This is a genomic window from Sphingomicrobium sp. XHP0239 (genome assembly GCF_039555325.1).
In the GTDB taxonomy this organism is placed as follows: domain Bacteria; phylum Pseudomonadota; class Alphaproteobacteria; order Sphingomonadales; family Sphingomonadaceae; genus Sphingomicrobium; species Sphingomicrobium maritimum.
Map to the genome: position 1 here is coordinate 670,270 of NZ_CP154608.1, position 55,244 is coordinate 725,513.

The 55,244-nt window shown below is 64.9% G+C and carries 60 protein-coding genes and 2 tRNA genes (2 of these 62 only partly in view); 43 read left to right on the top strand and 19 right to left on the bottom strand.

Annotated features, from left to right (window positions below; all coding sequences use genetic code 11):
- The 5 genes from yidC to WJT74_RS03425 form a co-directional block, all read right to left on the bottom strand.
- Positions 1–710: the start of a membrane protein insertase YidC gene (yidC, locus tag WJT74_RS03405; protein ID WP_343346883.1), read on the bottom strand. 1,030 nt of this gene lie to the left of the window's left edge; the window shows 710 of its 1,740 coding nt (coding positions 1–710); it begins with the start codon at positions 708–710; the stop codon falls past the left edge of the window.
- Positions 711–725: 15 nt separating this feature from the next.
- Entirely contained in the window at positions 726–938 is a 213-nt protein-coding gene (gene yidD, locus WJT74_RS03410; protein ID WP_343346885.1) for a membrane protein insertion efficiency factor YidD, read from the bottom strand.
- The gene (gene rnpA / locus WJT74_RS03415) at positions 935–1,264 is read right to left on the bottom strand and encodes a ribonuclease P protein component (protein ID WP_343348071.1); all 330 of its coding nucleotides are present in this window, start codon (positions 1,262–1,264) and stop codon (positions 935–937) included. The genes yidD and rnpA overlap by 4 nt, the downstream gene beginning before the upstream one ends.
- Positions 1,265–1,266: 2 nt before the next feature.
- The gene (gene rpmH / locus WJT74_RS03420; protein WP_252115532.1) at positions 1,267–1,401 is read right to left on the bottom strand and encodes a 50S ribosomal protein L34; all 135 of its coding nucleotides are present in this window, start codon (positions 1,399–1,401) and stop codon (positions 1,267–1,269) included.
- Between the two features lie 102 nt (positions 1,402–1,503).
- Entirely contained in the window at positions 1,504–1,839 is a 336-nt protein-coding gene (locus WJT74_RS03425; RefSeq protein WP_343346891.1) for a hypothetical protein, read from the bottom strand.
- A gap of 149 nt (positions 1,840–1,988) precedes the next feature.
- Here WJT74_RS03425 and WJT74_RS03430 point away from each other — a divergent pair, with 149 nt between their 5' ends.
- The gene (locus WJT74_RS03430) at positions 1,989–3,494 is read left to right on the top strand and encodes a YifB family Mg chelatase-like AAA ATPase (RefSeq protein ID WP_343346894.1); all 1,506 of its coding nucleotides are present in this window, start codon (positions 1,989–1,991) and stop codon (positions 3,492–3,494) included.
- On the opposite strand, the gene WJT74_RS03435 is transcribed toward WJT74_RS03430, so the two are convergent.
- Entirely contained in the window at positions 3,491–4,222 is a 732-nt protein-coding gene (locus WJT74_RS03435; RefSeq protein WP_343346897.1) for a hypothetical protein, read from the bottom strand. The two genes, WJT74_RS03430 and WJT74_RS03435, sit on opposite strands and share 4 nt — an antisense overlap.
- 159 nt (positions 4,223–4,381) lie before the next feature.
- Between WJT74_RS03435 and WJT74_RS03440 the strand changes: the two genes are divergently transcribed.
- The 3 genes from WJT74_RS03440 (at position 4,382) to WJT74_RS03450 (ending at position 5,888) form a co-directional block, all read left to right on the top strand.
- Positions 4,382–4,466 (top strand) — tRNA-Leu (locus WJT74_RS03440).
- A 117-nt stretch (positions 4,467–4,583) separates the two neighbouring features.
- Positions 4,584–5,735: an AI-2E family transporter gene (locus WJT74_RS03445; RefSeq protein WP_343346900.1), complete on the top strand. Its 1,152-nt coding sequence runs from the start codon at positions 4,584–4,586 to the stop codon at positions 5,733–5,735.
- A gap of 76 nt (positions 5,736–5,811) precedes the next feature.
- Positions 5,812–5,888: transfer RNA gene (locus tag WJT74_RS03450), tRNA-Asp, on the top strand.
- 30 nt (positions 5,889–5,918) lie between these two features.
- On the opposite strand, the gene WJT74_RS03455 is transcribed toward WJT74_RS03450, so the two are convergent.
- From WJT74_RS03455 to WJT74_RS03470, 4 genes are all read right to left on the bottom strand, one after another.
- Positions 5,919–6,146 (bottom strand): DUF2842 domain-containing protein, encoded by a 228-nt coding sequence (locus WJT74_RS03455; protein WP_343346903.1) that lies wholly within the window; start codon positions 6,144–6,146, stop codon positions 5,919–5,921.
- Positions 6,143–6,712 carry a 5-formyltetrahydrofolate cyclo-ligase gene (locus tag WJT74_RS03460; protein WP_343346906.1) on the bottom strand — a complete coding sequence of 190 codons (570 nt, stop codon included), beginning with the start codon at positions 6,710–6,712 and terminating at the stop codon, positions 6,143–6,145. Before WJT74_RS03460 ends, WJT74_RS03455 begins: the two co-directional genes overlap by 4 nt.
- A 200-nt stretch (positions 6,713–6,912) precedes the next feature.
- The gene (locus WJT74_RS03465) at positions 6,913–7,251 is read right to left on the bottom strand and encodes a cell division protein ZapA (protein WP_343346908.1); all 339 of its coding nucleotides are present in this window, start codon (positions 7,249–7,251) and stop codon (positions 6,913–6,915) included.
- On the bottom strand, positions 7,248–7,418 hold the full coding sequence (locus tag WJT74_RS03470) for a hypothetical protein (protein ID WP_343346910.1): 171 nt from the start codon (positions 7,416–7,418) through the stop codon (positions 7,248–7,250). Before WJT74_RS03470 ends, WJT74_RS03465 begins: the two co-directional genes overlap by 4 nt.
- A gap of 162 nt (positions 7,419–7,580) precedes the next feature.
- Here WJT74_RS03470 and tkt point away from each other — a divergent pair, with 162 nt between their 5' ends.
- Genes tkt through WJT74_RS03490 form a run of 4 tightly spaced genes read left to right on the top strand, consistent with a single transcriptional unit; the run spans position 7,581 to position 12,227 of the window.
- Positions 7,581–9,557 (top strand): transketolase, encoded by a 1,977-nt coding sequence (gene tkt / locus WJT74_RS03475; protein WP_343346913.1) that lies wholly within the window; start codon positions 7,581–7,583, stop codon positions 9,555–9,557.
- Positions 9,550–10,572 (top strand): type I glyceraldehyde-3-phosphate dehydrogenase, encoded by a 1,023-nt coding sequence (gap, locus tag WJT74_RS03480; protein ID WP_343346916.1) that lies wholly within the window; start codon positions 9,550–9,552, stop codon positions 10,570–10,572. The genes tkt and gap overlap by 8 nt, the downstream gene beginning before the upstream one ends.
- A 28-nt stretch (positions 10,573–10,600) precedes the next feature.
- Positions 10,601–11,809, top strand: coding sequence for a phosphoglycerate kinase (locus WJT74_RS03485; protein ID WP_343346918.1), 1,209 nt, complete (start codon positions 10,601–10,603; stop codon positions 11,807–11,809).
- Entirely contained in the window at positions 11,802–12,227 is a 426-nt protein-coding gene (locus WJT74_RS03490) for a DUF4440 domain-containing protein (RefSeq protein ID WP_343346920.1), read from the top strand. The genes WJT74_RS03485 and WJT74_RS03490 overlap by 8 nt, the downstream gene beginning before the upstream one ends.
- Before the next feature lies 1 nt (position 12,228).
- Here the strand turns inward: WJT74_RS03490 and WJT74_RS03495 are convergent, their stop codons facing one another.
- Positions 12,229–12,966, bottom strand: coding sequence for a phosphatase PAP2 family protein (locus WJT74_RS03495; RefSeq protein WP_343346923.1), 738 nt, complete (start codon positions 12,964–12,966; stop codon positions 12,229–12,231).
- 117 nt (positions 12,967–13,083) lie between these two features.
- Here WJT74_RS03495 and WJT74_RS03500 point away from each other — a divergent pair, with 117 nt between their 5' ends.
- Entirely contained in the window at positions 13,084–13,977 is an 894-nt protein-coding gene (locus WJT74_RS03500) for a fructose bisphosphate aldolase (protein WP_343346926.1), read from the top strand.
- A 2-nt stretch (positions 13,978–13,979) separates the two neighbouring features.
- Here WJT74_RS03500 and WJT74_RS03505 read toward each other — a convergent pair whose 3' ends face one another.
- The gene (locus WJT74_RS03505) at positions 13,980–14,387 is read right to left on the bottom strand and encodes a hypothetical protein (RefSeq protein ID WP_343346927.1); all 408 of its coding nucleotides are present in this window, start codon (positions 14,385–14,387) and stop codon (positions 13,980–13,982) included.
- 35 nt (positions 14,388–14,422) lie between these two features.
- Between WJT74_RS03505 and thiE the strand changes: the two genes are divergently transcribed.
- The 29 genes from thiE (at position 14,423) to WJT74_RS03650 (ending at position 39,685) form a co-directional block, all read left to right on the top strand.
- Positions 14,423–15,091, top strand: coding sequence for a thiamine phosphate synthase (gene thiE, locus WJT74_RS03510; protein WP_343346930.1), 669 nt, complete (start codon positions 14,423–14,425; stop codon positions 15,089–15,091).
- 51 nt (positions 15,092–15,142) lie between these two features.
- Complete coding sequence (locus WJT74_RS03515; protein ID WP_343346932.1) at positions 15,143–16,264, top strand: L,D-transpeptidase family protein; 1,122 nt, start codon at positions 15,143–15,145, stop codon at positions 16,262–16,264.
- Between the two features lie 3 nt (positions 16,265–16,267).
- Positions 16,268–16,957, top strand: a complete 690-nt coding sequence (locus WJT74_RS03520) for a M23 family metallopeptidase (protein ID WP_343346935.1) — start codon at positions 16,268–16,270, stop codon at positions 16,955–16,957.
- A gap of 38 nt (positions 16,958–16,995) precedes the next feature.
- Positions 16,996–17,559, top strand: a complete 564-nt coding sequence (efp, locus tag WJT74_RS03525) for an elongation factor P (RefSeq protein WP_343346937.1) — start codon at positions 16,996–16,998, stop codon at positions 17,557–17,559.
- A complete protein-coding gene (locus tag WJT74_RS03530) occupies positions 17,559–18,167 on the top strand; it encodes a DUF302 domain-containing protein (RefSeq protein WP_343346940.1) in 609 nt (202 codons plus the stop codon). Before efp ends, WJT74_RS03530 begins: the two co-directional genes overlap by 1 nt.
- A gap of 97 nt (positions 18,168–18,264) precedes the next feature.
- On the top strand, positions 18,265–19,077 hold the full coding sequence (locus WJT74_RS03535) for an inositol monophosphatase family protein (protein WP_343346942.1): 813 nt from the start codon (positions 18,265–18,267) through the stop codon (positions 19,075–19,077).
- Positions 19,078–19,159: 82 nt separating this feature from the next.
- Positions 19,160–19,537, top strand: a complete 378-nt coding sequence (ndhC, locus tag WJT74_RS03540; protein ID WP_343346944.1) for an NADH-quinone oxidoreductase subunit A — start codon at positions 19,160–19,162, stop codon at positions 19,535–19,537.
- A gap of 95 nt (positions 19,538–19,632) precedes the next feature.
- Positions 19,633–20,106, top strand: coding sequence for a NuoB/complex I 20 kDa subunit family protein (locus tag WJT74_RS03545; protein ID WP_343348074.1), 474 nt, complete (start codon positions 19,633–19,635; stop codon positions 20,104–20,106).
- On the top strand, positions 20,103–21,002 hold the full coding sequence (locus tag WJT74_RS03550) for an NADH-quinone oxidoreductase subunit C (RefSeq protein WP_432215231.1): 900 nt from the start codon (positions 20,103–20,105) through the stop codon (positions 21,000–21,002). Before WJT74_RS03545 ends, WJT74_RS03550 begins: the two co-directional genes overlap by 4 nt.
- Positions 21,003–21,085: 83 nt before the next feature.
- On the top strand, positions 21,086–22,279 hold the full coding sequence (locus WJT74_RS03555) for an NADH-quinone oxidoreductase subunit D (RefSeq protein ID WP_343348078.1): 1,194 nt from the start codon (positions 21,086–21,088) through the stop codon (positions 22,277–22,279).
- Positions 22,276–22,572, top strand: coding sequence for a hypothetical protein (locus WJT74_RS03560; protein ID WP_343346946.1), 297 nt, complete (start codon positions 22,276–22,278; stop codon positions 22,570–22,572). Before WJT74_RS03555 ends, WJT74_RS03560 begins: the two co-directional genes overlap by 4 nt.
- A complete protein-coding gene (locus WJT74_RS03565; protein ID WP_343346948.1) occupies positions 22,572–23,237 on the top strand; it encodes a complex I 24 kDa subunit family protein in 666 nt (221 codons plus the stop codon). Before WJT74_RS03560 ends, WJT74_RS03565 begins: the two co-directional genes overlap by 1 nt.
- Positions 23,238–23,378, top strand: coding sequence for a hypothetical protein (locus WJT74_RS03570; protein ID WP_343346950.1), 141 nt, complete (start codon positions 23,238–23,240; stop codon positions 23,376–23,378). It abuts the gene before it with no gap.
- The gene (locus tag WJT74_RS03575) at positions 23,378–23,524 is read left to right on the top strand and encodes a hypothetical protein (RefSeq protein WP_343346953.1); all 147 of its coding nucleotides are present in this window, start codon (positions 23,378–23,380) and stop codon (positions 23,522–23,524) included. The genes WJT74_RS03570 and WJT74_RS03575 overlap by 1 nt, the downstream gene beginning before the upstream one ends.
- Positions 23,524–24,828 carry an NADH-quinone oxidoreductase subunit NuoF gene (gene nuoF / locus WJT74_RS03580; RefSeq protein ID WP_343346955.1) on the top strand — a complete coding sequence of 435 codons (1,305 nt, stop codon included), beginning with the start codon at positions 23,524–23,526 and terminating at the stop codon, positions 24,826–24,828. The genes WJT74_RS03575 and nuoF overlap by 1 nt, the downstream gene beginning before the upstream one ends.
- 177 nt (positions 24,829–25,005) lie before the next feature.
- Positions 25,006–25,719: a hypothetical protein gene (locus WJT74_RS03585; RefSeq protein ID WP_343346958.1), complete on the top strand. Its 714-nt coding sequence runs from the start codon at positions 25,006–25,008 to the stop codon at positions 25,717–25,719.
- Positions 25,720–25,786: 67 nt separating this feature from the next.
- Positions 25,787–26,518, top strand: a complete 732-nt coding sequence (locus tag WJT74_RS03590) for a hypothetical protein (protein WP_343346961.1) — start codon at positions 25,787–25,789, stop codon at positions 26,516–26,518.
- A 147-nt stretch (positions 26,519–26,665) separates the two neighbouring features.
- Entirely contained in the window at positions 26,666–28,663 is a 1,998-nt protein-coding gene (gene nuoG, locus WJT74_RS03595; RefSeq protein WP_343346964.1) for an NADH-quinone oxidoreductase subunit NuoG, read from the top strand.
- Between the two features lie 131 nt (positions 28,664–28,794).
- Positions 28,795–29,823, top strand: coding sequence for an NADH-quinone oxidoreductase subunit NuoH (gene nuoH / locus WJT74_RS03600; RefSeq protein ID WP_343348080.1), 1,029 nt, complete (start codon positions 28,795–28,797; stop codon positions 29,821–29,823).
- Positions 29,820–30,302 (top strand): NADH-quinone oxidoreductase subunit NuoI, encoded by a 483-nt coding sequence (gene nuoI, locus WJT74_RS03605; RefSeq protein ID WP_343346967.1) that lies wholly within the window; start codon positions 29,820–29,822, stop codon positions 30,300–30,302. Before nuoH ends, nuoI begins: the two co-directional genes overlap by 4 nt.
- A 24-nt stretch (positions 30,303–30,326) precedes the next feature.
- Complete coding sequence (locus WJT74_RS03610) at positions 30,327–30,929, top strand: NADH-quinone oxidoreductase subunit J (protein ID WP_343346970.1); 603 nt, start codon at positions 30,327–30,329, stop codon at positions 30,927–30,929.
- Positions 30,926–31,231: an NADH-quinone oxidoreductase subunit NuoK gene (gene nuoK / locus WJT74_RS03615; protein ID WP_343346972.1), complete on the top strand. Its 306-nt coding sequence runs from the start codon at positions 30,926–30,928 to the stop codon at positions 31,229–31,231. Before WJT74_RS03610 ends, nuoK begins: the two co-directional genes overlap by 4 nt.
- Before the next feature lie 3 nt (positions 31,232–31,234).
- Positions 31,235–33,298 carry an NADH-quinone oxidoreductase subunit L gene (gene nuoL, locus WJT74_RS03620; protein WP_343346975.1) on the top strand — a complete coding sequence of 688 codons (2,064 nt, stop codon included), beginning with the start codon at positions 31,235–31,237 and terminating at the stop codon, positions 33,296–33,298.
- On the top strand, positions 33,298–34,845 hold the full coding sequence (locus WJT74_RS03625) for an NADH-quinone oxidoreductase subunit M (protein WP_343346978.1): 1,548 nt from the start codon (positions 33,298–33,300) through the stop codon (positions 34,843–34,845). The genes nuoL and WJT74_RS03625 overlap by 1 nt, the downstream gene beginning before the upstream one ends.
- Positions 34,842–36,281: an NADH-quinone oxidoreductase subunit NuoN gene (gene nuoN, locus WJT74_RS03630; protein WP_343346981.1), complete on the top strand. Its 1,440-nt coding sequence runs from the start codon at positions 34,842–34,844 to the stop codon at positions 36,279–36,281. The genes WJT74_RS03625 and nuoN overlap by 4 nt, the downstream gene beginning before the upstream one ends.
- The gene (locus tag WJT74_RS03635) at positions 36,248–36,991 is read left to right on the top strand and encodes a biotin--[acetyl-CoA-carboxylase] ligase (protein ID WP_343346983.1); all 744 of its coding nucleotides are present in this window, start codon (positions 36,248–36,250) and stop codon (positions 36,989–36,991) included. The genes nuoN and WJT74_RS03635 overlap by 34 nt, the downstream gene beginning before the upstream one ends.
- Before the next feature lie 9 nt (positions 36,992–37,000).
- A complete protein-coding gene (locus tag WJT74_RS03640) occupies positions 37,001–37,780 on the top strand; it encodes a type III pantothenate kinase (protein ID WP_343346986.1) in 780 nt (259 codons plus the stop codon).
- Positions 37,777–39,411 carry a ribonuclease J gene (locus WJT74_RS03645; RefSeq protein ID WP_343346988.1) on the top strand — a complete coding sequence of 545 codons (1,635 nt, stop codon included), beginning with the start codon at positions 37,777–37,779 and terminating at the stop codon, positions 39,409–39,411. Before WJT74_RS03640 ends, WJT74_RS03645 begins: the two co-directional genes overlap by 4 nt.
- Positions 39,412–39,421: 10 nt before the next feature.
- Positions 39,422–39,685: a DUF1467 family protein gene (locus WJT74_RS03650; protein WP_343346990.1), complete on the top strand. Its 264-nt coding sequence runs from the start codon at positions 39,422–39,424 to the stop codon at positions 39,683–39,685.
- Between the two features lie 9 nt (positions 39,686–39,694).
- Here WJT74_RS03650 and WJT74_RS03655 read toward each other — a convergent pair whose 3' ends face one another.
- Entirely contained in the window at positions 39,695–42,484 is a 2,790-nt protein-coding gene (locus WJT74_RS03655; protein WP_343346993.1) for a hypothetical protein, read from the bottom strand.
- Positions 42,485–42,569: 85 nt separating this feature from the next.
- Between WJT74_RS03655 and WJT74_RS03660 the strand changes: the two genes are divergently transcribed.
- A complete protein-coding gene (locus tag WJT74_RS03660) occupies positions 42,570–43,769 on the top strand; it encodes a hypothetical protein (RefSeq protein ID WP_343346996.1) in 1,200 nt (399 codons plus the stop codon).
- 35 nt (positions 43,770–43,804) lie between these two features.
- Positions 43,805–45,103: a sensor histidine kinase gene (locus tag WJT74_RS03665; protein ID WP_343346999.1), complete on the top strand. Its 1,299-nt coding sequence runs from the start codon at positions 43,805–43,807 to the stop codon at positions 45,101–45,103.
- Positions 45,104–45,109: 6 nt separating this feature from the next.
- On the opposite strand, the gene WJT74_RS03670 is transcribed toward WJT74_RS03665, so the two are convergent.
- Positions 45,110–46,399 carry a citrate synthase gene (locus tag WJT74_RS03670; RefSeq protein ID WP_343347001.1) on the bottom strand — a complete coding sequence of 430 codons (1,290 nt, stop codon included), beginning with the start codon at positions 46,397–46,399 and terminating at the stop codon, positions 45,110–45,112.
- Complete coding sequence (gltX, locus tag WJT74_RS03675) at positions 46,396–47,802, bottom strand: glutamate--tRNA ligase (protein ID WP_343347004.1); 1,407 nt, start codon at positions 47,800–47,802, stop codon at positions 46,396–46,398. The genes WJT74_RS03670 and gltX overlap by 4 nt, the downstream gene beginning before the upstream one ends.
- Here gltX and WJT74_RS03680 point away from each other — a divergent pair.
- Positions 47,793–49,967 carry a ComEC/Rec2 family competence protein gene (locus WJT74_RS03680; protein ID WP_343347006.1) on the top strand — a complete coding sequence of 725 codons (2,175 nt, stop codon included), beginning with the start codon at positions 47,793–47,795 and terminating at the stop codon, positions 49,965–49,967. The two genes, gltX and WJT74_RS03680, sit on opposite strands and share 10 nt — an antisense overlap.
- A 29-nt stretch (positions 49,968–49,996) precedes the next feature.
- Here WJT74_RS03680 and WJT74_RS03685 read toward each other — a convergent pair whose 3' ends face one another.
- The 4 genes from WJT74_RS03685 to WJT74_RS03700 form a co-directional block, all read right to left on the bottom strand.
- A complete protein-coding gene (locus WJT74_RS03685) occupies positions 49,997–50,347 on the bottom strand; it encodes a VOC family protein (RefSeq protein ID WP_343347009.1) in 351 nt (116 codons plus the stop codon).
- 31 nt (positions 50,348–50,378) lie between these two features.
- On the bottom strand, positions 50,379–51,062 hold the full coding sequence (gene lexA / locus WJT74_RS03690; protein ID WP_343347011.1) for a transcriptional repressor LexA: 684 nt from the start codon (positions 51,060–51,062) through the stop codon (positions 50,379–50,381).
- Positions 51,063–51,124: 62 nt separating this feature from the next.
- Positions 51,125–51,715: an anthranilate synthase component II gene (locus WJT74_RS03695; protein ID WP_343347014.1), complete on the bottom strand. Its 591-nt coding sequence runs from the start codon at positions 51,713–51,715 to the stop codon at positions 51,125–51,127.
- 4 nt (positions 51,716–51,719) lie between these two features.
- Positions 51,720–53,678, bottom strand: a complete 1,959-nt coding sequence (locus WJT74_RS03700; RefSeq protein WP_343347016.1) for a peptidylprolyl isomerase — start codon at positions 53,676–53,678, stop codon at positions 51,720–51,722.
- A gap of 170 nt (positions 53,679–53,848) precedes the next feature.
- Between WJT74_RS03700 and tpiA the strand changes: the two genes are divergently transcribed.
- Both tpiA and WJT74_RS03710 read left to right on the top strand, forming a co-directional pair.
- Positions 53,849–54,595: a triose-phosphate isomerase gene (gene tpiA / locus WJT74_RS03705; protein WP_343347018.1), complete on the top strand. Its 747-nt coding sequence runs from the start codon at positions 53,849–53,851 to the stop codon at positions 54,593–54,595.
- Between the two features lie 99 nt (positions 54,596–54,694).
- Positions 54,695–55,244, top strand: the 5' portion of a protein-coding gene (locus WJT74_RS03710) for a hypothetical protein (protein ID WP_343347020.1). Its footprint extends 86 nt past the window's final position; the window shows 550 of its 636 coding nt (coding positions 1–550); it begins with the start codon at positions 54,695–54,697; its stop codon lies beyond the right edge, outside the window.

The window sequence follows — 55,244 nt, forward strand, 5'->3', positions numbered from 1 at the left end:
TAGTCGACGCCATATTCGGCGGCGCCGTCGAACACGCCCATCGGACCGACATGGACGGTCCACAGCCCGAGGCTGGCGGGCTGGTCGGCACGGATCGCGCGAGCGTAGGGGCGCACCGCGATGGCATCGCCGCTGCGGTTCTCGACGCGCTGTTCGATCTCGAACAGATAGTCTTCGTCGACGCTGATCTGCTGAAGGAAGGTCTGACCCGCACCGTTCTGCCAGCGAAGGGTAACGGGATTGCCGGGCGACAGCGTTTCGCCATCGGCCTGCCAGACCGCGTCCTGTCCTGGAACCTCGACGCCGTCGCCGACCCAGCCATATTGCGCGAAATAGCTGTTTTCGACGCCCTGCGGGGTGAAGAGATGGATGTCGTCCTCGGCCTCTAACGTTTCGTGGTGCCGAAGGAGCTTGAGATCGTCGAAACGGGCGCCCGTGAGGTTGATCGAACCATCGAGTGCGGGCGTGCGGATTTCGACGCGGTTCCCCTCGGCCACCACGTCGGCATAGTCGCGGAGCGCAGCGGGCGTTTCGGGGCCGGGATCGATGGCGACGTCGCTCGGCCCAGGCACATCGACGACTTCGCCGTCCTGGACAGTGACGGTTTCGTCCGCGGCGGTCGGGAAATAGCGTTCGGAGGCAAAGCTCCAGCCGATCAGGATGAGGACGCTCAGCACGATGGCGAGCATCAGGTTGCGGCTGTCGTTCACTTGAGTTCGCCTTGTCTACGGGACCGGATCATGACCCTGTCCCCCCCACGGATGACAGCGTGCAATGCGTTTGGCGGCAAGCCAGCTGCCTTTCAAGGCCCCATAGCGCGTCCAGGCGGTGATCGCATAGGCCGAGCAGGAAGGCTGGAAGCGGCAGGATGGCGGCAGAACCGCGGAAGGGCCCTTTTGCCAACCCTTCGCGATTAGGATGAGGGCCTTTGCGATCATTCGCCGGTCGCCCGTACCAGAGCCTTGGCGAGTTCATCGCGAAGCAGTGCGAAATCACGCTCGACCCCGCGCTGGCGTGCGATGATGATGTGATCCGCGCCGGTCTTCCCATGCTCGGGAAGAAGCGCTCGCGCCAATTCGCGAAGGCGGCGTTTCATGCGGTTGCGGACGACGGCATTCCCGACCTTGCGGCTGACCGTGAAGCCGACGCGCTTGGCGGGATCGCCGTCATCGCGAGTCCGAACCAGCAGCACGAAGCCGGGAGTCGCGACTCGCTTGCCCGCGTTGGCCGCGAGAAAATCGCGGCGGGCGCGGACGGTACGCAGGTTTAGGCCGAAAGCTTCTTGCGGCCCTTGGCGCGGCGGCGGGCCAGCACCTTGCGACCGTTGGCGTCGGCCATGCGGGTGCGGAAGCCGTGGCGGCGCTTGCGGACGAGGTTGCTCGGCTGGAACGTGCGTTTCATCGCTCAAATCCTTGGGTTTGCGATTAAAAAGAAAAGGGCCGCGCTGCGGCGGCCTTCCGTTGCGCGCGGCATTACTGTCTTCCACGCGCAAAGTCAAACCGCTCACGACTGGGTTTCTTGGTGCCCGACGCGGGACGCGTCCTGAACATCCTCGCCCTTTTCGCGCAGCTTGGCGCGGCGGCGGGCCGATTTGCGGCGCAGGCCCCAGTCGGCCCAGCGTCCGGCTTCGGGCTGCCAGCGTTTGAAGCGGACATATTGCCGCCGTGCCCAGCGACTGGTGCGCAGGCACAGAGCGAGGCCGAACGCGAACACGAAGACGCCGCCGGGACCGGGGATCGCGCCGACGATCGGCGAGACCAGAACGGTGATGACCCCGACCGCGAACACGATGGTTCGCGCCGGCTCGTGATCCAACCATTTCTTCCGCCGTGCCGCCATCCTTCTCAAATGGGAAGCGAGGGCGCCTCGCTCAAGAGCGTTTCGACAAGCTGCGTGCTTTTCATTGCGCAACGGTCACGATAGGTTCGCTCCGCCGAGCCAGGGGGACTTTTGCGTGATCGAGTGATGCAAGTGCGGGGCGGGGCCTGATGGTCGCGATCGTCGATACGGTCGCCTATCTGGGTTTGGAGGCGCGCGGGGTCGAATGCCAGGTCCAGCTGTCGGCCGGCATCCCCAATTTCGTCATCGTCGGCCTGCCCGACAAGGCCGTGGCGGAGAGCCGCGAACGGGTGCGGAGCGCGCTGTCGGCGGTGGGCCTGTCGCTGCCGCCCAAACGGGTGACGGTGAACCTGTCGCCCGCCGACCTGCCCAAGGAAGGGTCGCATTTCGACCTGCCGATCGCGTTGGGTCTGCTGGCGACGATGGGCGTGATCGATGCCGAGATGCTGTCGCACTATGTCGCGGTCGGCGAGCTGGGGCTCGACGGACGAGTGGCGGCGTCGCCGGGCGTGCTGCTGGCGGCGATGCATGCGGCGGGGAGCGACAAGGGGCTGATCTGTCCGCAGAGCCAGGGAAGCGAGGCGGCCTGGGCGGGGGACGTCGAGGTGGTGGCGGCGAGCGATCTGCTGGCGCTGCTGGGGCACTTCAAGGGAACGAGCGTCATCCGGCCTCCGGAAGCGGGGGAGCCCGAGGCCCTGGGGTCCGGACCCGACCTCAGACAGGTAAAGGGGCAGGAAACCCCCAAGCGCGCGCTCGAGATCGCGGCGGCGGGTGGGCACAATCTGCTGATGAGCGGGCCGCCGGGGTCGGGCAAGTCCATGCTGGCGGCCTGTCTGCCCTCCATCCTGCCGCCGCTGTCGCCGTCCGAGGCGCTCGAAGTCTCGATGATCGCGAGCGTGGCGGGCACGCTGGAGGGCGGACGGTTGAAGCGGCGGCGGCCGTTCCGCGATCCGCACCATTCGGCGAGCATGCCCGCGCTGGTCGGCGGGGGGCTCAAGGTCAAACCCGGCGAAATCAGCCTCGCGCATCTCGGCGTGCTGTTTCTCGACGAACTTCCGGAATTCCAGCGCGGCGTGCTCGATTCGCTGCGCCAGCCGCTGGAGACGGGGACCGTCAGCGTGGCGCGGGCCAACGCGCATCTGACCTTTCCCGCGCGGGTGCAGCTGGTGGCGGCGATGAACCCCTGCCGGTGCGGGCATCTGGGCGATCCGGCGCTGGCGTGTGCCAGGGCGCCGCGCTGCGCGGCGGACTATCAGGCGAAGGTTTCGGGACCGCTGATGGATCGCATCGACCTGCACGTCGAGGTCGGGGCGGTCAGCGCGGCCGATCTCACGCTGCCGACACCGGCCGAGGGAAGCGCGGAGGTCGCCGCGCGGGTCGCGGCCGCGCGGGACGTGCAGGCCGAGCGCTACGGGGGCGAAGTGCGGACGAACGCGGAGGCGGACGGCGCCCTGCTCGAAACGCACGCGACACCCGACGAGGCGGGTGCGCGGCTATTGAGCGATGCGGCGGCAGCGATGCGCCTATCGGCGCGCGGCTATCACCGGGTGTTGCGCGTGGCGCGGACGATCGCCGATCTGGCGGGGGCAGCGACGATCGGGCGCATCCACATCGCGGAAGCGCTCAGCTATCGGCACCAGCCCCCGCGGAACTAGCGCCGCGGCGGACTGCTGGGCGGCGGGGCGACGGGTCGGTCGTCCCGCGTATCCGCAGCATTGGGCATGCCGTCTCCATCGCGATCGCCGAGCGGACCGCGGTTGCGGTCGCTGGCTTCGTCCCGGGCATCGAGCGCGTTGGGCGTGCCGTCGCGATCCCGGTCGCCCATCGGACCGTCACGATTCGCCGAACCGTCGTCGGCATCGCGCATGAGTTCGTCGAACAGGGTGCGATAGTGGATCATGCCGCGGCGCATCTCCTCGGTCGTGGCATCGCCGTCCTGGTGCCGCGAGACGATGTCGTGGCCGGCGCGATACTCCTTCACCACGACGGGGTGATTGACCGACAGATCCTCGTACTGATGTTCGAAATCGTCGATCGGATAACCCTTGTCGCGCATCACGTCGTCGATGAGCGTGTGAGCGCGATTCATTGCATTGTCGGGATGGTCGACGAATTCCTTCTGCACGTCGTCCCACGTACCGACGTAGCGATCGCGCTGCGCCATGGTGAGGGGCCGAATGTCGTATTTCTCGACGCGTTGCTGGCGTTCCTCGAGCGACTGTTCGGCAGCGTGGCGCGAATCGGACCGATCGACGGTGCGATCATATTCCTCGCCGAACTGGTCACGAAGCTTGTCGGTATGCTGCTTGCGCATGTTGAGGACGAACAGGCCGACCACGACCAGCGCGACGATGATGAGAATGACGATGAGGGTATTGTCCATGACGCGAAACCTTCCCTGACAGTCGCGGCGGAGATGCTGCGGTTCGATGAGGTGAATGCCGGAAGGGCGAAAGGCGTTCCCTCGCGCGCTCGCCGATCCGCGCGGGCGATGCTTGCGGGGGCCGGGCGCGTGGGGTAGGGCGCGCCTTCGCTGGTGTTTGCCTCCGTGGCGGAATTGGTAGACGCGATCGACTCAAAATCGATTTTCTCACGAAGTGCCGGTTCGAGTCCGGCCGGAGGTACCAGCATCGGGGCTCTGCCGGGGGGAGTGCAGCGCCGCGCTACCGGCGCGATGGGACGGCGTCGCGGGTCAAGCGCGAAGTCCTCTTCCCCGCCATTCCCGGCCCCGCTACGCTGCCGCGATGGCGAGCCCGCTTCCCGACGAACATATCGAGCTGCAGGACAGCCATACGCTCGAGGTGAAGCGCGTCCGGCTGCTGGCCGCGGTGGCGCTTTTCATGGGGATGACCTTCATCCTCGCGCTGCCCTTCGCCTTGTCGGCGGGGGAGGAATTCTTCCTGCCCACGGCCGCCGCGCTGGTGATCGCGATCGCACTGGTGCCGCTACTCGAATGGTTCGAACGGCGCGGGCTGCCGAGTGCGCTCGCCTCGATCGCCAGCCTCATCATGTTCATCCTGTTCGCCAGTTTCGTGATCGCCTCGATCGTGTTGCCCGCGATCGACTATTTCGCGCTCATTCCCGAGCGGATCGACCGCATCCAGGAGACGGTCGCGCCGATCCTCCAATATTATGCCGAACTGGAAGCGTTCATCGAGGACGCCATTTCGGACATGGCGGTCAACGAGGGGACGACGGCCGTGGCGATCACGACGCCCGATTCGGTGCTCGACCTGTTCGCCACCTCCGCGCCCATCGCGCTCATCCAGATGTTCTATGGGATGCTGGTGATCTTCTTCTTCCTGTCGCGCTGGACCGCGATGCGCGAGCGGACGATCACCTCCCGCGGCAGTTTCGAAGGCGCGCTGACGACGGCGCGGGTGATCGGGCAGGTCGTCGATGCGACCTCGACGTACATCGGCACCATCACCTTCATCAACGTCGCGCTGGGGATCGTGACCGCGCTGGCGCTGTGGGCCATCGGCATGGACAGCCCGATCATGTGGGGCGGCATCGTGGCCGTGACCAACTTCATCCCCTACCTCGGCCCGATCGGAGCCACGATCCTGCTGGCGGTCGGCGGGCTGATGGCGTTCGCCGATCCGTGGGCGGCGTTGCTGCCTCCGCTCATCTTCGTCCTGTTCCACACGATCGAGGCCAATGTCGTCACGCCCATGGTGGTCGGGCGACGGGTGCAAGTCTCGCCGCTGCTAATCCTGATCTCGCTGAGCTTCTGGGCATGGATCTGGGGCGTGGTCGGGGCGCTGCTCGCGGTGCCGTTGCTGATCATCATCAAGACCGTGATCGCCGCCGCGGGGACGCCCGATATCGCGGGATTCCTGTTCGAACACGGCACCTTGACGCATGTCGGCGAGGACGACGACGAACGAAGTTGAGAAAATCGGGCCGGTCGCCCTCCTTATCGGTTGACAGCCTTGTTGCCCTGTCATAGTTCGCCGCCACCACGCATCAGCGGGTGTAGCTCAGTTGGTTAGAGCGCCGGCCTGTCACGCCGGAGGTCGCGGGTTCGAGTCCCGTCACTCGCGCCATTTTCCAGGCGCGCGGTCCTCACCGAAAATCTAGTTCCAGCGGCCCGTTTCCATCCAGCGAAGCGCGGGCTTGAGCGGCACGATCCATCCAAGGCCCGCGATCAGATAGAAGAGCATCTGGACGAGCGTGGGCCATCCCTCGATCGTCGGTGCGGCGCTCACCACCAGCACCGACCAGGCGACGATCCACAGACAGATCGCCGCCACCCCGACGATGACTCGCGACTTGGGCTCGTGCGGATCATCTTCGTTTTTCATCGGAAATCCTCGATCCCGCGTGGGCTGACGAACAGGTCGAGCGGCACGTCCCAGTCCTCGGCCGGAATGTCGCGATCGAGGCGCTGCATCTGCCACCCGATGCCGCAGAAGGTCGCTCCCTGAAGCGTGGGCAGCACGCGGTCGAAATGACCCTTGCCTTGCCCGATGCGAATGCCGCCGTTGCCGACCGCGACCAGTGGAACGAGGACGAGGTCCGGCTTGGTTTCGGCGCATTCGGGGCCGGGCTGGGGAATGCGGTGGGGGCCGGGAATGGCAGGTTCGCCCGCGCGGAAGGTGAAGCAGTCCTCGTCTCCCTCGAACGCGGGATAGACGATCGTGCGGCCCAGTCGCCGCGCCCGTGCGATCGCCGGGACGGGCGAAATCTCTCCGCCGATGGGGCAATAGGCACCGACCACATGGGCGCTCGCGATCAGCGGACTCAGGAGTTCGGCCAACTGCTCCTCGAGCGCGGCGCGGGCGCGCGGTTCGAGCGAGGAGACGAATTCGCGCCGACGGCGCCGCATGTCGGCGCGGACGTCGTGCTTGTCGGGGTTACGCACGGTCATAATTGGGTCATGGGTGACGGGACCACCTCGGTCGTTGCCTCTGTATCCTCTGACGCCAGAACGTCAGGTGGGCGCCATATATCCCAGGCCACGGCCCGGGTAGGGACGGCTCCCTAGGATGTAGTTAGCCTCAGGGATAGTCGAATGCTCGTGCCAGGCAGTACCCGTCATGAACGATGTAGGGTGCGGGAAGCCCAAGCTCAACCGTCCGCGCCGTTTCGATCGTCTTCGAGCCGCGCGGCCAGCGACTCCAACCGGTCGGCGAGGGCGGCAACGCGGGAGCGGGCTTCGGAAGAAGCGGACTCGTCGGCCGGGGTCATGGCGGTCGGGGACGAGGGTTCATCGTCGACCATCTCGTCGGCCAGCATCAGCGCGGCGTAGAAATAGAGGCTGGTGTCCGACAGGGTGCCCATCGCGGCCCGCGCCTTTTCGCAGCGTTCCTCGACGATCTCGCCCGCGCGGACGAGCTTGTCTTCCTCGCCGTCGCGCGCACGGACGCGGTAGTCGCGGCCGTTGATGCGAAGCACGACCTCGCTCATCGGGGCGTATCCGCCGCCGCGATCAGTGCGTCGAGATCGGCCAGAACGGCGGTCATTTCGCGCCGAAGCGCCTGCTCGCGGTCGGGCCGTTCGTCGAGCGCTCGGCGAATCCGGTCCAGCGCGGCTTCGGCGCGGCTCAGTTCGTCCTCGAAGGTCGTTTCGGCCATGACCATCTGCGCTATCCGACGCGTATCAAGCCCGCAAGACCGTGTGCGACGGGCCGACGGTGGGCGAGGTGTTGACGCTGCCGCTGCGGGCATACAATAGCGGGCTCCAGTTTCGAGCCTTGCGATGCGCATCTGCATCGCCCCACCCAACGAGGAGCCGGCATGCCGACCAAGCGCCGCCTAGCCAATGCCATTCGCGCCCTGTCGATGGACGCGGTGCAAGCCGCTAATTCTGGCCATCCCGGCATGCCGATGGGCATGGCCGATGCGGCCGTGGCGCTGTACGCCGATCACCTGAAGCACGACCCCAGCGACCCGCATTGGCCCGATCGCGACCGGTTCGTCCTGTCGGCGGGCCATGGCTCGATGCTGGCCTACGCCTTGCTTCACCTGACCGGATATGCCCATCCGACAATGGAGGAAATCCGGAATTTCCGCCAGTTGGGCAGCCCGTGCGCGGGCCATCCCGAGAATTTCATGCTCGATGGGGTCGAGACGACCACGGGGCCGCTCGGGCAGGGCCTTGCGACCGCGGTCGGCATGGCGATCGCCGAGCGGCACCTCAATGCGATCTATGGCGACGATCTGGTCGATCACCACACCTATGTGATCGCCGGCGACGGGTGCCTGATGGAAGGGGTGAACCACGAAGCCGCTGGGCTTGCCGGACATCTGCAGCTCGGACGGCTGATCGTGCTATGGGACGATAACGAGATCACCATCGACGGCTCCACCGATCTGTCCCGGACCGAGGACGTGCTTAAGCGGCACGAGGCGATGGGCTGGTCGACGCACCGCTGCGACGGGTTGGACGCGGACAGCGTGTCCAAGGCCATCGCCGAGGCGAAGGGTAGCGACAAGCCGAGCATCATTCGCTGCCGCACCACCATCGGCTACGGCGCCCCCACCAAGCAGGGCACTGCCGCGACTCACGGCGCGCCGCTTGGCGAGGAAGAGATTGCGGCGGCACGCGAGGAACTCGGCTGGAACGCCGAGCCCTTCGATATCCCCGCCGACGTCAGGGACGCGTGGCGCGCGCTCGGACGGCAGGGCGCCGAACTTCACAAGTCGTGGAAAGATCGCCTGGCAGCGAGCGACAAGAGCGAGGAATTCGAACGCCGCATCGCGGGCAAGCACGATCAGGACTGGCTGTCCGGGCTGCTCGACGACCTGGTCGCCAAGGGCGAGAAGATGGCGACCCGCAAGGCGAGCCAGATCGTTCTCGACGCGATCAACGAGGCGGTGCCCGCGACCATCGGCGGGTCCGCAGACCTCACCGGATCGAACAATACCAAGGCCGGCGGAATCGAACCGCTGACCGCATCCAACTATGGCGGGCGCTATATCTACTACGGCATCCGCGAATTCGGCATGGCCGCGGCGATGAACGGGATGGCCCTGCACGGCGGGGTGATGCCCTATGGCGGCACCTTCCTCGTTTTTGCCGACTATTCGCGTCCGGCGATCCGGCTGGGTTCGTTGATGGGGGCCAAGGTCGTCCACGTCATGACCCACGACAGCATCGGCTTGGGCGAGGACGGACCCACGCATCAGCCGGTCGAGCATTTGCAGAGCCTGCGGGCGATGCCGGGGCTCACCGTCTATCGTCCTGCCGACGCGGTCGAGACGGCGGAAGCCTGGGCCGACGCGCTGGCGGGCGAGGGGCCGAGCCTGCTCGCGCTGTCGCGGCAGGGGCTGCCCGCGGTGCGGACCGAGCGTGTTGGCGACAATCTCACCGCCAAGGGCGCCTATCGCCTGAAGACGGCCGGCAAGGACCGCCGCGTCATCCTGATCGCGACGGGCAGCGAGGTGCACCTCGCGCTCGAAACCGCCGAGCGGCTGGAGAATGAGGGGGTCGGGGCGGACGTCGTCTCGATGCCGAGCTGGGAAAAGTTCATGGATCAGGACGCGGGCTACCGCGAGGACCTGCTGCCCGATGTCGATCCGTCGGAAATCCTGCGCGTATCCATCGAAGCGGGCACGACGTTCGGCTGGTCCGACATCACGATGAAGAACGGGCTCAACATCGGCCTCGACCGGTTCGGCGCCAGCGCGCCGGCGCCCGACCTGTTCGACAAGTTCGGCTTCACTCCCGAAGCCATCAGCAAGAAGATCATGGAGCATCTGAAGAATGACTAGAGTCGCGATCAACGGTTTCGGGCGCATCGGCCGCCTCGTCGCGCGGGCGATCCTCGAGCGCGACGATCACGATCTCGAACTCGTCGCCATCAACGACCTCACCGACACCGAGCATAATGCGATGCTGTTCCGCTACGACAGCACACACGGGCGTCTCAACAAAACGGTCGAGGTCGGCGACAAGGTCGGCGAGGGCGAGCGGACCATGACGGTCGACGGGCACGTCATCCAGATGGTCGCGGACCGCGATCCGTCCAATCACCCGCACAAGGACATGGGCATCGACATCGTGCTGGAATGCACGGGCGCGTTCCAGAGTCACGAGGCCGCCATGCCGCACATCGAGGCGGGAGCGAAGCGCGTGCTGATCAGCGCGCCGGCGAAGAACGTCACCAAGACGATCGTCTATGGGGTCAACCACGATACGCTGACCGCGGACGACATCATCGTGTCGAACGCCAGCTGCACGACCAACTGTCTCGCCCCCGTAGCGAAGGTTCTGCACGACACCGTCGGGATCGAACGCGGCTTCATGACCACGGTGCATAGCTACACCAACGATCAGCGTATTCTCGACCAGACGCACTCCGACCTGCGCAGAGCGCGGGCAGGGGCGCTCAACATGATTCCGACGACGACGGGCGCGGCGCGCGCCGTCGGCCTCGTTCTTCCCGAACTGAAGGGCAAGCTCGACGGCAGCTCGGTGCGCGTCCCGACGCCCAACGTGAGCCTGATCGACCTCGTGTTCCAACCGGGGCGCGATACGGATGCCGATGAACTCAATGCCGCGCTCAAGGCCGCGGCCGACGGCGCGATGAAGGGCGTTCTCGACTATACCGACGAACCGCTCGTCAGCAGCGACTTCAACCACCATCCCGCCTCGAGCACGGTCGACAGCCTCGAGACCAGCGTGATGGAAGGCAAGCTGGCCCGCGTGGTCAGCTGGTACGACAACGAATGGGGCTTCTCGAACCGGATGATCGACACGGCCGGTGTGATGGGCAAACTAATCTGATCGTGGCGAAATCGCCGGGGAACGAATGATGACCTTCAAGACGCTCGACGACCTGCCCGACGATCTGACCGGAAAGATCGTGCTGGTGCGTGCCGACCTCAACGTGCCGATGCACGATGGCGACGTCAGCGACGATACGCGCCTGCGCGCGCATCTGCCGACCATTTGCGAACTGTCGGACAAGGGCGCCAAGGTGCTCCTCCTGTCGCATTTCCGCCGCCCCAACGGCGCGCCGCAGCCGGCCATGTCGACCGCTCTATTGGTCGAGCCCATGCGCGAGCTAACGGGGCGCAGCGTTCGCTACGTCGAGGACTGCCAGGGCGACGAGGCCGCCCGTGCCGTCTCGATCATGCTGCCCGGAGCGATCGGCATTCTGGAAAACACGCGCTTCCACAAGGGCGAGACCGAAAACGATCCCGAACTGGCTAAGGCGATGGCCGCGCTGGGCGACTATTTTGTCAGCGATGCCTTTTCGGTCGCGCACCGTGCGCATGCCTCGACCGTTGGCATCGCCGATCATCTGCCCGCCTATGCCGGGCGCGCGATGGAAGTCGAACTGGCGGCGCTCGAACAGGCATTGGGCGACCCGGAGCGGCCAGTCGTCGCGGTCGTCGGCGGCGCGAAGGTCTCGACCAAGCTGCAGGTACTCGAGCATCTCGTCGAAAAGGTCGATCACCTCATCATCGGTGGCGGAATGGCCAATACCTTCGTCGCCTCGCGCGGGGTCGATGTCGGCAAGAGCCTGATGGAAAAGGACCTGATCCCCGATGCCGAGGGGATTTTCGACGCGGCGCTGAAGGCCGATTGCACGATCCACCTCCCCTACGACGTGGTGGTCGCCAAGGAGTTCGCGGCCAACCCCGACAGCATGCGGACCTGCAACGTCCACGAAGTCGGCCCCGACGAAATGATCCTCGACCTCGGCGCATCGGCGACCGAGGCGCTGGCCGACGTGCTCAAGACGTGCCGCACCCTGGTATGGAACGGGCCGCTGGGCGCGTTCGAGACCGAGCCGTTCGACGCGGCCACCGTGGCCCTCGCGCGGACGGCGGCGGCATTGACGAAGGAAGGCTCGCTGGTCAGCGTGGCGGGCGGCGGCGACACGGTCGCGGCACTCAACCAGGCAGGCGTCGCGGAAGATTTCACCTTCGTCTCGACCGCCGGCGGCGCCTTTCTCGAATGGATGGAAGGCCGCGAGCTGCCCGGGGTGTCGGCGATCGAGAAGAAGGATGGCTGACCTCAACGCCACGATCGAGGCGCTCGAACATCAGTGGATGCGTGCCTGGATCGAACAGGACACCAAGGCCCTGAAGGCCCAGACGGCCCGCAATTTCCGCTTCGTGCTCGGCGCCGAACGGCCGGTCCTCCTGGACCGCACCAGCTTGATCGAAGCGCCCAGCCAGGGGTTCGCGTGCAAGGGATACCGCTTCGGCAAGATCTACGCCCGCAAGCACGGCCGCATCGCTCTGTTCGCGACGCCGGCCGAGATCGAGATGCGGCTCGACCACGATGTGTGGAAGGGCCATTTCTGGGTGCAGGACCTGTGGACCAAGCTGCGCGGGCGCGGCTGGAAGCTCCTCGAGCGCAACCTGGCGCGGCTCGAAGGCGACGAGGAGGTCGCAAAGGCGCTCCACGCCCTGCAGTTGTGGCATTAGCTCAGTCGATCTCCTCGCCCGCACTGGCCGGTTCGATCTCGTGTCTTTCCTGCAGTCGCTTGGCGACCAGCGAGGCGAGCGCGGCCCAGAGCGCGCCGACGCCCCATCCGGCCAGTACGTCGGTCGGCCAGTGGACACCCAGATAGACGCGGCTGACCCCCACGAAGAAGGTCAGCAATAGCGCGACCCCCATCAGGTAGATACGCACGCCCGTATCGGTGCGGGTGCGCGCGACAAGGGCGGCGAGCGTCAGGTAGACCAGCGCCGAATTCATGGAATGACCGCTGGGAAAGCTGCGCGAGGATACCTCCACCATGTGCGGGACGAGATCGGGGCGGGCGCGGTCGAAGAACATCTTCAACAGGTCGGTCGCGATGGCGCCCGACACGATCACCGCGGCGACCAGCATGGCGATGCGATACCGCCCTAGTGCGGCGAGATAGCCGACAGCGAACAGGGTGACGAGGGTCAGCACGGTCCCACCGCCCATCGCGGTGATGTCGATCATCGCGCTGGTGACCCAGCCGGGCGCGATCGCCTGAGCCGGATCGGTCGCGGTCCGCAATCCGGTGACGAGCGCGCGATCGAAGGCGAAACTGTCGCCCTCGAGGATCTCGCTCGCCAGCTTGCCGAGCCCCGTCAGCACGACGATGGCGACGATGAAGCCGAACAGCATCCAGCTGTCGATGCGGTGGGCACGGTGCCAGAGACGATGAACGAAGGAGCGGGGATCGGTCATGGGGTGAGCAGCGCGGCGAAGGGCGGGTTGGTTCCTGTGAACGTTCACCCGCATTGCGGTTCGCCCTCCCGCTCGCTACGCCGCGCCGCATACGTATGCAGTGAGGGTGATTCAGTTATGCACGATCCGAAGATGATGGCGCAGATCGTCGGCGGCGCGGGGTTCATCGCGGCGCTCGACCAGTCGGGCGGATCGACCCCCAAGGCGCTGGAAGGCTATGGCGTCGGGCCCGATGCCTATTCGAGCGACGAGGAAATGTTCGCCCGCATCCACGAGATGCGCCAGCGGATCGTGACCGCGCCGAGTTTTTCGGGCCGCAAGGTGCTGGGCGCCATCCTGTTCGAACGGACGATGGACGGCGATGCCGACGGCAAGCCGGTCCCACAGCTGCTGTGGGAACGCGGCGTGGTCCCGTTCCTGAAGGTCGACAAGGGTCTCGAGGACACCGATCGCGGCGTCCAGATGATGAAGTCGATGCCCGACCTCGACGGGATGCTCGACCGCGCGCGCACCCGCGGCATCTTCGGTACCAAGATGCGGAGCGTCATTCACGAAGCGCACGACGACGGGATCGGCGCGATCGTCGATCAGCAGTTCGAGGTCGCCAATCGGATCATCGACAAGGGACTGATGCCGATCGTCGAGCCCGAGGTGAGTTTGAAGAGCCGCAGTCGCGCCGAGGCGGACCGCATGCTGATGACCAAGCTGGTGGCGGCGCTGGGCGCGCTCGAGCCGGGGCGGCGGGTGATGCTGAAACTCAGCCTGCCGGTGGAGGACGATATGTTCGCGCCGCTGGTCGGCCATCACGCGGTGGCGCGGGTCGTGGCGCTGTCCGGTGGCTATTCACGCGAGGAAGCGACCGAGAAATTGAGCCGCAACCGCGGAATGATCGCCAGTTTCAGCCGCGCATTGCTCCAGGACCTGCGCGCCGACATGGACGATAGCGCGTTCGACAAGGCCTTGGGCGCGGCGATCGACGACATCTACGCCGCGAGCGTGTGCAACGGCTGAGGCTAGAGCGCGCCGCGCTCTTGAAAGGCGAAGCGATAGGCGGAGGGGGCCGTGGACTGCCCCGCCATCTGTCCGGGTTCGGCCGATACCAGCGTCACCCAATGTTCGCGCACCCACGCCGGTTCACCGAGCGTCAGATAGACCGTTTCGCGCCAGCCGGGTCCGTCGATCCGTGTTTCGAGGATCAGTCTTCCCGCAGTCACGCACCGCGCGTTGATCGGACAGCGACTATCCTCGTGCACCCGCATCGGCGTGGCGACGAGGCGCGGTGCCACGAAGACCGGTTGACCCAGCGCAACGGCGATTTCCTGCGCAGCGGGGACGGGGCCGTCGACGAGCGGCTCGTCCTCGAAGGTTTCGCAGGCGGCGAGCGACGCGGACAGCGCGGCGAGAAGAAGTAGGATTCGCATTGGCCGCAGCATCGGACGATGGTTATGAGGTGTCAATGAACGAGGATTTCGATTTTTCCCGCTTCGCCCCGCCCGAGCGCACCGCGCCGTGCGATCTGTATCTGATCAGTCCGCAAGACGTCGGCGGTGATTTCGCCGCGCGTCTGCGCGACGCGGTGGATCATGAACGGGTCGCGGCCTTTCAGCTGCGCGTGAAGGGAATGGACAGTCACGATCTCGCCCGCGCCGCCGCGCCGCTGCGCGCCATCTGTGCCGAGGCCGACGTTGCCTTCATCGTCAACGACGATGTCGCGATGGCCCGGCGACTGGACGCCGACGGCGTGCATCTGGGGCAGGGGGACGGCGATGCGCGCGACGCCCGCGCCGAACTGGGTCCGTCGGTGCAGATCGGGGTCACCTGTCATGCCAGCCGTCATCTCGCGATGGAAGCGGGCGAGGCGGGGGCCGATTATGTCGCCTTCGGGAGCTTTCATCCCAGCACGACCAAGGCGAGCGACCATCGGCCCGATCCCGCGATCCTGTCCTGGTGGTCGAGCCTGTTCGAGCTTCCGTGCGTCGCGATCGGGGGCATCACGCCCGCCAATGCAGCGCCGCTGGTCGCCGCCGGGGCGGACTTCCTCGCCGTGTCCAACGCGATCTGGAGCACCAGCGACGTGGCTGCCGCGGTAGCGGAATTCGACTCGGTGCTGCAGGGCGAGGGATAGAAGCGGCGAAACGCGCGTTGCCCCCGTAACGAACCATCCGGGAGTAACATCATGCCGCGTACCGAAATCGTCTCCGCCTTCAGCATCGCCATGGCCCTGGCCGTCGGCGGCGCCCTCGTCGCCCCCTCGCAGGATGCCGAGGCGGCCGCCGCCCCGGGCAATGCGATGGACAATCGACAGGCCTCCTCCTCGTCGGGCCAGCCTGGCGAGGGCACCTTGCGCCAGCGCATCAACCAGCTTCCCGCCGAGAAGACCGGCGAGATCGACCGGAACATCTTCCACGCGCAGGTGCTGCTCGACGCGGCCGGGTTCTCGCCCGGCGTGATCGACGGCATGGACGGCGACAATTTCACCAAGGCGTTGCGCGGCTTCCAGGAAGCCAACGACCTCGACGTCACGGGCGAACTGGACGACGCGACGCGCACGGCGCTTCTTCGCGACCAGCGCGAGCCGACCAAGCAATTGCGCATCGACAGTTCGATCGTCGACGGCAACTTCGTCCGCGATTTCCCGGACAGCGCGGAGGAGCAGGCCGAGCTCGAACGGCTCAACTATCGCAATCTCCTCGAGGAAGTGGCCGAGCGGTTCCACACCACCCCCGGCGTGGTCATGTCGCTCAACGATCCGACCGAGCCGTTCGGCATCGGATCGGTCGTGACCCTTCCCAACGTGCTGCCGGCGAGCCGCGACTATGAAGGCGCCAAGATCGGCGAATATCGCGACTGGTTCAACGCCATGAACGTCAACGCCACGGGCAAGAAGGGCGAGCGGATCCTCGTCGATGAAAGCGAGGGCGTGCTCGAAGTCTACGATGCGGAGGATGCGCTGATCGCGACCTTCCCCGTTACCACCGGCAGCGAGAACGATCCGCTGCCGATCGGCGACTGGGAAGTGACGACCTACGCCTTCCTGCCGCCCTTCAGCTACCAGCCCGACCTGTTCTGGGACGTGCCGGACAGCGAGGAGGAGCAGATGCTGCCCCCGGGGCCGAACGGGCCGGTGGGGATCGCATGGCTCGACCTGACCAAGGAGAATTACGGGCTTCACGGTACAAGCGAGCCGCAGACGATCGGTTACGCGCAGTCGCACGGCTGTCTGCGCCTTACCAACTGGGACGTGCTCAAGCTCGCCTACATGCTCGAGCCGGGCTTCGCGGCGGAATTCGTCGAATAGTCGATGCGCTCGGTCCTCGTTGCCCTCGTCACCGCGATCATCACCTCGATGGGGTGGCTGGTCGCGGTGAAGTCGGGGGCCATTACTGCAGCACCCGAACGCGAGGCCGCGCCTACGGCGGTCGACACGCCGACCGGTGAACGCCGCTCGGTTGCCGAACAGGGTCTCGATCATCGAGACACGCTCGAAGTATCGCCCCAGTTGGACCCCGGCCTGCGACGCGCGCGCTCGGTAGAGATCGGGCCGCGCGGGCTCGCCGTTCCGGTCGCGGGCATTTCGCCCGACCAGCTCGTCGACACCTTCACGGCGGCCCGCGCCGGTGGCGCGAGGCGACACGACGCGATCGACATCATGGCCGATACCGGGATTCCGGTGGTCGCCGCTGCTCCCGGCATCCTGGAAAAGATCTACTTCTCCGAAGGCGGAGGCGGAAGGACGCTCTACGTGCGCTCGGCCGACAGGAGCTGGATCTATTACTACGCCCATCTCGACGAATATGCGCCGGGGCTGGAAGAAGGCGACCGCATCGCGCTCGGCCAGCAACTCGGCACCGTGGGGTACAGCGGCAATGCCACTCCGGACGGTCCGCACCTCCATTTCGCCATTCACCGCATGGAACCGGAAGAAGGCTGGTGGGAAGGACGCCCGGTCAACCCCTATCCGCTTCTTGCGGGCGAGGAGGATGACCGCTAGGCGGGGCGCCATATCCCCAACCCACTGAGGTCACTCTCATGAAGATGAACGCGGTCGATATCCGCCCCGGCAACATTCTCGACCACGAAAACGGTCTGTGGAAGGCCGTGAAGATCCAGCATACGCAGCCCGGAAAGGGCGGCGCCTACATGCAGGTCGAATTGAAGAACATCGAGGATGGGCGCAAGACCAACGTCCGTTTCCGCAGCGCCGAGACGGTCGACAAGGTCCGGCTCGACACCAAGGACTTTCAGTTCCTCTTCGCCGACGGCGATGACCTGACCTTCATGGACAAGGACACGTTCGAACAGACGATCGTCCAGCGCGACATGCTGGGCGATCAGGCGGCGTTCCTCAACGATGGGATGGACGTCATCCTCGAAACCCACGAGGACCGCCCGATCAGCGTCCAGCTTCCCCAGCATGTCGAGGCCGAGGTGGTCGAGGCCGATGCGGTCGTGAAGGGCCAGACGGCGAGCGCCAGCTACAAGCCGGCCGTGCTCGACAATGGCGTCAAGATCATGGTGCCGCCGCACATCACCGCGGGAACGCGCGTGATCGTCGACACCGGCGAGTTCACCTACGTGAAGCGCGCCGACTGATGCGTCTTGCCGCCCTTCCGCTGATTCTGTTGGCGCTTGCCGGATGCGACCAGCAATGGTCTTCCGACGAAGCGCAGGCGGGACGCGCCGAGACGGCGCATCAGGACGTGCAGAGCACGGGCGGCGAGGTCGCGGCCTTCGGCAACGGCATCCAGCGGGTCGAGAGCGAAGGGACGGTCGTGGAGACCGTCGGTCGGCTCGAAACGGCGCTGACGGATAACGGTTTCACCGTCGTTGCGCGGGTCGATCACGAAATGAATGCCGGCTATGCCGACCTCGAACTCGGCCCGGCGGTCACGCTCATCTTCGGAAAGCCCGAAGTGGGGACACACCTGATGCGCGCCGCCCCCGGCGCGGCGCTCGACCTGCCCCAGAAGATCGCGGTCTATCGCGACACCGACGGCAAGGTGATGATCGCCTACAACAGCCCGGTCTGGCTCGCCTCGCGCCACGGGATCGAAGGCGAGGACGAGCGCGTCGACACGATCGCGCGCGCGCTGGAGAACCTCGCCACCACCGCAGCGGGACGGGCCGACGCGAGCCCGCCTGTCGAGGACGACGTTCCGGGCGACGCACCGCTCATCATGGACGACGAGACGAGCGGATAGTTACCTTGCTCGGTCGCGTCAGGACGGGCGGCACCGGCTTTAGCGCCGCCCGGGCGCCCGACGATGATCGCACGAATGCATTTTTAGGATAGGTTCAATGGTTTCCCACTCCGGTCTCATCACCGTCATGGAACGCGCCGCGCGCAAGGCCGCGCCGCGCCTGCGCCGCGATTTCGGCGAGGTCGAGCATCTCCAGGTTTCGAAAAAGGGCCCGGCGGACTTCGTGTCGATGGCCGACAAGCGCGCCGAACAGACGATCGTCGAGGAATTGCGGCACGCGCGCCCCGACTGGGGGCTGCTGGTCGAGGAAGCGGGCGAGATCGAGGGCAATCCCGACAAGCCGCGCTGGATCGTCGATCCGTTGGATGGCACGTCGAACTTTCTCCACGGCATTCCCCACTTCGCCCTCTCGATCGCGGTCGAGGACAAGAAGCCCAACGGGGAACCGGAAATCACCCACGCGCTGACCTATCAGCCGGTGACGGACGAGAGTTTCTGGGCCGAAAAGGGTCGCGGCGCCTGGTTGCAGGACCAGCGACTGCGGGTGTCGGCACGGCGCAATCTGAATGAAGCGCTGATCGGCACCGGCATGCCGCACTGGGGCCGCGGCGACATCGCGCGGTGGAGCCGCATCTACAGTGCGATCGGTCCCGAGGTTTCCGCGATCCGCCGGTTCGGTGCGGCGACGCTGGATTTCGCCTGGGTCGCGGCTGGGCGTATGGACGGCTTCTGGGAAGACGATCTGGATCTGTGGGACGTGGCGGCGGGCCTGCTGCTGGTGCGAGAGGCGGGGGGATTCGTGACTGACTATCGCGGCCAGGACCGGATGCACGACAAGCGCGAGTATCTCGCCGCCAGCGGCGATCTGCACAGCAAGCTGCACAAGCTGGTCGCCAACGCGCTTCGGTAAGCGGATAATGGTCCTTTAGGCGGTTGCGGCGCGCCGCCCTCCTGTCCTAAAGCCGCACCGAGTTCATCCGGAGACCGTTCCCTTGGCCGATGTTGCCGCCGATTACCTGCCGATCCTCCTGTTCCTCGCCATCGCGTTGGGACTGTCGGCGCTGTTCGTGTTCCTGCCGATGGGGGTCAGCCGGCTGACGGGCGCGCACAAGCCCGATCCGCAGAAGCTGTCCGAATATGAATGCGGCTTTCCCGCGTTCGAGGACAGCCGCGACCAGTTCGACGTGCGCTTCTACCTCGTCGCCATCCTGTTCATCATCTTCGATCTGGAGGCCGCGTTCCTGTTTCCCTGGGCCGTGACGGTCGTCGGATTGGGCTGGGCGGCCTGGGTCGCGATGATGATCTTCCTGGTCGAGTTGACGCTCGGCCTCGTCTACGCCTGGCAGAAGGGAGCGCTCGAATGGGAGTAACCTATTCCCCCAAACCGACCGAGCAGGACATCGCCCGTATCCAGGGACTGGAAGTGGGCGAGCCCGACGAGGCGACCAAGGCCAAGTTCAAGGAAATGCAGGCCGAGCTGGACGAGAAGGGCTTTCTCGTCACCACGACCGAGGATCTGTTCACCTGGGCGCGGACCGGCTCGCTGTGGTGGATGACCTTCGGCCTCGCCTGCTGCGCGGTCGAGATGATCCACGTCAACATGCCTCGCTACGACCTCGAGCGGTTCGGCGCCGCGCCGCGCGCGAGCCCGCGCCAGAGCGACGTGATGATCGTGGCGGGAACGCTGTGTAACAAGATGGCTCCCGCGCTGCGCAAGGTCTACGACCAGATGTCGGAGCCGCGCTACGTCATCTCGATGGGCAGCTGCGCCAACGGCGGCGGCTATTACCATTACAGCTACAGCGTCGTGCGCGGTTGCGATCGCATCGTGCCGGTGGACATCTACGTTCCCGGTTGCCCGCCGACGGCCGAAGCCCTGCTCTACGGCATCATGCAGCTGCAGCGGAAGATCCGCCGCGAAGGGACGATCGAGCGGTGAGCCTGTCCGTTCCGAAGATTGCCGAGCGCACCGATTTTCTCGAGGGGCTGCGACGCGCGCATGGCAAGCACATCCTCGACGAGACGAACCATGTCGGCGAACTGACGCTGACGGTCGCGCGCGATGCGCTGGTGCCCATGCTGACCGCGCTGCGCGACGAGCATGGCTACCAGCAGCTCATGGAGATTGCGGGCTGCGACTATCCCGAGCGGCCCGAGCGGTTCGAGGTGAATTATCACCTCCTGAGCGTCACGCATAACCACCGGCTTCGCATCAAGGTGAAGACCGACGAGATGACGCCGGTGCCGAGCGTGACGGACCTGTGGCCGGTCGCGGGCTGGCTCGAGCGCGAGGTGTTCGACCTCTACGGCGTCGATTTCGCGGGCAACCCCGATCTGCGCCGCATCCTGACAGACTACGGGTTCGAGGGACATCCGCTGCGCAAGGACTTCCCGATGACGGGTCACGTCGAGATGCGCTATTCGGAAGCCGAGAAGCGCGTGATCTACGAGCCGGTCAGCCTCAGCCAGGATTTCCGTACCTTCGATTTCCTCAGCCCCTGGGAAGGACCCGAATACCGCCTTCCTGGCGACGAGAAGGCCGAGGGGCAGGCCCCCGGCGGCGCCACCCCGGCGAAGGCCAATGGCGAGCCGCCCAAGGTCGACGCGAAGGCGGGGCCTGGGGACCCCAAGACGACCGAGAAAACCTCCGACACGGGTGCGGGTGCACCGACCAACAAGAAGGCCGAAGACGAAGCGCGCGATCCTGCCGCCGAGAAGGCCGATCATGCGGGCGGTGTCGACAGCGACGTCGAGAACCCGGAAACCCGAGAGGACGCGCCGGTGGAGCCGCACGAGGGGCAGGGCGGCGCGAGCAAGACGGACAAGGACCTATGAGCGATCCCCAGATCAAGGTCGTCGAAGTCGCGGGAGCGCCGGGCGATCACAAGCTGATCCGCGAGCATACGCGCGCCGACAGCATGACCGACCCGACCGCGGGCGACGAGACGGTCAGCAACTACACGATCAACTTCGGCCCGCAGCATCCGGCCGCGCACGGCGTGCTGCGTCTCATCATGGAGCTGGACGGCGAGATCGTCGAGCGGGTCGACCCGCATGTCGGGCTGCTGCACCGCGGCACCGAGAAGCTGATCGAATACAAGACCTACGCGCAGGCTTTGCCCTACTTCGACCGGCTCGATTACTGCTCGCCGATGTGCATGGAGCACAGCTACGTGCTCGCGGTCGAGAAACTGATGGGGCTCGAGGTCCCGATCCGCGCCCAGTACATCCGCACGATGATGGCGGAAATGACCCGCATCTTCAATCACATGCTCAACCTCGGCAGCCATGTGATGGACGTCGGCGCGATGACGCCCAACCTGTGGCTGTTCGAAGTGCGCGAGGATATCGCGCAATTCTACGAAGCCGTCTCCGGCGCGCGGATGCACGCCAACTATTTCCGCGTCGGCGGGGTGCACCAGGACATTCCCGAAAGCGTGCTGGCCGACTTTAGCGACTTCCTCGACAACCGCCTCCAACTGTTCGAGGACGCGATCAGCCTCGTCGCCGACAACCGCATCTTCAAGCAGCGCAACGTCGATATCGGCGTGGTGGGCAAGGAAGACGCGCTGGCGTGGGGCTTCAGCGGACCGATGATCCGGGCCAGCGGCATCGCGTGGGATTTACGCAAGTCGCAGCCCTACGAGGTCTACGACCGCATGGACTTCGACGTGCCTGTCGGCACCAAGGGCGATTGCTACGACCGCTTCATGGTCCGCGTCGAGGAAGTCCGCCAGTCGGCGCGCATCATCCGCCAGTGCCTCAAGGAAATGCCTGAAGGCCCGATCGGCAGCCTCGACCGTAAGGTCTTCCCGCCCTCGCGCGGCGAGATGAAGCAGTCGATGGAAGCGCTCATCCACCACTTCAAGCTCTACACCGAAGGTTATCACGTCCCCGCGGGGGAGGTTTATGTCGCGACCGAAAGCCCCAAGGGCGAATTCGGCGTCTACCTCGTCGCGGACGGCACGAACAAACCCTATCGCTGCAAGATCCGCCCGACGGCGTTCTCGCACCTGCAGGCGATGGACTTCATGATGAAGGGCCACATGCTGGCGGATACGACGGCAGTGCTGAGCGCAATCGACGTCGTGTTTGGGGAGTGTGACCGGTGAATTTGACTTTACAAATCCTACTTGCAGTTTTCCAGTCTTTGGTGGTCCTCGGAATCGCGGTTTTGATTGCGCGCATGATCCTTGGTCGATGGCTGATAGGACGCGACCTTATCCGTGCCTCTTTCGTCGCGGGAGCCATGTTTGCACTTGGAGGACTTGGCGGCAGTTACGATGCTTCGACGCCCATCGAAGTCGTTTTTGTCGCTTCAATTGAGATTGTTGCCGTGCTGTTCGGCGCCGTCTATTTCGCAAAACTGTCGCTTCATCGATACGAGAGCGAAGAGCAAAGCTAATGGCCCTCCGTCATTTCGCCGAAGATACGCCGGACCTGCGCGCCAAGTGGGGTGATTTTGCGTGGGACGAGACGTCCGCGCCGATCGCGGAGACCATTCTCGCCAAATATCCGGCGGGGCGCGAGGCGTCGGCGATGTTGCCGTTCCTGGATCTCGCCCAGCGGCAGGTCGGGCGGATGACCGATACGCAGGGCTGGCTGCCCGTGCCCGTCATCGAGTTCGTCGCGCGCGCGGTGAACCAGCCGGTGGTGCGCGCGATGGAGGTCGCCAGCTTCTACACGATGTACAACCTCGTGCCGGTCGGGAAATATCACGTGCAGGTGTGCGGCACGACGCCCTGCATGCTCCGCGGTGCCGAAAGCATCATCGATGCCTGCAAGGCGATGGGCATGACAAAGGGCTATACCACCGACGACGGCCTGTTCACGCTGACCGAAGTCGAGTGCCTCGGCACCTGCGCCAACGCGCCGATGATGCAGATCAACGACGACAATTACGAGGATCTGACCGCCGAGACGACCACGGCCATCCTCGAAGCGCTGGCCCGCGGCGAACAGCCCAAGACGGGCAGCCAGATCGGACGCCAGGCTTCGGTGCCCGAAGGCGGCCCGACCAGCCTCAAGAAGATGGCCGAACGCAATTACGATTATCGGGGACAGTGGTAGATGGACATCGTCACGATCCTTATCGCGCTGGTCCTCGCCTTCCTTGTCTGGAAGTTCGTGACCGGCATCATCAAGTTCGTACTGATCGCGGTCGTGGTGGTCGCCGCATTCTTCATCGCGACCGGAGGGGCGGCATTCTGATGCAGACGGTATTCAAGATCATCGTCGCCGTGCTGGCCGTCGTCATCGCCTGGTCGATCCTCAAGAACGCGTTGGGGTTGCTGATCGGCCTCGCGCTCGCCGCGTTGCTCTATATCGGCGCCACCCGTCTGCTGGAGAAGAAGTGATGAACGGCATCACCAGCCTCGAGGACAAGGACCGGATCTTCACCAACGTCTACGGCTATCAGGACCCGTTCCTGAAAGGCGCGCAGGCACGCGGCGACTGGGACGACACCAAGTCGTTTCTGAAGCGCGACCCCGATGCGATCATCGAGGAAGTGAAGGCAAGCGGCCTGCGTGGCCGTGGCGGCGCGGGCTTTCCGACCGGCGTGAAGTGGGGCTTCATGCCCAAGGAGCCGACGCCCGGCCGCCCCAATTTCCTCGTCATCAACGCCGACGAGTCCGAGCCCGGTTCGTGCAAGGACCGCGAGATCATCCGCCACGATCCGCACAAGCTGATCGAAGGTGCGCTGGTCAGCAGCTTCGCGATGCGCGCCCGAGCGGCCTACATCTACATTCGCGGCGAATATATCCAGGAAGCCATCGCGCTCCAGCGCGCGATCGACGAGGCGTACGAGGCCGGGCTGATCGGCAAGAACGCCTGTGGCTCCGGTGTCGATTTCGACCTGTTCCTCCACCGCGGGGCAGGGGCCTATATCTGCGGCGAAGAGACCGCGATGCTCGAAAGCCTCGAGGGCAAGAAGGGCCAGCCGCGCCTGAAACCCCCATTTCCCGCCGGCGCGGGCCTCTACGGCTGCCCGACAACCGTGAACAACGTGGAATCGATTGCGGTCGTCCCGACCATCCTTCGCCGCGGTGCCGACTGGTTCAAGTCGTTCGGGCGCGAGAACAATCACGGCACCAAGCTCTTCCAGATTTCGGGCCACGTCGAAAAGCCCTGCGTGGTCGAGGAAGCGATGAGCATCCCGTTCCGCGAGCTGATCGACAAGCATTGCGGCGGCATCACGGGCGGATGGGACAATCTGCTCGCGGTCATTCCCGGGGGCAGCTCGGTGCCGCTGGTGCCCGCGAAGGACATCATGGACTGTCCGATGGATTTCGACGGCCTCAAGGAGCAGGGTTCGGGCCTCGGCACCGCGGCGGTCATCGTCATGGACAAGTCCACCGACATCGTGAAGGCGATCAGCCGGATCAGCTATTTCTACAAGCACGAGAGCTGCGGCCAGTGCACGCCCTGTCGCGAAGGCACGGGATGGATGTGGCGCACGATGGAAAAGCTGGTCGAGGGCGATGCCGACGTGGGTGCGATCGACCGTCTCCACGACGTCACCAAGCAGGTCGAGGGCCACACGATCTGCGCGCTGGGGGACGCCGCGGCGTGGCCGATCCAAGGGCTGATCAAGCATTTCCGCCCCGAGATCGAACGCCGCATCGCCGAACGCGGGGAACAGCGCGTCGCCGCAGAGTGAAGGCAAGGACTAGGTCCCGTATCGGATGCAATCCGATGGCCGCGGCTTCATAATCAATTTGAATATCAGTGCATTGACTGTATGATCCCGCGTTCGGGCGGGGAAGTACTGACGCGGGACTTCAACCGGTATCCGAATAAAAGGTCGCGGCGTTCGCGATCGTCCGGAGTATCAGTAGTGAAGAGTTCCTTTCTCGTTCTGCTCGCGATCGCAGTCCTGTCGATCTTCGTCTCCACACCTGCCGAGGCGCAATACAGCTCGCGGCTCAAGGGAAGCGCGGATGCGATCGACCCCGACGTGGCGCGGCAGTTCCAGCGCGAAATCGCGCAATGTATGTATCGTCGCCACTCGGACCAGTCCGAACGGCTGCTGCGCCACAGCGATTTCATGAACATCGATCTCGCGGGTCTGGGTGTCACGAACTATCAGCTTTGGCATGCCCTCGACATGGAGAAATGCGGCGAGGACAACGTGCCGGTTCAATATCGGAGTATGATGATCAGCTATTCGCCCGAGAGCATCCGCAAGATGCTGGTCGAAGCCGCTTATGTCGCAAACCGGAGCCGTCCGTTTTCGATCGGAGAGGCCGACGAAGTTTTCCTGACGTCGCGGCCCTTTGTGGAGATGGATGGGGTCAACGATGCGCGCATCCTCGCGGGCTTCGCGGATTGCGTCGTCCACCGTGCGCCGGTCGAGACGGACAGGCTGGTCCGGACCACGCCCGGCACCAGGAAGGAGGCCGAGGCGATCGAGGCGGTCATCCCTCATCTCGGCCCCTGCCTTGAGGACGGCAACAACATCTCGCTGTCGGTCGACACGGTCCGCGCGCTGATTGCCGACGGTCTGTGGGCGCGTCATGCCTATTCATCGGGCACAGTGGCGTCGAACTGAGGGGCGGCGAGGTTGCCGATGGGACGTCGGCGGATTTTCATGAGCGGTGAGTGAGGGGATTGGTAAAATGAAAAAATGGCTGTTCGCGTTCGTAGCAATGGTGACCGCCGCGGGGGTAGGCGCGTCCGCTTCCGCGCAAGTGGCGGCAGTCCCCGACGAACAGCGCGTCGGCACCCGCTTCAAGCAGGCCGCAGAAACGGTCGAGGCGGGCCGCACCCGCTACATGCAGAAGCGCGTCGCCAACTGCATGTACAACCGCAATCGCAAGGACATCGACGCGGTTCTCGACAATAGCGATTTCAATCATATCGATTTCAAGGCCCTTTCCCTCGATCCCAAGGAGGCGATGGGCGACTGGAGCATGAGCAACTGCATTTCCAAGGCGATGAATTCGCGCGAGGACCAGATGTGGATGCAGGCGAACTATTCGACCATGCGCAACCTGTTCGCCGAGGAAGCCTATCTTCGCTACGCCGATACGCCGGTCGCGCTGGTCGATGGTGCCATCGAGGCGATGGGGGACAAGCGTCGCTACGTCCACCGTCAGCGCGATACGATAGTGCTGGCCGAGCTTGCCGACTGCCTGACCTATCGCAACCTGTCCGCCGCCGATGCGATGCTCCGCGGGTTGCCCGGTTCCGGCACGGAGAGCGAAGCGTTCGATGCGCTGGCTCCGACCCTCTCGGTCTGTCTGAAGAGCGACGAGGCCGAGATGTCGGTGCCGATTTCCATGATCCGGCAGGTCGTCGCGGACGGCCTGTGGACGCGCTATCGGCACGGCGATCTGGCGGGTAGCTGAGCCGGCGGGTCGATCGGGACCGGAAAGTGTAATTTTCGCCCGGTCCGGGTGACCGGACGGGTTGCACTTTGCCGCCCTATCTTACAGTAGGGGCGCGAAGCCGGCGCGGCCCCCCGCGCCCCCGATCTAGCTCAAGCGGATTTTCGAATGCCCCTAGTCACTGTCGACGGCGTCGAACTCGAAGTTCCCGATGGCGCCACCGTGCTCCAGGCCTGCGAGCTGGCGGGCAAGGAAATTCCCCGTTTCTGCTATCACGAGCGCCTGTCGATTGCCGGCAATTGCCGAATGTGCCTCGTCGAGGTGAAGCCCGGCCCGCCCAAGCCGCAGGCAAGCTGCGCGCTGCCCGCCGCCGACGGGCAGGAGATCCGCACCGATACGCCGATGGTGAAGAAGGCGCGCGAGGGGGTGATGGAATTTCTCCTCATCAACCACCCGCTCGACTGCCCGATCTGCGACCAGGGCGGCGAATGCGATCTCCAGGACCAGGCGATGAGCTACGGCCGCGGCTACACGCGGTTCGACGAGAACAAGCGCGCGGTTGAAGACAAGTATATGGGTCCGATCGTCAAGACGGCGATGACCCGCTGCATCCAGTGCACCCGCTGCGTGCGCTTCGCCGACGAGGTTGCGGGCGCGCCCGAACTCGGCATGTATTATCGCGGCGAAGATGCGCAGATCACGACCTATCTGGAAACCGCGCTGCAGTCCGAATTGTCGGGCAACCTCCACGACCTGTGTCCCGTCGGCGCGCTGATGAGCAAGCCATACAGCTTCGAGGCGCGGCCCTGGGAGCTGAAGAAGGTACCCGGCATCGACGTCATGGACGCGGTCGGCAGCAACATCCGCTACGACGTGCGCTTCCGTCAGGTGATGCGCGTGCTCCCGCGGATCAACGACGACGTCAACGAGGAATGGATTTCCGACAAGGCACGGCACCATGTCGACGCGCTCGTGCGCGGGCGCCTCGACCGCCCGTGGATCCGCGAGAAAGGCAAGCTGCGCGCCGCCGACTGGCAGGAAGCGCTGCGGCTCTTCGCCGATAAGCTGGGCGAGGCCAAGTCGAAGGTCGCGGCCATCGCCGGCGACCTGGTCGATGCCGAGACGATGTATGCCGCCAAGACACTGTTGTCGCAGCAGCGCGGGAAGCTGTTCGAAGGTCGGCAGACCGGGCTCGATTACGACGTGTCGAACCTCGGCGCGGTCGCCTTCCAGACGCCCATCGCCGACATCGAGAATGCGGGCGCGATTCTGCTGTTCGGGACCAATCTGCGGTGGGAAGCGCCGCTGGTGAACACCCGTGTCCGCAAGGCCTTCCGCCGCGGCGCGAAGATCTATGCGGTCGGACCCAAGGTCGACCTCGGCTACGACGTCGAGTGGCTGGGCGAGGATCTGCATTCGGTGACGAAGCTGCCCAAGGCCGTCACCGAAACGTTCAAGGCGGCCACGGCCCCGGTGTTGATCGCGGGTCCCGCCGCGCTTGTCGCGGGCGGACAGGGCGATGCACTCGCGCTCGCCAAGAAGCTGGGCGCGACGCACAACCTTCTCCATACCGCGGCGAGCCGGATGGCCGGCCTTCTCCTCGGCTTTCACCAAACGGGTGGACTGTCGGGTATCCGCGATGCGAAGCCAAAACTGGCGCTTCTGCTGGGTGCCGACGAGTTGCCCGCGGACGCCTTCGCGGGCGCCTTCAAGGTCTATGTCGGCCATCACGGCGATAGGGGCGCGCAGATGGCTGACCTCGTCCTTCCGGGCGCCGCTCCGGCAGAGAAGCACGGCACTTATGTGAATATCGAGGGTCGCGTTCAGCGCAGCGAGAAAGCCTGTTTCGCGCCTGGCGACGCACGTGAGGACTGGTCGATCTTTCGCGCGGTCAGCGATCTGACCGGCAAGCCGCTCAAGTTCGACACTTTCGCCATGCTTCGCGCCGCGATGAAGCAGGACCATCCCGAATTGGCCGTCGACGATGGCACGATCATCGACCTTCCGTTCGATCCGCCCGCGCTTGCCGCGAAGGGCGAGGGCGCGCTGAGTTATCCGATCGACGATTACTACCTCACCAATGCCATCTGCCGGGCGAGCCCGACGATGCGCCGCTGCTCGGCCGAACTGGTGCACGGCGAGGATTTCGCGGAGGCGGCGGAATGATTGCGCTTCTCGGCCTCCTGGTCGTCGCCGCGATCCTCGTCGCGCTCGCCACGCTCGTTTTTCCGGGTGTCGGCAACGGCATCTATTTCCTCTTCTCGGAAGGCGCGGTCGCCTCGTTTCGCAGCGCCGGGATGCAGGAAGGATGGGCCTGGTTTCTCGGCACCACGATCCACATCCTCGTCATCGCGTTGCCGCTGATGCTCGCGGTAGCGATGGTCATCTATGCCGAGCGCAAGATCTGGGCCGCGATGGCGCTTCGGCGGGGGCCGAACGTGGTCGGGCCGTTCGGGCTGCTGCAGAGCTTCGCCGATGGTCTGAAAGTGTTCCTTAAGGAAACGATCATCCCCTCGAGCGCCAACAAGGTACTCTTCCTCGTTGCGCCGATCATCACCTTCACGATCGCGCTTCTCGTGTGGGCGGTGGTGCCGTTCGACGTCGGCGTCGTCCTCGCCGATCTCAACATCGGGCTGCTCTACATCCTCGCGGTAGGGTCGATCGGTGTTTATGGCGTGATCATCGCCGGTTGGGCGTCCAACTCCAAATATCCGTTCTTTTCCGCGCTTCGCGCAGCCGCGCAGATGGTCAGCTACGAGGTCAGCCTCGGGTTCGTGATCATCACCGTGGTGCTGTGGGCAGGGACGTTCAACCTGACCGGCATCGTTCTCGCGCAGACGGGCCACGTGCTGGGTTTCCTCAACGGTTTCGGGTTCAACCCGCTGCTGTTCCCGATGGCGGTTGTGTTCCTCATCTCCTCGATGGCCGAGACGTTCCGCACCCCGTTCGACCTGGTCGAGGCGGAGAGCGAGCTCGTGGCGGGTCATCAGACCGAATATAGCTCGATGAGCTTCGCGCTCTTCTGGCTCGGCGAATATGCCAACGTGCTGTTGATGTGCGCTTTGAACGCGATTCTGTTCTGGGGCGGATTCCTGCCCCCGATCGACTGGGCGCCGCTCTATGTCGTGCCGGGGATCATCTGGCTGTTTCTGAAGATCGGCATCTTCTTCTTCATCTTCGGGTGGGTGAAGGCGACCGTGCCGCGTTACCGCTACGACCAGCTGATGCGGCTGGGGTGGAAGATCTTTCTGCCGCTCTCGATTTTCTTCGTGATGCTCGTCTCGGGCTATCTCATGCTGACCCGCGAAACCGGAGGCCTGCTGTGATCGGCCACGCGCTCAAATCGTTCACGCTCTGGGAATTTCTCAAGGCGCACGCCCTGACGCTGAAGTATTTCTTCAAGCCCAAGGCGACGATCAACTATCCGTACGAGAAGACGCCGCAGAGCCCGCGTTTCCGCGGAGAACATGCGCTGCGCCGCTATCCGAACGGCGAGGAACGGTGCATCGCGTGCAAGCTGTGCGAGGCGATCTGCCCCGCGCAGGCGATCACGATCGAGGCCGAGCCGCGCGAAGACAATTCGCGCCGGACGACGCGCTACGACATCGACATGGTCAAGTGCATCTATTGCGGGCTGTGCGCGGAAGCCTGTCCGGTCGATGCCGTGGTCGAGGGGCCGAACCTCGAATTCGCGACCGAGACCCGCGAGGAACTCTATTACGACAAGGCCAAATTGCTTGAGAATGGCGACAAGTGGGAGCAGGCGATTGCCGCCAATCTTGCCGCCGATGCGCCCTACCGCTAGGGCGCGCTCCAAACCGGGGAATCAATGATCGGACCTTTCGCCTTCTACCTGTTCGCGAGCCTCGCCATCCTGTCGGCGTTGCTGGTCGTGTTCGCCCGCAATCCGGTGCATTCGGTGCTGTGGCTGATCGTCTCCTTCTTCAACGCGGCGGGGCTCATGATCCTGCTGGGCGCGGAGTTCATCGCGATCCTCGTGATCCTCGTCTACGTGGGCGCGGTCGCGGTCCTGTTCCTGTTCATCGTCATGATGCTCGACATCGATTTCGCGGGGCTGAGGAGCGGGTTCACGAAGAATCTGCCAATCGGGCTTTTGATCGCGCTCGTGCTGCTTGCGGAAATGTCGATCGCGGTACTGGCGAGCCGCGCGGGGCCGGTCATCGCCGATGCGCCGCCGCCGACGCGCCAGAGCAATATCGTGGCGTTCGGCGAGCTTCTCTACGGGCGCTATCTCGTTCCGTTCGAACTGTCGGGGCTCATCCTGCTCGTCGCGCTGATCGGCGCGGTGGTCCTGACGCATCGGTCGCGCGGCGATGCCCGACCGCAGAAAGTCGATCGCCAGAACCGTCGTGATCCGAAGGAGGCGATCCGCATGACGCAGCCGAAGACAGGCGAGGGGGTCGAGCTGTGATCGGACTGGGCCATTATCTCGCGGTCGCTGCGGTGCTGTTCACCATCGGCGTGCTGGGCATCTTCCTCAATCGCCGCAACATCATCCTGATGCTGATGGCGATCGAGCTCATCCTTCTGTCGGTGAATATCAATCTGGTCGCGTTCAGCGCCTTTCTGGGTGATCTGACGGGGCAGGTGTTCGCGATGTTCGTCCTGACCGTCGCCGCCGCCGAGGCCGCGATCGGTCTCGCGATCCTCGTCATCTTCTTCCGTCGCCGCGGTTCGATCGCGGTCGACGACGTCAACCGGATGAAGGGCTGAGACGTGGCGCTTTCGATCCAGCTGATCGTTTTTCTGCCGCTGCTCGCCGCGATCGTGGCGGGACTCTTCGGGCGATACATGGGCAAGATGCCCGCGAAGGTCATCACCACCGGCGCGTTGTTCATCGCCTGCGCGTTGAGCTGGCCGATCTTCCTCGGCTTCCTATCGGGGGCGAACGAGGCGGCCGTCGTTCCGGTTCTCGACTGGATCAATTCGGGCGACATGCAGATCGATTGGGCGTTGCGCGTCGATAGTCTGACGGCCGTGATGCTGGTCGTGGTGACGACCGTGTCGAGCCTCGTTCACCTCTACAGCTGGGGCTACATGGAGGAAGATCCCTCGCAGCCCCGCTTCTTCGCCTATCTGTCGCTGTTCACTTTCGCGATGCTGATGCTGGTGACCGCGGACAGCTTAGTGCAGATGTTCTTCGGATGGGAAGGCGTGGGCCTCGCCAGCTACCTTCTGATCGGCTTCTGGTATCACAAGCCGTCGGCCAACGCCGCTGCGATCAAGGCGTTCGTGGTCAACCGCGTCGGCGATTTCGGCTTCAGCCTCGGCATCTTTGCCTGCTTCCTCGTCTTCAACACGGTCAGCATTCCCGCGATCCTTGCGGCGGCGCCCGGCGAAGTCGGGTCGACGGTCGGGTTCGCCGGCATGAACGTCGATACGCTGACGCTGATTTGCGTGCTGCTGTTCATCGGTGCGATGGGCAAATCGGCGCAATTGGGGCTGCACACCTGGCTTCCCGACGCGATGGAGGGGCCGACGCCCGTTTCGGCGCTTATCCATGCCGCGACGATGGTGACAGCGGGCGTGTTTATGGTGTGCCGCCTGTCGCCCTTGTTCGAGGTCGCGCCCGGCGCGCTCGACATGGTGACCTACGTCGGGGCGGCGACCGCGATCTTCGCGGCGACGGTCGCGCTCGTCCAGACCGACATCAAGCGCGTGATCGCCTATTCGACCTGTTCGCAGCTCGGCTACATGTTCTTCGCTGCTGGCGTCGGTGCGTACGGCGCGGCCATGTTCCACCTGTTCACGCACGCCTTCTTCAAGGCGTTGCTGTTCCTCGGCGCGGGCAGCGTGATCCACGCGATGCATCACGAACAGGACATGCGTTACTACGGCGCGCTCCGGAAAGAGATTCCGATCACCTTCTGGGCGATGATGCTGGGTACGCTGGCGATCACCGGGGTCGGTATTCCGGGCACCTATTTCGGCTTCGCGGGCTTCTTCTCAAAGGATGCCATCATCGAGAGCGCGTTCGCGGCGGGCACGGCGCCCGGCGGGTTCGCCTTCGTGGTCGGGATCACCGCCGCGCTATTGACCAGCTTCTACAGCTGGCGTCTGATCTTCCTGACCTTCTTCGGCAAGCCGCGGTGGGTCGGTTCGGAGCATATCGCACACGCCAGCCACGACGCCGATCACGACGATCCGGCGCACGAGGAGAATGTCGACAGCGAAGATGTCGCGCCGGGTCTCGGACAGGTCGGCACTGCGGATTATCATCCGCACGAAAGCCCCTGGTCGATGCTGGTGCCGCTGATCGTCCTGTCGATCGGCGCGGTGGCGGCAGGTTTCGCCTTTTACTATCCCTTCTTCGGGGTCGAGGAAGGCGCGGAATTCTGGGCCGGCAGTCTGGTCCACAACGAAGAACTGGTCGAAGCGGCGCATCACGTGCCCTTCTGGGTGAAGGCGTCGCCGGCGGTCGTGATGCTTCTCGGTCTGTACACGGCATGGAACAACTACATGCGCGATCCAACCGCACCTTCGCGCGTCGTCGCCAGCACCGGGGGGCTGTTCACCTTCCTCAAGCACAAGTGGTATTTCGACGAATTGTATCATGCGATGTTCGTGAAGCCCTCGCTCGCCATCGGCCGCTTCTTCTGGCGCCGCGGTGACGAGCAGACGATCGACCGCTTCGGACCGCACGGCGCGGCGAGGCTCGTCGACTGGGGCAACGGCCTGACGACGCGCCTGCAGTCCGGCTATCTCTACAGCTATGCGTTGGTCATGCTTCTGGGTCTGATCGCCGCGGCGAGCTGGGCTTTCTGGTGGGCGGGTCAGTGATGGACGGGCTTCCCATTCTTTCGGCGCTGATCGCCATTCCGGCCATCGCGGGCGTGATGGTGCTCTTCTTGGGCGCGAACGGAGCCCGTTGGACGGCGTTGCTGGCGACGCTCGTCAACCTGGCGCTCGGCATTGCCATGTGGCTGGCCTTCGATATCGGCGGCGAGCGGTGGCAGTTCCAGGAATATTGGTCGATCGGCGACGCGCCTCTCGCACCGGCGTGGGCACTCGGGATCGACGGCATCGCGCTGATGCTGATCATGTTGAGCGTTTTCCTGATGCCGATCTGCATCGGGGCAAGCTGGCGCGCGATCCAGCATCGTGTCCCCGAATATATGAGCGCCTTCCTGTTCATCGAGGCGCTGATCATCGGTGTGTTCGCGGCGCAGGACCTCCTCTTGTTCTACATCTTCTTCGAGGGTGGCCTCATTCCGATGTATCTCGTCATCGGCATCTGGGGCGGTGCGGAGAAGATCAAGGCGGCGTACAAGTTCTTCCTGTACACGCTGCTCGGCTCGCTTCTGATGTTGATCGCGATCATCTACATGGTGCTCGAGACGGGTACGACCTACATCCCGACCTTGATGGAGGCGGACTTTCCCGCGGGCGTCCAGTGGTGGCTGTGGCTCGCTTTCTTCGCCAGCTTCGCCGTGAAGATGCCGATGTGGCCGGTCCACACCTGGCTTCCCGACGCGCACGTGCAGGCGCCCACCGCGGGGTCGGTCATTCTGGCGGGCGTTCTGCTGAAATTGGGCGGATACGGCTTCATCCGGTTCAGCCTGCCGATGTTCCCTGACGCCAGCGCGACCTTCGTGCCGCTCGTCTTCATCCTCAGCGGGATTGCAGTCGTCTACACCAGCCTCGTGGCGCTGGTGCAGAAGGACATGAAGAAGCTCATCGCCTATTCCTCCGTCGCGCACATGGCGTTCGTGACCTTCGGCCTGTTCGCCTTCAATCGGCAGGGCATCGAGGGCGCGATGGTCGTCATGCTCAGCCACGGCCTGGTTTCGGGCGCGTTGTTCCTGTGCGTGGGTGTCATTTACGATCGGATGCATACCAAGGAGATCGCGAAGTACGGCGGGCTCGCGAACAACATGCCGGGCTATGCGCTCGTGTTCCTGCTGTTCACGATGGCGTCGATCGGGTTACCGGGCACCTCGGGCTTCGTCGGGGAATTCCTCGCTCTGGTCGGCACGTACGAGATGTCGACCTGGGGCGCGGTCGTCGCGACGACGGGGATCATCCTCGGCGCGGGCTACATGCTCTGGCTCTATTGGCGCATCTGCTATGGCGCCGCGCGGACCGAACAGGCGGCGACACTGGTCGATCTCGACCGGCGCGAATGGGCGTTGCTTCTGCCGATCGCGCTCGTCGTCCTGTGGATGGGCGTCTATCCCGAAAGTTTCCTCAAACCCATGCGCGCCGACGTCGGCTATCTCCTCGAACGGATCGAGCCGAGCGCGGTGCATTTCGACATGCGTCCGACCGAAGGCACGGGAGCGCCCTCGGCGGAAGCCGCAGCGGCTCGATTGGGTGAGACCGAATGAACTATAATTTCGCCGCCATCCTGCCCGAACTGATCCTGATTTTCGGGGAGCCGATCCTGATGCTCACCGCGTCCACGATGGGTGCGCGGGCCACGAAGATCACCACGTTCGGGACCATCGCGCTGCTCGTCGCCGCGTTGATTGCCGCCATCTTCACGACCGAACCGTCGAGCGGCGGGACCTTGTTCCTCGGACTTCTGTCCGCCGACCCCTTCGCCGTATACGGCAAGGTGCTCATCTATGCCTCCGCGATCGTCGCGATCCTTGCCGCGGACCGTTGGTTCGGAAAGGCGGAGGAGCACGGGCCCGAATATCCGGTGCTGATCCTGCTCGCCACGGTGGGCATGAGCGTCATGGTCTCGGCCACCAACCTCATTACCCTCTACGTCGGACTCGAGCTCAACAGCCTGGCTGCCTACATTCTTGCCAGCTATCGCCGCACCGATGCGCGTTCGGCCGAGGCGGGGCTCAAATATTTCGTCCTCGGGGCGCTTGCCTCGGGGATCCTGCTCTACGGCATCAGTCTAGTGTACGGTTTTACCGGCACCACCGCATTCCCCGGCATCGCCGCGGCCTTCGGTCGCGAGGAACTCGGGCTCGGGCTGCTGTTCGGACTCGTTTTTACGATGGCGGGACTGGCGTTCAAGATCAGTGCCGTGCCGTTCCACATGTGGACGCCCGACGTCTACGAAGGAGCACCGACGCCGGTCACCACTTTCTTCGCCAGTGCACCCAAGGTCGCCGCCGTCTTGCTTGCGGTCCGAGTCTGCTTCGAAGCACTGGGTCCGGCGGTGGATGCGTGGCGGCAGATCGTCGTCTTCGCAGCCCTGGCATCGATCTTCCTCGGTGCCATCGCGGCCTACGGTCAGACCAACATCAAGCGCCTGCTGGCCTATAGCTCGATCAACAATATCGGCTTCGTCCTCGTGGGTCTCGCCGCCGGAACGCCCGAAGGGGCGAGTGCGGTGCTTTTTTACCTGGCGGTCTATGTCGCGATGACGCTGGGCGCGTTCCTCGTGGTTCTCAATCTGACCGACGAACAGGGCAATCCGGTCGAGGATATTGGACGGTTGCGGGGTCTATCCACTCATCAACCGGCGATGGCCTTCGCGATGCTCTTTTTCATGTTCAGTCTCGCCGGCATCCCGCCTTTCCTGGGCTTCTACCCCAAGCTTCTCGTCTTCACCGCGGCCGTCGATGCCGGACTGTTCCCGTTCGCGGCCGCGGCGGCGGTGGGGGCGGTCGTCGGCGCGTTCTACTACATCAAGATCGTCAAGATCATGTTCTTCGACGAAGCTAAAGCGAGGCTCTCCAGCTTCAGGGGCGCGGAAGCCGCGATCATCGCGCTTCTCGCGCTGTTCGTATCGCCGGCGGGCTTCCTATTGATCGGACCGCTAGGTGAATGGTCCAACCGGGCAGCGGCGGCGCTGTTCTGAGTAGAATCCGCATCATCGACGTCACCGGGTCGACCAACAGCGACCTGCTTGCCAGCGACACGGCCGCGGAAGGCGACTGGCTGATCACGCGACGGCAGGATGCCGGCCGCGGTCGACAGGGTCGCGACTGGAAGGGGCTCGACGGAAACTTCTTCGGATCGACCCTCGTCGAACTCGAACGCGACGATGCCAAGGCCGCGACTCTGTCGCTGGTCGCGGGGCTTGCGTTGCTCGACGCAGTGGAACTGGCCGCGCCCGGCGCCGACCTCATGCTCAAATGGCCGAACGACCTGATGCTCGGCGATGGCAAGCTGGCGGGCATCCTGCTTGAACGGTCGGGGAACAGGGTCGTCGCAGGGTTCGGCGTCAATCTCGCCGCCGCCCCGGACATCGAAGGCAAGACCACCGCCTCGCTCTCGGAGCGGGTGAAGATGGCGCCGCAGGCGTTCGCTCCGCTGCTCGCCGGTTCGTTCGCGCGCATGCTGGCGGCGTGGCGGTCCTCCCCGACCAGCGCGATCGTCATGGCATGGATGCAGCGCGGGCATCCGATCGGGACGCCGCTGACGGTTCACGACGAGAGCGGTTCGCCGCGCGAAGGCGTTTTCGCGGGCCTCAACGACGGCGGCGCCCTGATGCTCGAAACGCCCGAGGAGTTGCTGATCGTGCGCGCGGGAGACGTCAGTCTCGCCAGCGGCACGTCGAGAGCGTAAGGCGGGCCCATGCTGCTCGCCGTCGATGTCGGAAATACCAATGTCGTCTTCGCTCTCTGCGAGGGTGAGGACGTGCGGGCACGATGGCGGATCGCCACCGATCCGCGCCGGACCGCCGATGAATATGCGGTCTGGCTCAAGCAGCTTCTCGAGCTCGATGGTCTGTCGTTCGACGATGTGAACGCCATGATCGTCGGAACGGTCGTCCCGCGTGCCATCCATAATCTCAACATGCTGGCGCAGCGCTACGTTAAAACCGATCTGATCGTGGCGGGGCAGGGCGATGCGCAATGGCCGCTCGAGATCGACGTCGACGAGCCGCAGAACCTGGGCGCGGATCGTGCGCTCAATGCCGTCGCTGCGCACGCGACCCACGAGGGCGATCTCATCATCATCGATTTCGGAACGGCGACGACGTTCGACGTCGTCGACTATTCAGGCGCCTACAAGGGCGGCGTCATCGCGCCCGGCGTCAATCTCAGTCTTGATGCGTTGGTCGGAAAGACCGCCCAGTTACCCCGTATCGCGATCGAGCGACCCGCCGACGACAGCGTGATCGGAACCACCACGACGGGTCAGATGCTGATCGGCGTCTATTGGGGTTATGTCAGTATGATCGAGGGGCTGATCGCACGCACCCGCGCGGAAATCGGCCGACCTGCCAAAGTCATCGCGACCGGCGGGCTGGCGGCCCTGTTCGACGAGATCGACGGATTGTTCGATCATGTCGATTTCGAACTCACCCTTCGCGGCCTCATTCAACTTCACCAGCAGGCGACCCGCACATGACACCCGGCGACGAACTTCTTTTCCTGGCGCTCGGTGGATCGGGCGAGATCGGCATGAACGTCAATCTCTACGGATGCCGCGGCAAATGGCTGATGGTCGATCTCGGCCTGACGTTCGCCGATCCCTATTATCCCGGCGTCGACCTGATCCTCCCCGATCTCGAGTTCATCGAGGAGCGTCAGGACGAACTGGTCGGCATCGTGCTGACGCATGGGCACGAGGACCATATCGGCGCGATCCCCTATCTTGCCGACGAATTGCAGGTTCCGCTCTACGCGACGCCGTTCACGGCGCGGTTGATCGAGGAAAAGCTGGAGGCAGAGGGGCTGACCGGGCAGGTCGAGATCAACCATATCGATCGGGACGGGCATATCGCGCTCGACCCCTTCGACGTGCGCTTCGTGGCGCTGTCCCATTCGATCCCCGAAGGAAACGGGGTGCTGATCGACACCCCTTACGGAAAGATCTTCCACACGGGGGATTGGAAGATCGACGAAACGCCCGTGCTGGGCACGCCGACCGGCGACGTTGCGATGACCGCGATCGGAGACGAGGGGGTCTTGGCCTTGGTTTGCGATAGCACCAATGTCTTCACCGACGCCCCGTCGGGCAGCGAAATGGGCGTCTACGAAGGCTTGAAAGAAAGTATCGCCGCGGCCAGCGGACGCGTTTTCGTGACCACCTTTGCATCCAACGCCGCGAGGCTGGAAACTCTTGGCCGGATCGCGCGCGAAACGGGCCGGACGGTCTGCGTCGCGGGGCGAAGTCTCGACCGGATCCTCCGCGTCGCGCAGTCGAGCGGATACCTCCAGGATTTCCCCAGCCCCGTCCGGTTCAACGAGGCGATGCAATTGCCGCGAAACAAGGTGCTGATCATCGGCACGGGCGGACAGGGCGAACCGCGCGCGGCGTTGGCCCGGATCGCGCGGGGAGACCACGACATCAAGCTGGCGAAGGGGGACACGGTCATCTTCTCGTCCAAGCAGATTCCCGGCAACGAAGTGGCGATTGGCCGGATCATGAACAATCTCAGTGACCTGGAAGTCGAGATCGTCACCGAGAAGCAGCATCATGTCCACGTGTCTGGTCATCCAGGACGGCCCGAGCTGCGGCAGATGTACGACTGGATCCGGCCCCATATCCTCATCCCCGTTCATGGCGAGAACCGGCACATGCGCGAGCAGGCGCGTCTCGGCGCGGCGAGCGGCATTCCGCACAACGTCTATCAGGTGAATGGCGAAGTCGTGAAACTGGCTCCCGGAAAGCCTGAAAAGGTCGATCATGTGCGCACCGGTCGCCTCGTCCTCGACGGCGACGTGATCCTTCCGGCCGACGGCGATACGATGAACAAGAGGCGCAAGATCGGTCACAACGGCGTGATTGCGGTCGCTCTGGGTCTAGACGCGAAGGGACGCCTGACGGGCGAGCCCGAGGTTCGCGCTCTGGGTGTGCCGGTCGAATCCGACGCCGAGGATTTTGTTGCCGACCTCGCCAACAGCGCGGCCAAGGCGTTCGAACCGCGCCGCGAGCTCGACGATGCGCTGGAAAAGGTACGGATCGCGGTACGCCGCTGCGCCTTCACCTGGACGGGCAAGAAGCCGATCGTCGAAGTGATGGCGGTAGGCGGATAGGAACCGGTCCGTGGAACCCGTCTCGATCCTTGCGATCTTCTTTCTGGTGTTCGTCTTCGCCGCGTTCGTCACCCTCCCGATCGGCGTTCGGACCGATCAGGAAATGGGAGAGGAACTGATCCCCGGACAGGCGGAAAGCGCGCCGCACCGGTTCGATCTGCCCCGGCATCTTGTCCGGGCAGCGGTGATCGCGTTGCCGCTCACCGCGCTGATCGTCGCCAATCTCATCTATGGGTGGGTCACGACCGACATGCTGGGTTTCCCCCGCTTCTAGCTCTTCGGCTCAGCGAGCGCGGCGATCGACCGCCTGCGCCAGCGCCGCATAGAGCTTGCCCATGTCCGAGGACATCAGCGTGACGCCGATGATCGCACCGTCGCGCTCGGCAAGCACGCGGCGAAGCATTGCCTCGAAATCGTGAATGAAGCGGTTTACCGCGCCGCGAAACTCGGGATCATCGTCGTAGATCGAGCCAATCTCGCGGGCTTCGCCTGCCGAGAGCAGCCGTACCGCCTTTCGCGTGAAGACCCCGCGCTCGCCTTTCAGATAGGCCGCCCAACTCTTGTCGTCGACTTCGTCCGACAGGATCTTCTCAACGTCGATCGCGGCGCTGTTCATCGATTCCATCAGGAGGGATACCTGCGCGGCGAACTGCTCGGTCTGGCCTTCGCGCGTGCCATCCTCGATTTCGGCCATGTGGCTTTCGAGCGCGCTGGCGGTCTGGCCGATCGAGAGCATCTGCGCCGACAGCCGGTCGCTCGCCGAGCGGGCCGCCTCGACCGCGCGTTCGGAGGCGCGTCCGACGTCTTCGAGCTGATTGGCGACGACGTCCGCGATGGCGGCCTCGAGCCGGCTTCGCGCTTCGTTCGAGAGATTCTCCGCAGCTTCGGGAATGGCTTGCGCGATCGCTTCGCGCGCGGCCTCGCGGGCGCGTGCCGAAGCGTCCTGCACCTTCGTCAGCGCATCGAGCAATTGCGGCCCTGTCTGTTCCGAAAGGCTCTTCGCATCCTCCTGCAGGATCGCGATCGACTGCTGCAGTTCGGCGAGGCGTTGTTCGGCATCGCCCGCGCCGCGGTCGACTAGTTCGAGCATGGCTGCGAGCGCGGTACGGCTCCCTTCGATCCGACTGCCGGTCGCGTCGAGGGCCTCGTGGGCCCGCGTCGCATTGGCGCGGATGTCGGTCAGTTGGGGCGTGAGAACTTCGCCGGTCGAGACCAGTCGTTCCATGCCGTCCTGCGCACCCCCGATATCACCCGCCAGCTGCTGGTTGAGGAAGGCGGACAGGGCATTGAGCGTTTCGCGCATCCCGCCGGTGCGGGTGGCGAGGCGTTCGATCATGCCATCCTGTTCCTGGGCTTCGGCACGAGTGGCGGCGAGCTGCTCACGGACTTGCGAGAGCTGTGTGCCGATGGCGTGTGCCCGGCCGTCGCCATCGTCCGAGAAGCGGGCGAAGCGTTCCTCGAGCGAACTCAAACCGGAGTCGAGGTTCACGAGCAGCTTGCGCGTTTCCTCGTCCCGGGCGCGCACGTTTTCCCCGAGCTGGGTCAGCGCGCCGTCGGCGTCGCGAACGCGCGCGGCGAGGGCACTGGCCGCATCGTTCGACGATCGTTCGATGCCGCCGCGAGCCTGTTCGAGCAGTTCCTGAACCGCGCCGGCCTGTTGCGCGATGCCGCCCCGGATCTGCTCCAGCGTCGAGGCGGAGCGGGCGAGTAGGCCGTCGACCAGTTCACCGGTCGACCGCTGGGCGGCTTCTACCTGTCCGATGGCCTTCTGGCCGCTGCGATCCAGTTCGTCGAGCTGGCCCGACAGACCTTCGCGGGCTTCGCGCATACGGCTCTCGGTCTCGTTGGTGCGCGCGCCCAGGCTGGCGATCGCGGCTTCGAGCGAGCGAATATCCTCGATCGCGCCCGATCCCGCGCCCTGCAGGCTTTGCGACAGCGACAGGATGCGCTGCTCGGCGTCGGGGAGCGTTTCGACGAGCGCGGTCATGTCGGCGCGGGCATTGTTCGCTGCGGTGTCGAGCGTGACGCCGTGCTGCGCGAGACGCGAGGCGCCATGTTCGAGTTCATCGGCCACGGTGCGCATCCGTTCGGTCGCCTGATCGGCGCGACCTTCCAACTCACCCGCCAGTTCGCCCAATCGGCTTCGGTTGGCGCCAAGATTGGCGCTCATCGAGTGGAGACGCTGGTCGAGCGCCTGTGCTTCGGCGCGCATCAACGCCACCTGCCGCGTGAAGGCTTCGGCCTCGCGGCGGCGCGTACGGCCGAACATCATCCAGACGAGCGCAAGGAGAATAAGGGGTGCACAGGCAATCGCGATAAGCGTGGCGAGCGCGCCGAGGTCGGGCGTCGCGCCGATCTCGGTTCCCGCGACGTAGCCGACGAGCGCGATCCAGCCGAGGCCGAGAACGAGGAGGATGCCGGCGAGCAGCATTCGGCCCGCCGGGGTCGACGGCGTTTCGTCGAACGATGCCGTATACGGTTCGGCATCCCAGTCGACGGGATCGTTTCCTCCGACATCGTTTTCGTTGGGGTCGGGCTCGATTTCTTCCGATCGTTCCTGGGACAAGTCGTCTTCGTAAGCCGGGTCGTCCTGACCAACGTCATCTTCTTCGTGCCCGTCGTCCGGCGAATATTCGGTCGGCCGATGAAGCTCGCTATCCATCATCCCGCCACGAGCTAGTGAGGGTTCGTTCGCCATGTTCGCCTCGAACGGGGGATCCGTGTCGGTCGTGGGTGAGGGAGCCGACAGGCTCGGCTCGCCTTCGTGATCGTCGGCAAAGTCGAAATCGTGTGGAGCGGCGGGTTCGGCGTCGGCGATATAATTCTCGTCGGTCAGTTCGAGCGTATCGTCCGCGCCGCGCGCAGCGCCTTTCCGGACGAAGATCTCTCCGCGCCCCTCATCCTGGCCGTCCACGGTCGGTGGGGCCACGGGGTCGTGCGGATCGCTGTCGGGGTGGCCCGCCGGCGCGACTGCTTCTTCGGCGGGGTGTTCCCGCTCGCCGCGCGCGGTGTCGTCGGGAGTTTCCGAAGGCGATTTGTCGCCGAGTTTGCCACGCAGGGGATGTCCAGTCATGTCCTCCAGACTAAAGCGGATCGGGCGCGTGATAAAGCGATCATTTCCCGTGGATCGGGGCTAGTTTCGGCCGCGCGGGACGGCCATGATGGGCGACGTGGCGGGGAAGCATATGTCATCATCGATCGGTGCCCTCGTGGGCGCCAACGGCGAGAGCAGCGAGGGGCGCCACGCGCTCGTGTCGTTGGGCGGGCAGACTTTGCTCGACATTCAGGTTCGGATGCTGGTCGCCGCCGGTGCCGCGCCGATCGTGGTGTACAGCGAGGGACCGCACAACGCGATCGCGGCGCAGGTCGAACGCCTTCGGGGCGAAGGGCTACCGGTATTTCTGGCCGAGGAGTCCGCCGACGCCGCGACGCGGTTCGCGGCAGAGGACCGGCTTGTGCTGCTGGGTGACGGCGTACTCCCCGATCCGCGCCACCTCGCTTTGCTGATCGAGGCACCGGAGGACGTCATCCTGGCGTTGCCGGACGAGGCAGCGAGCGAGCGGTTCGAGCGGATCGATCTTGAATGGCGATGGGCGGGCCTGGCCCTGACTCGCGGCGAGCGTGTGCGCTCGACCGCTGCGATGGCCGGGGACTGGGATCTGGTGTCGACGATGTTACGGCGCCTGGTCCAGTCGGGCGCTCCGATCGAGAATGCCGTCGGGCCGGAGCAGGACCCTCCGCTGCTGGTCAGCCGCCGGGCCGACATCGGACCCTACGAGGCGCGGCAGGCGAGCGCGGCGCGGGCGGCGCGCCGCGATGTCGTGACGCGCTTCGTGCTGGCGCCGATCGAACGGGCGATCGTCGACCGGCTCGCGGGAACGGGCATTCCGGCCTGGGCGGGGATTGCGCTCGCCTGTCTCTGCTATCAGGCGGCGTTCGTGGCCATGCTCTTCGACCGGCGCTGGATCGCGGTGGCGGCGATCGTGATCGGCCTTCTTCCCTCGCAGCTTGCGGTTCAGTTGGCGGCACGGCGAATGAGAACGTTCGGCCCCGTCGCGCGACAGGTCACGGGTTGGTTCGCCGCCCTCGTGATGCTGGGGCTCGCGGTCATGGGATATGACGATATCGGTTGGCCGATCGTTCCGATTGCCGTTGCCGCGGGAATGTTCGCGCGGATCTACGATCGAGAAACGCACCGCCGCCCGGTAACGTCGAACTGGCGATGGCTGGGCGTCGCTTGGCGGGTGAACATGCTCGTCGCGGTCGTTGCCTTGATTGTGGACCGACCCGCCGACGCGCTGAGCATCCTGATGATGCAGGCAGCGATAGCCGCCCTGCTAGCGCAGAATCGCAGTTGACGACGCATTAACCCGTTCCGCTTAAGAACGGAGCGATGAACGATCCGGGCCCGATCCATGACGACGTACTGCCGCTGAAAGGCGCAGCCGACGCGCGCGGGCGGCTCGTCGCGGCGGACGAGGGTCTGTATGCCTTGCAGGCAGCGGCGGGGGCGCGGCTCGGTGAAGCGATCGCCGTCCCGCAACTTGCCGCCGTGGTGCGCGAGGCGATCCAGCGGCGGCGACCGCTTCGCCGGGCAATCATCGCCGCGTCGGTCAACGAAGACCTCGAATTGCGCGTCCATGTTGCCCCCGACGAAGAGGGTGGCGTCGAGATCACCGTCGAAGATTGGCGCGCGACCCCGCGGGGCGAAGCGCGCTTCACCACGATCCGATCGGCCGATTGGGAAGTGGATCTGCGGGTGCGGATGGTTGCGATCGATCCAGATCTGGCTCGGCGGTGGGACGTCGATGCGACCACGCTGCCGCGACCGATGACCGATGTGCTGACCCTGAAACCCGCGTCGGACGGAAGTCTGGCCCTGATCGACGCTCTATCATCGGGAAAAACTTTCGACGTTCAGGATGCGGTGCTGAAGCGGACCGGCAGAGCGGTCGCGTTCGCGGGTACGCCGGTCACAGGCGCAGAAGAGGGCGAAATTACCGGATTTGCGCTCAAACTGCTTGAGGATGAAGGCGCGCTTTCGGACCAAGAGGATGGAATCGATGCGACGTTACGGTCGCCGCTCGACCGCATCATCACCGCGGCCGACCAGATCGTCGACCGGTCCGACGGGCCGCTGCGATCCGATTATGCCAATTACGCGGGTGATATCGCGACCGCGGGCCGGCATCTCCTGTCGGTCATTCGGTCGATGAGCGGAATAGTGGAAGGGAAGGGCGCCACCGACGCGGTCGATCTGGCCGCACTGGCGCAGGAAGCAGCCTCGATGGTCAGCGCCGAGGCTCGCCGCGCGGGGGTCGAGGTGACGATCGAGGAAACCGACGGGGCGATCCGCGCGCGGGGAGAAATGCGGGCTATTCTCCAGATTCTCGTCAATATCGCGGGCAATGCCATTCGGCACAGTCCCGAGGGTGGCGTCGTCGCGCTGAGCTTCGAGGAAACGGATGCCCACGTGGCGGTGACCATCGCCGACGAGGGCCCGGGGATCGCACGAGCGGACCAGGTCCGCATTTTCGACGAATATGAGCGACTGGGGCCGGAGGACCAAAACCACGCAGGTCTCGGGCTCGCCATCTCGCGCCGCCTTGCGCGATCGATGCGCGGCGACATCATGCTCGACAGTGTCGAGGGCGACGGCGCGCGCTTTACCCTGAAGCTGCCGCGCGCCTGACGCGTCCTACTTGCGTTCTTCGAGCGGCACGAAATCGCGCTGCGTCGCTCCGACGTAAAGCTGGCGCGGACGGCCGATCTTCTGTTCGGGATCCGAGATCATCTCGTTCCACTGCGCGACCCAGCCAGTGGTGCGGGCGAGGGCGAACAGGGCGGTGAACATCTCGGTCGGGAAGCCGATCGCGTTGAGGATGATCCCCGAATAGAAGTCCACGTTGGGATAGAGCTTCTTCTCGATGAAATATTCGTCGTTGAGCGCGATCTGCTCGAGCTCGCGCGCCACGTCGAGAACCGGATCGTCGATGTTGAGTTCTTTGAGAACCTCCTCGGCCGTAGCCTGCATGACCTTCGCGCGCGGATCGTAATTCTTGTAGACGCGGTGGCCGAAGCCCATCAGGCGGAACGGGTCGTTGCGGTCCTTGGCGCGGTCGATGTAGCCGGGGATGGCCTTCACATCGCCGATTTCGCGCAGCATGTTGAGCGCAGCCTCGTTGGCGCCGCCGTGCGCTGGACCCCACAGACAGGCGATGCCAGCCGCGATGCAGGCGAAGGGATTGGCACCCGACGAACCGGCCAGACGCACGGTCGAGGTCGAGGCATTCTGTTCATGATCGGCGTGGAGGATGAAGATGCGGCGCATCGCATTCTCGATCACCGGATTGACCTCGTATTCCTCGGCCGGGACGCCGAAGGTCATGCGCAGAAAGTTGCCGGTGTAGGTAAGGTCGTTCTTGGGATGAACGAACGGCTGTCCCACCGAATATTTGTAGGCCATCGCGGCGATCGTCGGCATCTTCGCGATCAGGCGGTGCGAGGCGATGAGACGCTGCTGCGGATCGGTGATGTCGGTCGAATCATGATAGAAGGCCGACAGAGCGCCGACGACACCGGTCATCACCGCCATCGGATGCGCATCGCGCCGGAATCCGCGGAAGAATTGCGCGAGCTGTTCGTGCACCATCGTGTGGTAGGTGATGGTGTTGTCGAACTCCTCGAACTCGTCCTTCTTCGGCAGGTCGCCGTGAAGGAGGAGGTAGGCCACCTCGAGGAAGCGGGCTTTTTCCGCGAGCTGGTCGATCGGATAGCCGCGATGGAGCAATACGCCTTCGTCACCGTCGATATAGGTGATCGCGCTCTGGCAGGATGCGGTCGAGGTGAAGCCGGGATCGTAGGTGAACTTGCCCGTCTGGCCGTACATCTTGCGGATGTCGACGACTTCGGGACCGACCGAGCCTGGCAGGACCGGAAGGTCGATCTTGTCGCCTTCGATGTCGAGGGTGGCGGTCTTGTCGCTCATGCGTGTGGCTCCATCTGATCGGCAATGCGGGCGAGACTTTCGTCCCGACCGAGAAGGACGAGGACGTCGAAGATCCCCGGTGAGGTGTTGCTGCCCGTCAGCGCGGCGCGCAGCGGTTGTGCGAGCTTCCCTAGCTTCAAATCCGCCTCTTCCGCAACCGTCCGGATCGCGCTTTCGACCGGCTCCATTTCCCAACGCTGGACAGCGGCCAGGGCTGCATGGGCGCGCGCGAGATTCCCACGCGCTTCGGCGTCGATCAAAGAGGCGGCCTTTTCGGCCATTTCGAGCGGGCGCTGCTTGAAGAGGAACGTGGCGCCGTCGGCGAGTTCGTGCAGGTCGCGGGCGCGTGCCTTGAGTTCGGGCATGGCGCGAGTAAGGAGCGCCTTGTCGTCGGCGCTGACCGCGCCGGCACGGTCCGCCACGAGATCGGCGAGCCGCGCGTCGTCGGCTTCGCGGATGTAGTGGCCGTTGAGATTGAGCAGCTTCTTGGTGTCGAACCGCGAGGGACTCTTCCCCAGGCCATCGGCGCTGAAAAGCTCGATCGCTCGGTCGCGGCTGATGATTTCCTCGTCACCGTGGCCCCACCCAAGCCGGAGGAGATAGTTGAAGACGGCTTCGGGAAGCAGGCCCATGTCGTCGCGATAGGCATCGACGCCGAGCGCACCGTGGCGCTTGGACAGTTTCGCTCCGTCCGCGCCGTGGATCAGCGGAACGTGGCCGTAGGTCGGCCGGTCCCAGCCCATCGCGTCGATCAGCGGGAGCTGGCGGAAGGCATTGTTCAGATGATCGTCGCCGCGAATGATGTGCGTGACGCCCATGTCGTGATCGTCGACCACGACCGCGAGCATGTAGGTCGGGGTGCCGTCGGCACGGAGCAGGACGTAATCGTCGATCTCCGCATTCTTCACGGTCACGTCGCCCTGCACCATGTCGCGGATGGTGGTTTCGCCATCTTCGGGCGTCTTGAGTCGTACGACGTAGGGCTTGCCTTCCTCGTCGGCACCCGGCGAGCGGTCACGCCACTCGCTATGCAGACGGAAGGGCTTCTTCTCAGCCTGCGCCTTCTCGCGGCGGGCCTGCAGTTCTTCCTGAGTAAGATAGCAGCGATAGGCGTTGCCACTGTCGAGCAGCTGGTGCGCGACCTCCGCATGGCGTTCGGCCTGTTTGGACTGGAAGACAGGCTCCTCGTCGCCGCGCAGGCCGAGCCAACCCAGGCCGTCGAAGATGGCGTCGATGGCTTCGGGCGTGGAGCGCTTGGCATCGGTGTCCTCGACCCGGACAAGATACTTGCCGTCATTCGCTCTGGCGAAAAGATAGTTGAACAGCGCAGTGCGCGCCCCGCCGATGTGCAGGAAGCCCGTCGGGCTGGGGGCGAAGCGGGTCACGATCGGGCTTGCGCTCACGCGGCTTTTCCTCTCATTTCGAGAATATGGATGGCTGGGGGCAGGTACAAGAGCCTCGCTCCCCGCCGCTGACAGGTCGGCTCGGCGGCCTCGTATCGGCGCTGGGGCGCGTACGCAAGAGGCTGGAACGGCTGCTCGAAGCCGAACGTAGCCAGCTGCCCCTCTGGATCGTCGCCGCTTTCATGGCAGGGATCGCACTCTGGTTCGCCCTGCCGGGCGCGACGGGATGGGCGGGTCTCGTCCTCTTGGGTGGCGGGGTCGGTGGACTTGGCGTTCTACTCGGCGGTCGGTTGGGCGCAACGCTGGCGGGTATCGGGATCGCGGCGGCTCTTGGCTGCGGATGGATATGGCTGCGCGCGGAGTTCGTCGCCCACGAGCGGATCGAACGGGTGACGATCACGAGATTCGTGGGAACGGTCGAAAAGAGCGAGCCGCTCGTAGCTAGGGGCAAGTGGCGGCTGACCCTGCTGCCAGTCGAGGGCAGCGGGCTCCCGGAGCGCCTTCGCATCACGCTGCGCGAGGCACAGTGGCGCGACGCGATGGGGGAGGGTGCCAAGGTCGAAGTGCGCGCGCGATTGACGCCGCCACCCTCGATGTCGGTACCGGGGGGCTACGATTTCGCCCGGACCGCCTGGTTCCAGCAGATCGGAGGTGTGGGCACCGCGCTGGGAGACGTCCGCGTGGTCGAAGCCAGCGAGGATGGCTGGCTGGCCGGGGCGCGCAAGGGCCTTGGGGCGCGGGTACGCGACCGGCTACCCGGAGCGGGCGACGGGATCGCCACCGCGCTGGCCACTGGCGACAAGAATGCGGTGAGCGATGAGGACGCCGAAGCGATGCGGCGTTCCGGGCTGGCGCACCTGCTCGCCGTATCGGGTCTCCATATCGCGGCGGTCGTCGGGTCGGCGATGCTCCTCGCGCTCAAGATCCTGGCATTGTCGCCCAGACTGGCGGCGCGGACCAACCTCGTGATTGTCGCGGCGGGGATCGGAGCGCTGGCGGGGATTGGCTATACCTTGCTGACCGGAATGCAGGTGCCCACGGTCCGTGCCTGCATCGCCGCGCTTCTGGTTCTGTTGGGACTTGCACTGGGGCGCGATGCATTGAGCTTGCGACTGGTCGCCGTGGGCGCGACGATCATCATGCTGGTGCGGCCGGAAACGGTGGCGGGTGCGAGCTTCCAGCTGAGCTTCGCAGCGGTCACCGCAATCATCGCGTTGCACGCGCATCCGGTGGTGAAACGCGTCCTGATGGCGCGAGAGGAAGGCAGGATCCGGCGGATCGGGCGCGGGTTGCTCGCGCTGTTCCTGACAGGACTGGCGGTCGAACTTGCGCTCATACCCTTCGCGCTCTTTCACTTTCACAAGGCCGGGTTGTACGGGGTGTTCGCGAACCTTCTCGCCATTCCGATGACGACATTCATCATCATGCCGGTCCTGGCCCTGGCCATCATCGCCGACCTGTTCGGATTGGGTGCGCCGTTCTGGTGGATCGTCGGCATGGCGCTCGATGCGCTGCTGGCGCTGGCGCATTTCACCGCCAATGCCGAGGGGGCGGTCGCGATGGTGCCGAACATGCCGGGTTGGGCGTTCGCGGCCAGTATCGGCGGATTCTTGTGGCTTTGTCTGTGGCGGCACCGATCACGCTACGTGGGATTGGCGGGGATGGCGATTGGGCTGGGCGCCGCTGCATTCTCGCCGCGGCCCGATTTGCTGGTGACCGGCGACGGTCGGCATCTCGCTATCATCGCGGACGACGGAACGCCGCACCTGCTGCGGGCGCGGGCCGGCGACTTCGTTCGTGACATGCTGAGCGAGGGAGCGGGGTACGACGGGGAGGCGCCAGCGCTGGACACCAGCGCATTCGCCAACTGCAACCGTGACGCCTGCCTGGCCGATCTGCAGGGGGACGGACGCACCTATCGCCTCCTTGCGACCCGATCGCGGGACCTGATCGCGTGGGAGGATCTCGTGGCAGCGTGCGCGAAGGCCGATATCGTCGTGTCCGAACGGTGGCTTCCCGACGCCTGCCAGCCTCGCTGGCTCAAGCTGGATCGAAGGACGTTGGAGGCGAGCGGCGGGATTGCGGTGCATCTCGACACGACGCCCCGGGTCGAAACCGTCGCGGCGCAAGTGGCCGAACACCCCTGGGGGGTCACACGACGCTGACGTCTAGCCGCCCTCGCATTAGCTGAGCTTCAGGCTTCCGCTGGATCCGGCTGATAGACCGCAAAACGATTGCCGGACGGATCCACCGCCTCGAACCTGCGCCCACCCGGAAAAGCGAAGATCGGGCGCTCGAGCCGGCCGCCGGCTGCGACCACCTTGTCCAGAACGTCTTCGAGACCGTCCGTCCGGAAGGCAGGAAGCGGGGCGACCGGTCGCTCGGCCACGTCGCTGGAAAGGCCGACATCGGTGTCGCCGGACACCGTCGCGGCGTAAGTGTCGCCGAAGTCGGTCATGTTCCAGTCGAACGCCGCTTCGTAGAAGGCGCGGGTGGCGCCGATGTCGTCGGCGGGCAGTTCGACATAATCGAAGCGTACGGTCATCCGCAGCTCTCTTTCGAGGTCAACAAGCGGCTCAGTAGCGGCGCATGATGCCGGCGAGACGGCCCTGAACGCGGACGCGATCCTCCTCGTACCGCTGCGCCGTGTAGGACGGATTGGCGGGGTCTAGGCGGACCATCGATCCCTCGCGACGATACGTCTTGAGCGTCGCCTCCGCCTCGTCGACGAGTGCCACCACGATCTCCCCGTCACGCGCATTGTCGGCGCGGCGGATCAGCGCATAGTCTCCGTCGAGAATGCCTTCCTCGACCATCGAATCACCCGAAACCTGCAAGGCGTAATGTTCGCCCGGACCCAGCAAGGCGGCGGGAACGGCGAAACCTTCGCTACCCTGCAACGCTTCGATCGGGGTTCCCGCGGCGATCCGCCCGTGAAGCGGGATCTCGACGACGTCGTTGGCGGGGGTGGGCACCACCGCGACCTCGCGCGGTTTCTCGCCGTCGTTCGCAGCAGCCGTCGTCTCCGACGTGCTTTCCGCGATGCCTTCGGGAAGCTTGAGGATTTCAAGAGCGCGGGCCCGGTTGGGGAGCCGTCGAATGAATTCGCGCTCCTCGAGCGCACCGATCAGGCGGTGTACACCCGATTTCGATTTGAGGTCCAAGGCCTCGCGCATCTCATCGAAACTGGGACTGATTCCCGTGTCCGACAGGCGATGATGAATGAATGCGAGCAGTTCATGTTGCTTCGGCGTGAGCATAAAGGCCCCGATCTTTCCAGTGGAACGAACGCGGAACATACTGGCAACCAAACGGGATGCTGTCAAGCGCGCTCACGACCGCAGATAGCTACGAACGCGCGAAGCAGATCGAGGCCTCGTTCGCTGGCGATGCTTTCGGGATGGAACTGGACCCCGTGAGAAGGAGCATCGTCGTGGCGAACGGCCATGCAGAGATTTTCCTCGTTCCAGGCGTTGACCACGAGTGGCGCCTTTACGTCGGTAACGGCGATCGAATGGTAGCGGGTCGCTGAAAGCGGCGAGGGGAGGTCGGCGAACAGGCCGGTCGCGTCATGTTGCAAACGCGCGACCTTGCCGTGGACAGGAGCGACTTGGGCCACGGGACTGCCGCAGGCGAGGGCAAGCGCCTGATGCCCCAGACAGATGCCGAGATAGGGTCGTCGTGCCGCCACTGCAGCGGCGGCCAGCGCAACGCTGATTCCGGCGTCCTGCGGACGACCGGGACCGGGCGATACCATCACGCCGTCGATGCCGATCGCCAGCGCATCGTCGACGGTGAGTGCATCGGCACGTGCGACCGTGACATGGGCGCCCGCCTGGCGAAGATAGTCGACGAGCATGAAGGTGAAGCTGTCGCGGTTGTCGAGCGCGAGCAGCCTCACCGGTTCCGACATCCGATTATTCGTCGCCGGTCGCGCCGCGGATGATGCGATTGCGCGTGGCGCTGATCTGACCTTCGTTGCGCTTCACGCCGACCTCGCGGCGAACCGCATTGACGAACTGCTGCTGCAACTCGCCCGCGACCGGAGCGAGAAAGCTTTCCGAAGTCTGCTGAATCAGCGCGGGATCGGACAGAGCGTTGCCGCGCGTCGTGTTCGTCAGTTCGACGACATAGACGCCCTCGCCCTCGGGATCGGCGACGAGACGCGCATTGCCCTCGCCCAGACGGAAGAGGATCTCGAGCGGCGCGGGTGCATCGTTTCCGAAGCGGGCGAGGTCGAGACGACGCAGGCTCGTTTCCTCCGGTTCGGGGAAGGAGTAGCCCGTCTCCTCTTCGGTCGCATCCATCGCATCGGCGAGCGTCGCGCCGTCGCGCATCCGGGCAAGGACCTGGTTTCCGATGGCGTTGGCACGCTGGAGCGCCTGATCGCGAATATAGTCGTTGCGGACGCGATCCCGGATTTCCGACAAGGGCGAGGCTGCCGGTTCGACCACATCGTCGACCTGGACCAGCGCATAGCCGCTGCCGCCGTCGAGCTGGACGGTTTCGGGATCGTCCCCCGCCAGCAGTTCGAACCCGATTTCCAGCGCCGGACGGACATTGGCAGGAATCGAGAAACTGGGATCGGAGCGTGCACGGCCGGTCGCGGTGATCAGCGGCGTTTCGATGAGATCGAGGTCGAAGCGTTCGACGACCTGGTCGAAGCTGGCGCCTTCGTCGAGAGCATCCTCGACCGAGCCGACGAGATCGAGAAGCGCATTGCCGCGCTTGCGATCGGTGATCTCGGAGGCTGCCTCGGCCCGGGCTTCCGCCTCGCTCTCACCCTGCTCGGTCTCGATGCCATCGATCTTCACGACGTGCCAGCCGAATGGCGAGCGAACCGGCCCTACCAGATCGCCCGCTTCGACGTCATCGGCGAAGGCGGCTTCGGCGACGGCTTCGCCAGCCAGCTGGCGGAACTGGGCGCGGGTCTGCAGCCCGATCGAAATGTCGGCGGCCGAAAAGCCGGCGGGCTGCGCAGCCTGTGCGAAGGACTGGGTCGCGGTGCGTGCCACGACTTCGTCCGCAGTGGCGCGGTCGGGAACGACGATCTGGCTAATCACGCGGATTTCACGGGTGCCGAAATCGCTCTCGCGTCCCTCGAGCGCCCGATCGACTTCGGCGCGCGTGGCATTGAGATCGGAGAAACGGTCGGGGTCGAACCGCGCGAAACGGAGCGCGCGCTGTTCGGGGACGATATAGCGGCTCTCGTTCTGCTGGTAATAGGAAGCCAGTTCCTGTCCGCTCGGATTGAGACGCGCGGCGATCGGGGCGGTGGGGATCAGGCCCAGCAGCCCCTCGCGCGTTTCTAGGAGCATCGAGGCGTAGGTCTGGGCAAGAGCGCTCGGAACGCGGCTCTCCGCTCCGAGAGATGCCACCAGAAGGCGCTGGGAAATGTCGCTGCGAATGAGCGCACGCACTTCGGCGTCGGTCAGCTGGTTTGCGGCGAGGAACTCGCCATAGCTGGCGGCCGTGACCTGACCGTCGAGTCCCGCCGCTCCCGGAAGGTTGGCGATCTCCGCGTCGATCAGCCGCTTCGAAATGCGCAGCCCGTTCATCTCACCGAAGACCGACAACGCCCGTTCCTGGATCAGGAGATTCAGCAACGGGTCGAAGTCGCCGTCGAGATCGGCGTAGGTCGCTTCGGGATTGGTCTGGCGCGCGATGCCGAGCTGGCGTTCCAGCGCCGTGCTCATGTCGGCATCGGTAATATGCTCATCGCCCACCTCGGCCAGCGTACCGGCGGCACCGCCGCCGCCGATGTTGAAGTTGCTCAGATCCGCCAGGGCGAAGCTGGCAAGGATCAGGACAAGGAAACCGATCAGGAAGACGCTGCCGAACTTGGACTTCGACAGATTACGGAATTTGGCGGACATCGGGAGAGTTCTTTTCGACTGAAAGGCAGGAGTTGAAACCGGCTTTAGGCGGTGCGGCGGGGCCTTTCAATGGTGGACCCGTCCGTCGGCCACGAGCCGAACGCGGGCTTGCACGCGGCGCGAGGAGCTTGCTAGGTCTTCGCGATCGCAACATTATTCGGGGAACAGGGATGCCGCGACGGCTGGTCGTCGGAAATTGGAAGATGCACGGGACGCGGGCCGAACTCGGTCAGGTCACGCACATCTCCATCGAAACCGAAACGCTTTACAAGGTCGAGTGCGCCCTGTGCGTTCCCTTCACGCTGATCAATCGCGCGGTCGGGGCGTCCCCCGGTTTTTCGATCGGGGCGCAGGACGTCCATGCCGAGGCGAAGGGTGCCCATACCGGATCGATCTCGGCAGCCATGCTGAAGGACGCGGGCGCGAGCCTCGTCATCGTGGGACACAGCGAGCGGCGCGAAGCTTACGGCGAAAGCGACGCCGACGTCCGTGCCAAGGCGGAGGCCGCGATCAATGCGGGGCTGAAAGTCATCCTTTGCGTCGGAGAAAATGACAAGATCCGCCAGACGGGCCAGGCGCTCAAGCATGTAGCGAACCAGTTGGAAGCCTCGCTTCCCGATCTGGTAACCGCGCCCTTGCATCTCTCGGTCGCCTACGAGCCCATCTGGGCGATCGGCACCGGCAAGGCGGCAACGCCCGCCGACATCGCTGCCATGCACAACCGGCTGAGGCAATCGCTGGAGGCAGCGTATGGCGAGGGGCACAAGTCGGTGCGCATCCTCTACGGGGGATCGGTGAAGGGCGACAACGCCGCCGAGCTGTTCGCGACCGAGGGCGTGGATGGGGCATTGGTGGGCGGCGCGAGCCTCACCGCCAACGACTTCCTGCCGATCCTCAATGCGGCGGAGAATGCCTGATAAGTGCCACATTTCAACGATCTGGCACGCTCGTTCAGCTTCAGGTAAGCCCGATTAGTCTAGTATCGAAACCAACATTACTCAGAGGGAAAGCTTTTCATGAAACGGATTTTTACTGCTCTTGCCGCCACCACCTTGGCCGTTGCCGCGCCTGCCACTCCGGCATTCGCGCAGCAGGCACCTTCGGGTGTCAACGTCGGGATGCAGGTCGTCGACACGCAGGGGAATCCGGTCGGCCTGGTCGCCGCGAGCGACGCCGACTTCATCACCGTGAAGACCGACAAGCACTCGATCCCCGTGCCTGCCAACAGCTTTACGCCGCACGAGGGCAAGCTGCTGTTCGGAATGAACGCGGCTGCGCTCAACGCCAGCTACGAGCAGGCGCTCGCGGACATGGAAGCGTCGGTTGCGGTCGGCAAGCCGGTCAAGGATGTCCAGGGCGTGGAATTTGGCATGATCGACGAGATCGCTGCTGATTACATTCAACTCGAGATGGCCGACACGGGCAAGGTCGTGCGCGTGCCGGTCGATGCGCTCCAGAAGGATGCGGGCGGCGCGATCGCGCTCTATAACGCGGCGGATCTTCGCGCCGAGGCGATCGATCGTCCCGAAGCGATGGCTGCGACCGATGAAGCCCCTGCCGACGAGG

Excerpts from the sequence above, each read along its gene's own strand:
- WJT74_RS03575 (WP_343346953.1), top strand. The coding sequence starts at position 23,378 with ATGCAGACGGTATTCAAGATCATCGTCGCCGTGCTGGCCGTCGTCATC.
- thiE (WP_343346930.1), top strand. The coding sequence starts at position 14,423 with ATGAACGAGGATTTCGATTTTTCCCGCTTCGCCCCGCCCGAGCGCACC.
- efp (WP_343346937.1), top strand. The coding sequence starts at position 16,996 with ATGAAGATGAACGCGGTCGATATCCGCCCCGGCAACATTCTCGACCAC.
- tkt (WP_343346913.1), top strand. The coding sequence starts at position 7,581 with ATGCCGACCAAGCGCCGCCTAGCCAATGCCATTCGCGCCCTGTCGATG.
- WJT74_RS03500 (WP_343346926.1), top strand. The coding sequence starts at position 13,084 with ATGCACGATCCGAAGATGATGGCGCAGATCGTCGGCGGCGCGGGGTTC.
- WJT74_RS03555 (WP_343348078.1), top strand. The coding sequence starts at position 21,086 with ATGACCGACCCGACCGCGGGCGACGAGACGGTCAGCAACTACACGATC.
- WJT74_RS03490 (WP_343346920.1), top strand. The coding sequence starts at position 11,802 with ATGGCTGACCTCAACGCCACGATCGAGGCGCTCGAACATCAGTGGATG.
- WJT74_RS03460 (WP_343346906.1), bottom strand. The coding sequence starts at position 6,712 with ATGACCGTGCGTAACCCCGACAAGCACGACGTCCGCGCCGACATGCGG.
- gap (WP_343346916.1), top strand. The coding sequence starts at position 9,550 with ATGACTAGAGTCGCGATCAACGGTTTCGGGCGCATCGGCCGCCTCGTC.
- WJT74_RS03645 (WP_343346988.1), top strand. The coding sequence starts at position 37,777 with ATGACACCCGGCGACGAACTTCTTTTCCTGGCGCTCGGTGGATCGGGC.
- WJT74_RS03570 (WP_343346950.1), top strand. The coding sequence starts at position 23,238 with ATGGACATCGTCACGATCCTTATCGCGCTGGTCCTCGCCTTCCTTGTC.
- WJT74_RS03700 (WP_343347016.1), bottom strand. The coding sequence starts at position 53,678 with ATGTCCGCCAAATTCCGTAATCTGTCGAAGTCCAAGTTCGGCAGCGTC.
- WJT74_RS03610 (WP_343346970.1), top strand. The coding sequence starts at position 30,327 with ATGATCGGACCTTTCGCCTTCTACCTGTTCGCGAGCCTCGCCATCCTG.
- nuoH (WP_343348080.1), top strand. The coding sequence starts at position 28,795 with ATGCAGGAAGGATGGGCCTGGTTTCTCGGCACCACGATCCACATCCTC.
- WJT74_RS03530 (WP_343346940.1), top strand. The coding sequence starts at position 17,559 with ATGCGTCTTGCCGCCCTTCCGCTGATTCTGTTGGCGCTTGCCGGATGC.
- WJT74_RS03590 (WP_343346961.1), top strand. The coding sequence starts at position 25,787 with ATGAAAAAATGGCTGTTCGCGTTCGTAGCAATGGTGACCGCCGCGGGG.
- WJT74_RS03435 (WP_343346897.1), bottom strand. The coding sequence starts at position 4,222 with ATGGACAATACCCTCATCGTCATTCTCATCATCGTCGCGCTGGTCGTG.
- WJT74_RS03485 (WP_343346918.1), top strand. The coding sequence starts at position 10,601 with ATGACCTTCAAGACGCTCGACGACCTGCCCGACGATCTGACCGGAAAG.
- WJT74_RS03625 (WP_343346978.1), top strand. The coding sequence starts at position 33,298 with ATGGACGGGCTTCCCATTCTTTCGGCGCTGATCGCCATTCCGGCCATC.
- nuoF (WP_343346955.1), top strand. The coding sequence starts at position 23,524 with ATGAACGGCATCACCAGCCTCGAGGACAAGGACCGGATCTTCACCAAC.
- tpiA (WP_343347018.1), top strand. The coding sequence starts at position 53,849 with ATGCCGCGACGGCTGGTCGTCGGAAATTGGAAGATGCACGGGACGCGG.
- WJT74_RS03430 (WP_343346894.1), top strand. The coding sequence starts at position 1,989 with ATGGTCGCGATCGTCGATACGGTCGCCTATCTGGGTTTGGAGGCGCGC.
- WJT74_RS03465 (WP_343346908.1), bottom strand. The coding sequence starts at position 7,251 with ATGAGCGAGGTCGTGCTTCGCATCAACGGCCGCGACTACCGCGTCCGT.
- WJT74_RS03455 (WP_343346903.1), bottom strand. The coding sequence starts at position 6,146 with ATGAAAAACGAAGATGATCCGCACGAGCCCAAGTCGCGAGTCATCGTC.
- WJT74_RS03670 (WP_343347001.1), bottom strand. The coding sequence starts at position 46,399 with ATGAGCGACAAGACCGCCACCCTCGACATCGAAGGCGACAAGATCGAC.
- WJT74_RS03635 (WP_343346983.1), top strand. The coding sequence starts at position 36,248 with ATGGTCCAACCGGGCAGCGGCGGCGCTGTTCTGAGTAGAATCCGCATC.
- nuoG (WP_343346964.1), top strand. The coding sequence starts at position 26,666 with ATGCCCCTAGTCACTGTCGACGGCGTCGAACTCGAAGTTCCCGATGGC.
- WJT74_RS03685 (WP_343347009.1), bottom strand. The coding sequence starts at position 50,347 with ATGACCGTACGCTTCGATTATGTCGAACTGCCCGCCGACGACATCGGC.
- WJT74_RS03655 (WP_343346993.1), bottom strand. The coding sequence starts at position 42,484 with ATGACTGGACATCCCCTGCGTGGCAAACTCGGCGACAAATCGCCTTCG.
- rpmH (WP_252115532.1), bottom strand. The coding sequence starts at position 1,401 with ATGAAACGCACGTTCCAGCCGAGCAACCTCGTCCGCAAGCGCCGCCAC.
- lexA (WP_343347011.1), bottom strand. The coding sequence starts at position 51,062 with ATGCTCACGCCGAAGCAACATGAACTGCTCGCATTCATTCATCATCGC.
- WJT74_RS03640 (WP_343346986.1), top strand. The coding sequence starts at position 37,001 with ATGCTGCTCGCCGTCGATGTCGGAAATACCAATGTCGTCTTCGCTCTC.
- WJT74_RS03520 (WP_343346935.1), top strand. The coding sequence starts at position 16,268 with ATGCGCTCGGTCCTCGTTGCCCTCGTCACCGCGATCATCACCTCGATG.
- WJT74_RS03445 (WP_343346900.1), top strand. The coding sequence starts at position 4,584 with ATGGCGAGCCCGCTTCCCGACGAACATATCGAGCTGCAGGACAGCCAT.
- WJT74_RS03695 (WP_343347014.1), bottom strand. The coding sequence starts at position 51,715 with ATGTCGGAACCGGTGAGGCTGCTCGCGCTCGACAACCGCGACAGCTTC.
- WJT74_RS03545 (WP_343348074.1), top strand. The coding sequence starts at position 19,633 with ATGCAGGCCGAGCTGGACGAGAAGGGCTTTCTCGTCACCACGACCGAG.
- nuoN (WP_343346981.1), top strand. The coding sequence starts at position 34,842 with ATGAACTATAATTTCGCCGCCATCCTGCCCGAACTGATCCTGATTTTC.
- WJT74_RS03505 (WP_343346927.1), bottom strand. The coding sequence starts at position 14,387 with ATGCGAATCCTACTTCTTCTCGCCGCGCTGTCCGCGTCGCTCGCCGCC.
- WJT74_RS03470 (WP_343346910.1), bottom strand. The coding sequence starts at position 7,418 with ATGGCCGAAACGACCTTCGAGGACGAACTGAGCCGCGCCGAAGCCGCG.
- WJT74_RS03425 (WP_343346891.1), bottom strand. The coding sequence starts at position 1,839 with ATGGCGGCACGGCGGAAGAAATGGTTGGATCACGAGCCGGCGCGAACC.
- WJT74_RS03535 (WP_343346942.1), top strand. The coding sequence starts at position 18,265 with ATGGTTTCCCACTCCGGTCTCATCACCGTCATGGAACGCGCCGCGCGC.
- WJT74_RS03515 (WP_343346932.1), top strand. The coding sequence starts at position 15,143 with ATGCCGCGTACCGAAATCGTCTCCGCCTTCAGCATCGCCATGGCCCTG.
- yidD (WP_343346885.1), bottom strand. The coding sequence starts at position 938 with ATGATCGCAAAGGCCCTCATCCTAATCGCGAAGGGTTGGCAAAAGGGC.
- WJT74_RS03660 (WP_343346996.1), top strand. The coding sequence starts at position 42,570 with ATGATGGGCGACGTGGCGGGGAAGCATATGTCATCATCGATCGGTGCC.
- WJT74_RS03665 (WP_343346999.1), top strand. The coding sequence starts at position 43,805 with ATGAACGATCCGGGCCCGATCCATGACGACGTACTGCCGCTGAAAGGC.
- WJT74_RS03565 (WP_343346948.1), top strand. The coding sequence starts at position 22,572 with ATGGCCCTCCGTCATTTCGCCGAAGATACGCCGGACCTGCGCGCCAAG.
- WJT74_RS03495 (WP_343346923.1), bottom strand. The coding sequence starts at position 12,966 with ATGACCGATCCCCGCTCCTTCGTTCATCGTCTCTGGCACCGTGCCCAC.